This window comes from Streptomyces sp. NPDC005485, from assembly GCF_040606085.1.
In the GTDB taxonomy this organism is placed as follows: domain Bacteria; phylum Actinomycetota; class Actinomycetes; order Streptomycetales; family Streptomycetaceae; genus Streptomyces.
In genome coordinates this window covers 1-57,671 of record NZ_JBEXDZ010000010.1, presented here as the reverse complement: position 1 = coordinate 57,671, position 57,671 = coordinate 1, and the positions used below count along the sequence as shown (strand labels likewise).

General features: G+C 70.5%; 51 protein-coding genes and 1 riboswitch (1 of these 52 running past the window's edge). Of the genes, 38 read left to right on the top strand and 13 right to left on the bottom strand.

The features are described from left to right. The 7 genes from ABZS97_RS06065 to gcvT all read right to left on the bottom strand — a co-directional run. A protein-coding gene (locus ABZS97_RS06065) for a sugar ABC transporter substrate-binding protein (RefSeq protein ID WP_356134075.1) crosses the window boundary here: on the bottom strand, positions 1 to 406 show its start. It extends 833 nt beyond the left edge of the window; 406 of the gene's 1,239 nt are visible here — the first part of the coding sequence; it begins with the start codon at positions 404 to 406; the stop codon falls past the left edge of the window. A 91-nt stretch (positions 407 to 497) separates the two neighbouring features. Then, entirely contained in the window at positions 498 to 1,466 is a 969-nt protein-coding gene (locus tag ABZS97_RS06060) for a substrate-binding domain-containing protein (RefSeq protein WP_356134073.1), read from the bottom strand. 2 nt (positions 1,467 to 1,468) lie between these two features. Further along, positions 1,469 to 3,895, bottom strand: coding sequence for a SpoIIE family protein phosphatase (locus ABZS97_RS06055; RefSeq protein ID WP_356134069.1), 2,427 nt, complete (start codon positions 3,893 to 3,895; stop codon positions 1,469 to 1,471). Between the two features lie 112 nt (positions 3,896 to 4,007). Next, positions 4,008 to 5,375 (bottom strand): L-serine ammonia-lyase, encoded by a 1,368-nt coding sequence (locus ABZS97_RS06050; protein ID WP_356134067.1) that lies wholly within the window; start codon positions 5,373 to 5,375, stop codon positions 4,008 to 4,010. A 181-nt stretch (positions 5,376 to 5,556) separates the two neighbouring features. Continuing rightward, complete coding sequence (gene glyA / locus ABZS97_RS06045) at positions 5,557 to 6,819, bottom strand: serine hydroxymethyltransferase (protein ID WP_356134065.1); 1,263 nt, start codon at positions 6,817 to 6,819, stop codon at positions 5,557 to 5,559. A 14-nt stretch (positions 6,820 to 6,833) separates the two neighbouring features. After that, the gene (gene gcvH / locus ABZS97_RS06040; protein WP_356134063.1) at positions 6,834 to 7,211 is read right to left on the bottom strand and encodes a glycine cleavage system protein GcvH; all 378 of its coding nucleotides are present in this window, start codon (positions 7,209 to 7,211) and stop codon (positions 6,834 to 6,836) included. Between the two features lie 109 nt (positions 7,212 to 7,320). Beyond that, positions 7,321 to 8,439, bottom strand: a complete 1,119-nt coding sequence (gene gcvT, locus ABZS97_RS06035; protein WP_356134061.1) for a glycine cleavage system aminomethyltransferase GcvT — start codon at positions 8,437 to 8,439, stop codon at positions 7,321 to 7,323. Between the two features lie 159 nt (positions 8,440 to 8,598). Beyond that, a riboswitch (glycine riboswitch) is annotated at positions 8,599 to 8,699 on the bottom strand. A 152-nt stretch (positions 8,700 to 8,851) separates the two neighbouring features. Here gcvT and ABZS97_RS06030 point away from each other — a divergent pair. The 10 genes from ABZS97_RS06030 (at position 8,852) to ABZS97_RS05985 (ending at position 20,530) form a co-directional block, all read left to right on the top strand. Beyond that, positions 8,852 to 9,586, top strand: a complete 735-nt coding sequence (locus tag ABZS97_RS06030; protein WP_356134059.1) for an AAA family ATPase — start codon at positions 8,852 to 8,854, stop codon at positions 9,584 to 9,586. Between the two features lie 91 nt (positions 9,587 to 9,677). Next, positions 9,678 to 10,442: an enhanced serine sensitivity protein SseB gene (locus ABZS97_RS06025; protein ID WP_356134057.1), complete on the top strand. Its 765-nt coding sequence runs from the start codon at positions 9,678 to 9,680 to the stop codon at positions 10,440 to 10,442. 203 nt (positions 10,443 to 10,645) lie between these two features. Further along, a complete protein-coding gene (locus ABZS97_RS06020; protein ID WP_356134054.1) occupies positions 10,646 to 11,443 on the top strand; it encodes an enhanced serine sensitivity protein SseB C-terminal domain-containing protein in 798 nt (265 codons plus the stop codon). Positions 11,444 to 11,803: 360 nt separating this feature from the next. Next, positions 11,804 to 12,817, top strand: a complete 1,014-nt coding sequence (locus ABZS97_RS06015) for an ABC transporter permease (RefSeq protein ID WP_356134052.1) — start codon at positions 11,804 to 11,806, stop codon at positions 12,815 to 12,817. Between the two features lie 64 nt (positions 12,818 to 12,881). Then, positions 12,882 to 14,663 carry an ABC transporter substrate-binding protein gene (locus ABZS97_RS06010; RefSeq protein WP_356134050.1) on the top strand — a complete coding sequence of 594 codons (1,782 nt, stop codon included), beginning with the start codon at positions 12,882 to 12,884 and terminating at the stop codon, positions 14,661 to 14,663. Between the two features lie 117 nt (positions 14,664 to 14,780). Next, positions 14,781 to 15,779, top strand: a complete 999-nt coding sequence (locus tag ABZS97_RS06005) for an ABC transporter permease (protein ID WP_356134137.1) — start codon at positions 14,781 to 14,783, stop codon at positions 15,777 to 15,779. Beyond that, entirely contained in the window at positions 15,776 to 16,870 is a 1,095-nt protein-coding gene (locus tag ABZS97_RS06000; RefSeq protein WP_356134048.1) for an ABC transporter ATP-binding protein, read from the top strand. Before ABZS97_RS06005 ends, ABZS97_RS06000 begins: the two co-directional genes overlap by 4 nt. Before the next feature lie 23 nt (positions 16,871 to 16,893). Next, entirely contained in the window at positions 16,894 to 18,288 is a 1,395-nt protein-coding gene (locus tag ABZS97_RS05995) for a dipeptide ABC transporter ATP-binding protein (protein ID WP_356134046.1), read from the top strand. A gap of 95 nt (positions 18,289 to 18,383) precedes the next feature. Then, entirely contained in the window at positions 18,384 to 19,775 is a 1,392-nt protein-coding gene (locus ABZS97_RS05990) for a M1 family metallopeptidase (protein ID WP_356134044.1), read from the top strand. Between the two features lie 98 nt (positions 19,776 to 19,873). Then, positions 19,874 to 20,530, top strand: a complete 657-nt coding sequence (locus ABZS97_RS05985; protein WP_356134042.1) for a trimeric intracellular cation channel family protein — start codon at positions 19,874 to 19,876, stop codon at positions 20,528 to 20,530. Here ABZS97_RS05985 and ABZS97_RS05980 read toward each other — a convergent pair. Beyond that, the gene (locus tag ABZS97_RS05980; protein ID WP_356134041.1) at positions 20,439 to 21,650 is read right to left on the bottom strand and encodes an alpha/beta hydrolase-fold protein; all 1,212 of its coding nucleotides are present in this window, start codon (positions 21,648 to 21,650) and stop codon (positions 20,439 to 20,441) included. The two genes, ABZS97_RS05985 and ABZS97_RS05980, sit on opposite strands and share 92 nt — an antisense overlap. Before the next feature lie 145 nt (positions 21,651 to 21,795). Between ABZS97_RS05980 and ABZS97_RS05975 the strand changes: the two genes are divergently transcribed. The 3 genes from ABZS97_RS05975 to ABZS97_RS05965 all read left to right on the top strand — a co-directional run bounded on the left by ABZS97_RS05975 (position 21,796) and on the right by ABZS97_RS05965 (position 24,206). Beyond that, positions 21,796 to 22,656 carry a thioesterase family protein gene (locus tag ABZS97_RS05975; protein ID WP_356134039.1) on the top strand — a complete coding sequence of 287 codons (861 nt, stop codon included), beginning with the start codon at positions 21,796 to 21,798 and terminating at the stop codon, positions 22,654 to 22,656. Between the two features lie 74 nt (positions 22,657 to 22,730). After that, a complete protein-coding gene (locus ABZS97_RS05970) occupies positions 22,731 to 23,714 on the top strand; it encodes a YafY family protein (RefSeq protein ID WP_356134037.1) in 984 nt (327 codons plus the stop codon). Positions 23,715 to 23,819: 105 nt separating this feature from the next. Then, positions 23,820 to 24,206: a hypothetical protein gene (locus ABZS97_RS05965; protein WP_356134035.1), complete on the top strand. Its 387-nt coding sequence runs from the start codon at positions 23,820 to 23,822 to the stop codon at positions 24,204 to 24,206. Positions 24,207 to 24,278: 72 nt separating this feature from the next. On the opposite strand, the gene ABZS97_RS05960 is transcribed toward ABZS97_RS05965, so the two are convergent. Beyond that, positions 24,279 to 24,905: a TetR family transcriptional regulator gene (locus tag ABZS97_RS05960; protein WP_356134033.1), complete on the bottom strand. Its 627-nt coding sequence runs from the start codon at positions 24,903 to 24,905 to the stop codon at positions 24,279 to 24,281. Positions 24,906 to 25,060: 155 nt separating this feature from the next. Between ABZS97_RS05960 and ABZS97_RS05955 the strand changes: the two genes are divergently transcribed. From ABZS97_RS05955 to ABZS97_RS05945, 3 genes are all read left to right on the top strand, one after another. Beyond that, positions 25,061 to 25,228 carry a hypothetical protein gene (locus tag ABZS97_RS05955; protein WP_356134031.1) on the top strand — a complete coding sequence of 56 codons (168 nt, stop codon included), beginning with the start codon at positions 25,061 to 25,063 and terminating at the stop codon, positions 25,226 to 25,228. A gap of 20 nt (positions 25,229 to 25,248) precedes the next feature. Beyond that, complete coding sequence (locus ABZS97_RS05950) at positions 25,249 to 25,533, top strand: DUF4190 domain-containing protein (protein WP_356134029.1); 285 nt, start codon at positions 25,249 to 25,251, stop codon at positions 25,531 to 25,533. A 176-nt stretch (positions 25,534 to 25,709) separates the two neighbouring features. After that, positions 25,710 to 26,879 (top strand): cysteine desulfurase family protein, encoded by a 1,170-nt coding sequence (locus ABZS97_RS05945; protein WP_356134027.1) that lies wholly within the window; start codon positions 25,710 to 25,712, stop codon positions 26,877 to 26,879. 42 nt (positions 26,880 to 26,921) lie between these two features. Here ABZS97_RS05945 and ABZS97_RS05940 read toward each other — a convergent pair whose 3' ends face one another. Then, positions 26,922 to 27,605: an N-acetylmuramoyl-L-alanine amidase gene (locus ABZS97_RS05940; RefSeq protein WP_356134025.1), complete on the bottom strand. Its 684-nt coding sequence runs from the start codon at positions 27,603 to 27,605 to the stop codon at positions 26,922 to 26,924. 60 nt (positions 27,606 to 27,665) lie between these two features. On the opposite strand from ABZS97_RS05940, the gene mnmA reads away from it, so the two are divergent. Further along, complete coding sequence (mnmA, locus tag ABZS97_RS05935) at positions 27,666 to 28,805, top strand: tRNA 2-thiouridine(34) synthase MnmA (protein WP_356134023.1); 1,140 nt, start codon at positions 27,666 to 27,668, stop codon at positions 28,803 to 28,805. A 77-nt stretch (positions 28,806 to 28,882) separates the two neighbouring features. On the opposite strand, the gene ABZS97_RS05930 is transcribed toward mnmA, so the two are convergent. After that, entirely contained in the window at positions 28,883 to 29,206 is a 324-nt protein-coding gene (locus ABZS97_RS05930) for a DUF427 domain-containing protein (RefSeq protein WP_356134021.1), read from the bottom strand. Between the two features lie 50 nt (positions 29,207 to 29,256). Between ABZS97_RS05930 and ABZS97_RS05925 the strand changes: the two genes are divergently transcribed. The 16 genes from ABZS97_RS05925 (at position 29,257) to ABZS97_RS05850 (ending at position 47,990) form a co-directional block, all read left to right on the top strand. Continuing rightward, positions 29,257 to 29,796 (top strand): TIGR00730 family Rossman fold protein, encoded by a 540-nt coding sequence (locus ABZS97_RS05925; protein WP_356134019.1) that lies wholly within the window; start codon positions 29,257 to 29,259, stop codon positions 29,794 to 29,796. Between the two features lie 7 nt (positions 29,797 to 29,803). Continuing rightward, positions 29,804 to 30,502 carry an SDR family oxidoreductase gene (locus ABZS97_RS05920; protein WP_356134017.1) on the top strand — a complete coding sequence of 233 codons (699 nt, stop codon included), beginning with the start codon at positions 29,804 to 29,806 and terminating at the stop codon, positions 30,500 to 30,502. A gap of 11 nt (positions 30,503 to 30,513) precedes the next feature. Continuing rightward, positions 30,514 to 30,912, top strand: coding sequence for a hypothetical protein (locus ABZS97_RS05915; protein WP_356134015.1), 399 nt, complete (start codon positions 30,514 to 30,516; stop codon positions 30,910 to 30,912). A 19-nt stretch (positions 30,913 to 30,931) separates the two neighbouring features. Then, positions 30,932 to 31,939: a methionine synthase gene (locus tag ABZS97_RS05910; RefSeq protein WP_356134013.1), complete on the top strand. Its 1,008-nt coding sequence runs from the start codon at positions 30,932 to 30,934 to the stop codon at positions 31,937 to 31,939. A gap of 15 nt (positions 31,940 to 31,954) precedes the next feature. Beyond that, the gene (gene ligA, locus ABZS97_RS05905) at positions 31,955 to 34,150 is read left to right on the top strand and encodes an NAD-dependent DNA ligase LigA (protein WP_356134011.1); all 2,196 of its coding nucleotides are present in this window, start codon (positions 31,955 to 31,957) and stop codon (positions 34,148 to 34,150) included. A 260-nt stretch (positions 34,151 to 34,410) separates the two neighbouring features. After that, entirely contained in the window at positions 34,411 to 36,627 is a 2,217-nt protein-coding gene (locus ABZS97_RS05900; protein WP_356134009.1) for a bifunctional diguanylate cyclase/phosphodiesterase, read from the top strand. Between the two features lie 205 nt (positions 36,628 to 36,832). Continuing rightward, positions 36,833 to 37,129, top strand: a complete 297-nt coding sequence (gatC, locus tag ABZS97_RS05895; protein WP_015036350.1) for an Asp-tRNA(Asn)/Glu-tRNA(Gln) amidotransferase subunit GatC — start codon at positions 36,833 to 36,835, stop codon at positions 37,127 to 37,129. Between the two features lie 5 nt (positions 37,130 to 37,134). Further along, a complete protein-coding gene (gatA, locus tag ABZS97_RS05890; RefSeq protein ID WP_356134007.1) occupies positions 37,135 to 38,640 on the top strand; it encodes an Asp-tRNA(Asn)/Glu-tRNA(Gln) amidotransferase subunit GatA in 1,506 nt (501 codons plus the stop codon). Beyond that, positions 38,637 to 38,876: a hypothetical protein gene (locus ABZS97_RS05885; protein ID WP_356134005.1), complete on the top strand. Its 240-nt coding sequence runs from the start codon at positions 38,637 to 38,639 to the stop codon at positions 38,874 to 38,876. The genes gatA and ABZS97_RS05885 overlap by 4 nt, the downstream gene beginning before the upstream one ends. A gap of 15 nt (positions 38,877 to 38,891) precedes the next feature. Next, positions 38,892 to 40,409 carry an Asp-tRNA(Asn)/Glu-tRNA(Gln) amidotransferase subunit GatB gene (gene gatB / locus ABZS97_RS05880; protein ID WP_356134003.1) on the top strand — a complete coding sequence of 506 codons (1,518 nt, stop codon included), beginning with the start codon at positions 38,892 to 38,894 and terminating at the stop codon, positions 40,407 to 40,409. Between the two features lie 267 nt (positions 40,410 to 40,676). Continuing rightward, positions 40,677 to 42,917 carry an MMPL family transporter gene (locus tag ABZS97_RS05875; protein WP_356134001.1) on the top strand — a complete coding sequence of 747 codons (2,241 nt, stop codon included), beginning with the start codon at positions 40,677 to 40,679 and terminating at the stop codon, positions 42,915 to 42,917. After that, complete coding sequence (locus tag ABZS97_RS05870) at positions 42,895 to 43,470, top strand: GNAT family protein (RefSeq protein WP_356133999.1); 576 nt, start codon at positions 42,895 to 42,897, stop codon at positions 43,468 to 43,470. The genes ABZS97_RS05875 and ABZS97_RS05870 overlap by 23 nt, the downstream gene beginning before the upstream one ends. A gap of 35 nt (positions 43,471 to 43,505) precedes the next feature. Beyond that, complete coding sequence (locus ABZS97_RS05865; protein ID WP_356133997.1) at positions 43,506 to 44,132, top strand: hypothetical protein; 627 nt, start codon at positions 43,506 to 43,508, stop codon at positions 44,130 to 44,132. A gap of 182 nt (positions 44,133 to 44,314) precedes the next feature. Next, the gene (locus ABZS97_RS05860) at positions 44,315 to 44,527 is read left to right on the top strand and encodes a hypothetical protein (protein WP_356133995.1); all 213 of its coding nucleotides are present in this window, start codon (positions 44,315 to 44,317) and stop codon (positions 44,525 to 44,527) included. 113 nt (positions 44,528 to 44,640) lie between these two features. After that, a complete protein-coding gene (locus ABZS97_RS05855) occupies positions 44,641 to 47,709 on the top strand; it encodes an AAA family ATPase (RefSeq protein ID WP_356133993.1) in 3,069 nt (1,022 codons plus the stop codon). Between the two features lie 38 nt (positions 47,710 to 47,747). After that, the gene (locus ABZS97_RS05850; RefSeq protein ID WP_356133991.1) at positions 47,748 to 47,990 is read left to right on the top strand and encodes a DUF6191 domain-containing protein; all 243 of its coding nucleotides are present in this window, start codon (positions 47,748 to 47,750) and stop codon (positions 47,988 to 47,990) included. A gap of 30 nt (positions 47,991 to 48,020) precedes the next feature. Here the strand turns inward: ABZS97_RS05850 and ABZS97_RS05845 are convergent, their stop codons facing one another. Then, positions 48,021 to 49,169, bottom strand: coding sequence for a PQQ-dependent sugar dehydrogenase (locus ABZS97_RS05845; protein WP_356133989.1), 1,149 nt, complete (start codon positions 49,167 to 49,169; stop codon positions 48,021 to 48,023). 103 nt (positions 49,170 to 49,272) lie between these two features. Continuing rightward, positions 49,273 to 50,271, bottom strand: coding sequence for an aldo/keto reductase (locus tag ABZS97_RS05840; RefSeq protein ID WP_356133987.1), 999 nt, complete (start codon positions 50,269 to 50,271; stop codon positions 49,273 to 49,275). A 76-nt stretch (positions 50,272 to 50,347) separates the two neighbouring features. Between ABZS97_RS05840 and ABZS97_RS05835 the strand changes: the two genes are divergently transcribed. From ABZS97_RS05835 to ABZS97_RS05815, 5 genes are all read left to right on the top strand, one after another. Beyond that, on the top strand, positions 50,348 to 51,289 hold the full coding sequence (locus ABZS97_RS05835; protein ID WP_356133985.1) for a 2-hydroxyacid dehydrogenase: 942 nt from the start codon (positions 50,348 to 50,350) through the stop codon (positions 51,287 to 51,289). Positions 51,290 to 51,732: 443 nt separating this feature from the next. Further along, positions 51,733 to 54,786: an EAL domain-containing protein gene (locus ABZS97_RS05830; protein WP_356134135.1), complete on the top strand. Its 3,054-nt coding sequence runs from the start codon at positions 51,733 to 51,735 to the stop codon at positions 54,784 to 54,786. A 226-nt stretch (positions 54,787 to 55,012) separates the two neighbouring features. Next, complete coding sequence (locus tag ABZS97_RS05825) at positions 55,013 to 56,896, top strand: acetolactate synthase large subunit (RefSeq protein WP_356133983.1); 1,884 nt, start codon at positions 55,013 to 55,015, stop codon at positions 56,894 to 56,896. A 26-nt stretch (positions 56,897 to 56,922) separates the two neighbouring features. Beyond that, positions 56,923 to 57,450, top strand: a complete 528-nt coding sequence (gene ilvN, locus ABZS97_RS05820) for an acetolactate synthase small subunit (protein WP_356133981.1) — start codon at positions 56,923 to 56,925, stop codon at positions 57,448 to 57,450. A 125-nt stretch (positions 57,451 to 57,575) separates the two neighbouring features. Beyond that, a partial coding sequence (locus ABZS97_RS05815) for a hypothetical protein (RefSeq protein WP_351812805.1) occupies positions 57,576 to 57,671 on the top strand: 96 nt, incomplete at its 3' end.

Here is a 57,671-nt window from a genome sequence, read left to right as displayed (position 1 = left end):
CCCAGGGGCCTTCGTAGTAGTGGTCGGCCTGGCCCCACTTCTCGACCCTGTCGGTGAGGTCGGCCAGCAGGCCGCTGCCGCCCAGGGTGTTCATGGAGACGTTGTCGACGATGGCGATGTCCGGCAGATCACCGGAGATGGCACCCAGGGTGAGCTGCCGCTCCAGGTCCGCGAACGGGAAGGTCCGCCGCTGGATTTTCACATCCGGGACGTTGGCCTCGATGTCCTTGATGAGGGCCGTCATTCCGGGCTGGAAGTTGTCCAGGGTGAAGTAGTCCCACCAGACGAGGGTGGTCGCGCCCGGCTTGTCCGAGCCGCAGGAGGCCAGGGCCCCACCGAGGCCGAGGGCGGCTGTTCCCGCGCCTGCGGCACGCAGGAAGCCGCGGCGGTCGACGGTGTACGACATGCTCCACTTCCACTCTGTGATCGGGGCTCGCGCGGATCGTGCGGGCCTTCGGACCTGCGGACGTGCGGGCGTGCGGGCGTGCGGGCGTGCGTCAGAAATCGAAGTCGTCAAGATCCGGGAATTCCGATTCGGGCTCCGAACCGGGCACCGGACGGCAGGGCCCGGTACTGGCGCGAAGGGTGATCAGAGGCTTCAGCAGGACGTGCCGGGGAGCCGAGCCGGGTGAGGCGAGGCGCTTGACCATCAGGTCGACGGCGACCCGGCTCATCTCCCGGGCGGGTATCTCGGCCGCGGTGAGCTGCGGGCTCACCTGTTCCGCCCAAGGGCTGGCCGCCACCCCGACGACCGAGAAGTCACGCGGCACGCTGCGGCCGTGACGCGTCAGCCCGCGGTACACGCCCTCCAGAGCGGCCTCGTTCATGGTGACCAGAGAGGTGGTTGCCGGGTCGTCCAGCAGGATCCGCTCCACGACCGCCTCCCCCGAGGCGAGGTCGTCACCGCAGAGGTAGGAGTGCGGAGAGAGTCCCAGCTCCGTCATGGCCGCGCCGTAGCCCTCGTCCCCGAGGCGCGCCAGCCCGTAGCCGCTGTTGAACAGTTGCTCCGATCTGTTGACGAACGCGATTCTGCGGTGGCCGAGGTCGGCGAGGTGCCGAACGCAGCCGCCTGCCAGGCCGGCGAAGTCCAGGTCGACCCAGCCGGCCTCCTCCGCCCTGCGGTTCCTGCCGATGGCGACGAAGGGGAAGGCCACCTTGCTGAGGTGTTCGACGCGGTCGTCCTCCCGTCGGATCTCCATGACGATCACGCCGTCCACCCGTCGCTCGTCGACGATCCGCCTGAACGAGGGATCGCTCTGCGAGTCGCCGGGGGAGAGCAGCAGGTCGTAGCCGTGCGGGGTGGCGGCCTCCGCGAGCCCGCCGATGAAGGCGAGCTGCATCGTGGTGTATTCGCGCCCGCGGCCGGCCGGCGGGTAGAGCAGACCGAGCGTGTGCGTACCGCCGGCCTCGGCGGCGCTCGCGTGCGCGGCGGGCTCCGGGCTCGGGTCGCCCGTGTGCTCGGTCATGGTCAGCTGACCGGGAGGAGCTGCTCGGCCCAGATGGTCTTGCCCCGGGAGGTCTGCCGGGTGCCCCAGCCCTGGGTGAGCCGGGCGACCATGTGCAGCCCGCGGCCGCCCTCGTCGTAGGTGCGGGCGCGGCGCAGATGGGGGGCGGTGCTGCTGGCGTCGGAGACCTCGCAGATCAGCGTCCGGTCCCGGATCAGCCGCAGGCCGATGGGCACGCTTCCGTACCGGATGGCGTTGGTGACCAGCTCGCTCACCACCAGTTCGGTGACGAACGCCGCCTCCTCAAGTCCCCAGACGGCGAGCTGGCGGGCGGCCTGCGCCCGGGCGTCGGCGACGATCGCGGGGTCGGAGGGCAGGGCCCAGGCGGCGACCTGGTCGGTGTGCAGGGCACGGGTGCGCGCGAGGAGCAGGGCCACGTCGTCGTCGGGGCTCTCGGGCAGCAGCGACTCGAGTACGGCGTCGCAGGTGACCTCCAACGAGGGGACCGGGGAGGCCAGCACCGCGCACAGCCGGTCGAGGCCGAGGCCGATGTCATGGTCGCGCGCCTCGATCAGACCGTCGGTGCAGAAGGCGAGCAGACTGCCCTCGGGCAGCTCCAGCTCGGTGGCCTCGAAGGGCAGACCCCCGACGCCCAGCAGCGGCCCCGGGTTGAGTCGTACGACGCTGACCGTGCCGTCGGGGAGGACCAGCACGGGTGGCACATGGCCGGCGCTGGCGAGGGTGCAGACGCGGGCGACCGGGTCGTAGACGGCGTACAGGCAGGTGGCGCCGATCTCACCCGTGACGGCATACGGCTCGTTCGGGGCGGCGTCGTCCTTGTCCGAGGAGAGGTGCGTGACCAGGTCGTCGAGGTGGGTGAGGAGTTCGTCCGGGGGCAGGTCGACGTCGGCGAGGGTGCGCACCGCGGTACGGAGCCGCCCCATGGTGGCGCATGCCTGGATGCCATGGCCGACCACGTCCCCGACGACCAGGGCGACCCGGGTGCCGGACAGCGGAACCACGTCGAACCAGTCGCCGCCCACACCGGCCCCCGAGCCGGCCGGCAGATAGCGGTACGCGACCTCGACGGCCGTCTGCTCGGGCAGCTCACGCGGCAGCAGACTGCGCTGGAGGGTGAGCGCGTTGGTGCGCTCCCGGGTGTAGCGGCGCGCGTTGTCCACACCTACGGCCGCCCTGCCCGCCAGTTCCTCGGCGAGGATCAGATCGTCCTGCGCGAAGGGGGCCGAGGTGGTGCTCCGGGTGAAGACCGCCACCCCGAGCGTGATCCCGCGGGCCTGCAGCGGGACCGCCATGAGCGAGTGGAACCCGTGCGTCCGAACGCTGCTGCTGCGGGCCTCGTCCAGGGCGACCCACCGCCCGAAGTCGGGATCGTCCGTCCCGCTGAGCACCGGGCGGCCGGTGGCCAGGCAGCGGGCGGGCGGGGAGAACGCGGGATAGGCGTCGATCTTCCCGAGACCGACGCTCGCCTCGGGTACGCCCGCGGCGCGGGACTGGTGCGCCACCCGCCGAAGCATCACGGTGGCGTCGACCGGCCCCGGCACCGGCTCCTCCCCACGGGTCACGGAGTCGAGCAGGTCCACGCTGACGAAGTCGGCGAGCCGGGGGACGGCCAGATCGGCGAGTTCCTGCGCGGTGCGGGTCACGTTCAGAGTCGTGCCGATACGGGTGCCGGCCTCGTTCAGCAGGGCCAGCCGCTGCCGGGCCCGGTGCTGTTCGCTGCTGTCGAAGGTCGCGGTGCCGACTCCGCACACCTGGCCGGTGGAGGGATCCCTGACGGGCCACATCTCGATGATCCAGGCGTGCCCGCGGGCGTCGGGCGGAGCCGGAGTGAGGTGCTCGTAGCGCATCGGCCTGGCCTCCTCGGCCACCCGCCGGACGCGCCGCAGGAACCCCTCGTCGGTGTGGCCCCCGTCCAGGAGGTCGGGGTACGGCGACGTGCGCGGTGCGCCCTTCCGCGCCGGCTCGCTGCCCGAGGCGACCGCGTTCAGCTGCCAGGCACGCGAACCGGTGGCGTAGGTGGACAGGGCGATCGAGGCCTGGGCGAACGCCCACTCCATCATCTTCCTGTCGGGTCCCGACCCGGCGGTGTCCGACGTGGCGGTCACTACGAAACCCTGGGGCTTGCCGTCGCCGTCCAGCGAGGGATGGGCATGCAGAGTGACGTCGACGCGGTGGCCGTCCCGATGAAGGAGTGCGGCGGTGCCGCTCCATTCCTGCGAGTCGATCAGGGCGAGCCCGGCCGTCTCGGAGGACTCGCGCGTGGCGAGCAGCTCGGCCGCGGCATGCCCCACGACCTCCGCGGCGCGGTAGCCCAGCAGCCGCCGGGCACCCTCGCTCCAGCCCGTGACGATGCCTCCCGGGCCGACGGTGGCCGTGACGGCATCGGGCGACCACCCGTAGTGACCGGAACCCTGATCAGAAGCGGTCATACTTTCTCAATTCGCACCCGTGATGTCACTCACAGTCCCAGCGTGCGCGCCCTGCGGGGATAGGGCAAGTCAGCCTTGCGCGGTCCTGGCCCGGTGCGCCGGGCCCCTGCGGCTAGCACTCGATGATGTTCACCGCGAGCCCGCCCCGGGCCGTCTCCTTGTACTTGACGGACATGTCCGCGCCCGTCTCCTTCATGGTCTTGATGACCTTGTCGAGGGAGACCTTGTGGGAGCCGTCGCCGCGCATGGCCATGCGGGCGGCGGTGACGGCCTTGACCGCGGCCATGCCGTTGCGCTCGATGCAGGGGATCTGCACCAGGCCGCCGACCGGGTCGCAGGTGAGGCCGAGGTTGTGCTCCATGCCGATCTCGGCCGCGTTCTCGACCTGCTCGGGGGAGCCGCCGAGGACCTCGGCGAGCGCGCCCGCCGCCATCGAGCAGGCCGAACCGACCTCGCCCTGGCAGCCGACCTCGGCGCCGGAGATGGAGGCGTTCTCCTTGAAGAGCATGCCGATGGCTCCGGCGGCGAGCATGAACCGGACGACGCCGTCCTCGTCCGCGCCGGGCACGAAGTTCATGTAGTAGTGCAGGACCGCGGGGATGATGCCCGCGGCGCCGTTCGTGGGGGCTGTCACCACTCGCCCGCCCGCGGCGTTCTCCTCGTTCACGGCCATCGCGTAGAGCGTGATCCACTCCATGGCGTGCGCCAGCGGGTCGCCCTCGGCGCGCAGCTGGCGGGCCGAGACGGCGGCGCGGCGGCGCACCTTCAGGCCGCCCGGCAGGATGCCCTCGCGGGACATGCCGCGGGACACGCAGGCCTGCATGACACGCCAGATGTCGAGGAGCCCCTCGCGGATCTCCTCCTCGGTGCGCCACGCCCGCTCGTTCTCCAGCATCAGCGCCGAGATCGACAGGCCGGTCTCCCCGGCCAGCCGCAGCAGTTCGTCGCCCGTGCGGAAGGGGTACTTCAGGACCGTGTCGTCCAGCTTGATGCGGTCCTCGCCCACCGCGTCCTCGTCGACCACGAAGCCGCCGCCGACCGAGTAGTACGTCTTCTCCAGCACGAGGGCGCCGGCGGTGTCGTACGCGAAGAGCGTCATCCCGTTGGCGTGGTACGGCAGCGCCTTGCGGCGGTGCAGGACCAGGTCGTCGTCGTAGGAGAAGGCGATCTCGTGCGTGCCGAGGAGGTTCAGGCGTCCGCCGGTGCGGATCTCCTCCACGCGGATGTCCGCGCCCTCCACGTCCACGGTGCGCGGGGAGGCGCCCTCCAGGCCGAGCAGTACCGCCTTGGGGGTGCCGTGCCCGTGTCCGGTGGCGCCCAGCGAGCCGTACAGCTCGGCGCGTATCGAGGTGGCCCGGTCGAGAAGGTCCTCGTTGCGCAGGCGGCGCGCGAACATGCGGGCCGCGCGCATCGGGCCGACCGTGTGGGAGCTGGACGGGCCGATGCCGATCGAGAACAGGTCGAAGACCGAGATGGCCACGGGGGACTCCTAGGTGTGGTCGGCGGACGCCGTTGTCCGCCAGGGGTGACGCAGAGGGCAGTGCATACGGCGGGGCACCGCGCTCACCTTCCAGTGTGCGCGGTGCCCCGGACGTTCGTACGAAAGATACCGGTACGAGAGAAAAACGAGAAAAACCTCGTACGACGGAAAGCGAACGAAACTACTTCAGGCCGGGGTACAGCGGGTGCTTGTCGGCCAGAGCGGACACCCGGGCCTTCAGGGACCCGGCGTCGTGGGCGGGCTTCAGCGCCTCGGCGATGATGTCCGCGACCTCGGTGAAGTCCTCGGCGGTGAAGCCGCGGGTGGCGAGGGCGGGCGTGCCGATGCGCAGGCCCGAGGTGACCATCGGCGGACGCGGGTCGTTCGGGATCGCGTTCCGGTTGACCGTGATGCCGACCTCGTGGAGACGGTCCTCGGCCTGCTGCCCGTCGAGCTCGCTGTTGCGCAGGTCGACCAGGACCAGGTGCACGTCGGTGCCACCGGACAGGACGTCCACGCCCACGGCCTTCACGTCGTCCTGGACCAGACGCTCGGCCAGGATGCGCGCGCCGTCCAGGGTGCGCTGCTGGCGCTCCTTGAACTCGTCCGAGGCGGCGACCTTGAAGGAGACCGCCTTGGCCGCGATCACATGCTCCAGCGGACCGCCCTGCTGACCCGGGAAGACCGCTGAGTTGATCTTCTTCGCCAGCTCGGCGGTGGAGAGGATCACGCCACCGCGCGGGCCGCCCAGCGTCTTGTGGGTGGTCGTGGTGACGACGTGGGCGTGCGGGACGGGGTTGGGGTGCAGCCCCGCCGCGACCAGACCGGCGAAGTGCGCCATGTCGACCATGAGGTAGGCGCCGACCTCGTCCGCGATCCGGCGGAACGCGGCGAAGTCCAACTGGCGCGGATAGGCGGACCAGCCGGCCACGATCAGCTTGGGCCTGGACTCCTTGGCGAGCTTCTCGACCTCGGCCATGTCGACCTGGCCGGTGGCGTCGTCGACGTGGTAGGCGACCACGTTGTACAGCTTGCCGGAGAAGTTGATCTTCATGCCGTGCGTCAGGTGCCCGCCGTGCGCGAGGTTCAGGCCCATGATCGTGTCGCCGGGCTTGAGCAACGCGAACATCGCGGCGGCGTTGGCCTGGGCGCCCGAGTGGGGCTGCACATTGGCGTGCTCGGCGCCGAAGAGCGCCTTGACGCGGTCGATGGCGATCTGCTCGACCACGTCGACGTGCTCGCAGCCGCCGTAGTAGCGACGGCCCGGGTAGCCCTCGGCGTACTTGTTGGTGAGGACCGAGCCCTGGGCCTCCATGACGGCGACCGGAGCGAAGTTCTCGGAGGCGATCATTTCGAGGGTGGACTGCTGCCGGTCCAGTTCGGCGTCGACGGCGGCGGCGACGTCCGGGTCCAGCTCGTGCAGGGGTGTGTTCAGAAGCGACATGGGTTCTACGATCCTCAGCCGGCGGAGAAGGCGGTGTACTCGTCGGCGGAGAGCAGGTCGTCCGGCTCGTCCGTGACGCGTACCTTGAACAGCCAGCCGCCCTCGAAGGGCGCGGAGTTCACCAGCGACGGGTCGTTGACCACGTCTTCGTTGATCTCGGTGATCTCGCCGTTGACCGGGGAGTACAGGTCGCTCACCGACTTGGTCGACTCCAGCTCACCGCAGGACTCACCCGCGGTCACCGTGGAACCGACCTCCGGAAGCTGGGCGTAGACGACATCGCCGAGCGCGTTGGCCGCGAACTCGGTGATGCCGACTGTCGCGACGCCGCCCTCGGCGACCGACAGCCACTCGTGCTCCTTGCTGTAACGAAGCTGCTGGGGGTTGTTCATGGCCTGAATTCTCCTGTACGCAGGGGAGTGCTGGTGAATGGGGGACTGCAGGGGCTGCTGGTGAGCCGGGAAGCGGGGCGCGGGGTCGGTCCGGGCCCGCGGCCAGTGTCTACTTCCGGCGCTTGTAGAAGGGCAGCGCCACGACCTCGTACGGCTCGTGACTGCCCCGGATGTCGACCCCGACACCGGCGGTGCCCGGCGCGGCGTGCGCGGCGTCGACGTACGCCATCGCGATCGGCTTGCCCAGGGTGGGGGAGGGCGCGCCGGAGGTGACCTCGCCGATGACCTGGCCGTCGGCGACGACCTGGTACCCGGCGCGCGGGACCCGGCGGCCCTCGGCGATCAGACCGACCAGAACGCGCGGGGGCTCGGAGGCGGCGCGCTCGGCGGCGGCCTCCAGAGCCGTACGCCCCACGAAGTCGCCCTCCTTCTCGAACTTCACGACCCGCCCGAGCCCGGCGTCGAACGGCGTCAGCTCCGTCGTCAGCTCGTGCCCGTACAGCGGCATGCCGGCCTCAAGGCGCAGCGTGTCGCGGCAGGACAGGCCGCAGGGGACGAGGCCGACACCCTCGCCGGCCTTGGTCAGTGCCTGCCACAGCTCGACGGCGTGCTCGGGCTTCACGAACAACTCGAAGCCGTCCTCGCCGGTGTAGCCGGTGCGGGCGATGAGGGCGGGGACGCCGGCGACCGTGCCCGGCAGACCGGCGTAGTACTTGAGGCCGTCGAGGTCGGCGTCGGTGAGGGACTTCAGGACGCCGGGGGACTCGGGGCCCTGCACGGCGATCAGGGCGTACGCGTCACGGTCGTCGCGGACCTCGGCGTCGAAGCCGGCGGCACGTTCCACCAGGGCGTCCAGCACGACCTGCGCGTTGGAGGCGTTGGCGACCACCATGTACTCGTGCTCCTGGAGCCGGTACACGATCAGGTCGTCCAGGATGCCGCCGTCCGCCCGGCAGATCATCGTGTAGCGGGCGCGGCCGACGCCGACCGAGGCGATGTTGCCGACCAGCGCGTGGTTGAGAAGCGCTGCGGCCTCGGGGCCGGTGACGGTGATCTCGCCCATGTGGGAGAGGTCGAAGAGGCCCGCCTTCGTGCGGACGGCGAGGTGCTCGTCGCGCTCGGAGCCGTACCGCAGGGGCATGTCCCAGCCCGCGAAGTCGGTCATCGTCGCGCCGAGCGAGCGATGCAGGGCATCGAGCGCGGTCAGACGGGGTGCGTTACTGCTCATCGGTGGGGCTCCCAAGGCATGACGGCAAGGCAAGACGGCGAGGCGTTCCTCCCCATCTGTCATCGGAACCTGAGAGGTTCATCACGACCCCGCGAAACGGTGGACATGACTTGCACCTTGGGTGGGGCCGCCGGAGAGCGGCCCGCTTTTCAGATGTGCCTCGCCCGCGCGGTAACGGGGCCTGAGAGATTCAAGGGAGGGACTTGCTCCTTCGGCGTCCGGGCAGACGTACGTACCCGGAACTCTCCCGCGCGGATTCAAGCGGCCGGTATGCAGTTGGCGCGCACATCATTGCACGCGGTCGGCCGGCACGGCAGCGGTACCCCGCACAGCCGCCTGTAGCAGGGCTGTTGCAGGAAGAGGACGGAAAACAGAGGCACCGCGCATTACCTTCTCTTTACACTCGACGGGGATGGGGATCTCCAGACCCAAGGGGAGGACGATCACGGTGAACAGGACCTCGGCGTACCGGACCTCGGCGTATCGGACGACGTCGTACGCGACGACCTCGGGTGTCGCGTTGCCCGATCAGCCCGGCGCTCCGGCCCGGGAGGCGTGCGGTGCGCGGCCGGGAGCCGTCGTCCGTGATCTGCGCGAGCGCGCCGGACGCAGCCCGCACGGCCTGAGCTTCGGCGCGGCCGACCTCGTCGTCGTCACCGGGCTCCCCGGCAGCGGGAAGTCGACCCTGATGCGGCGTGCCGTCACGGGCGCCCGCGTCGACTCGCAGGACACCCGCGACCGCTGGGACGAGCGGATCGCCCGCCGGCTGCCGTACGCGGTCTACCGCCCCCTCGTCCGCCTCGCGCACTACGCGGGCCTGCGCCGTGTGCTGCGCTCCGGCACCGCAGCCGTGGTGCACGACTGCGGCACGCAGGCCTGGGTGCGCCGCTGGCTCGCCCGCGAGGCCCGACGCCGCGGCGGCACCCTGCACCTCCTGCTGCTCGACGTCACCCCGGACACCGCCCTGGAGGGCCAGCGCGAGCGCGGCCGAGGTGTCTCGCGGTACGCGTTCGCCCGTCATCGTGGCGCCGCCGCCCGGCTGTTGCGCTCGGTCGAGAACGGCGACCTCCCGGAGGGCTGCGGCTCGGCGGTGCTCATCGACCAGGACGCGGCGGACGTGCTGCGGCGGATCGACTTCGGCGGCTGAGCGGTCGGGCGGAGGTTTCGCAGCGGAGGGCTTCGTGTGAACCCATTAACCTTTCCAGCCGGAACAGTGGTTCGGAGCAGGCGGTAGGCAGATGGACATCCCGGCACAGGCGCACCCCCATCCGCACGGCGGTTGGCCCGGAAACGAGTTGGAGGAGGTGCTCGCCGCGGCCCTCGGGGTGCCCTCCGCAGGCGGCCGCATCGTCGAGGTCCTCGGCCGCAGCTTCCTCTGGATCCCGCTGCCCAACGGCGGCGGCCCGCACCAGGGCCCGCTCGACCTGCCGACGCTGGAGATCGAAGGGCAGGCGTACGTGCCCGTCTTCAGCTCCGAGGAACAGTTCCGCCAGGTCGTCGGCGGCCACATGTCGTACACGATCGCGCCCGCCGTCGAGTTCGCCCGCGGGCTGCCCCCGCAGGTCGGCATCGCCGTGAACCCGGACGGCCTGGTGGGCATCCCGCTGCCGCCCCTCGCGGTCGCCGAACTGTGCCGAGCCGGCCGGACCCCGCTGGACGGCACCGCGAGCGGCGCCCGGGTGCGGCTGTTCGAGCCGGACTGGCAGGAGGACCCGGTGGACTTCCTGGCCGCGGCCTCGGCGGAGTTCGCGGCGACCGGCCTGGTGCTGAGCGCCCGCCGCTGCCTGGCCGCCATCGAGACCTCCGACCCGGTGATGTTCATCGGCGTCGAACTGTCCGCCTGGGAGGCCGACCGCACGCTCCTGCTGGACGCGCTGGGCCGCGCGCTGGGCCGGGTGCCGGTGGGCCGCCCGGTGAACATGGTGTTCATGGACGTGGCGCAGGACCCGGTCGGCGACTGGATGCGCGAGCGGGTGCGGCCCTTCTACCAGCACGGGTACTGACCGCCCACCGGGAGGGGCACCGGCCGCGGGGAAAACGGCGCGGACACCTCCCGCGGTGTGCGTCAAGTCGCTGTCAGGATCGCCGCTTAAGCTGGTTTCATGGCTCGGTCGAAATGTTGACGAGTTCGTCGTGATGCCGGTGATGACGCCGGTTGCGATATCGGCTGTGATGTCGTGATGGTGGAGCGAAGGGGCGGTTGAAGGTGAGCGCGTCGGGCACGGCTGCGGCCGGGCAGGTCGAGCACATGCTGCGCCAGGTGACGCCCGGGCGTTACGACGCCTACGAGGCGCTCCTTCGCGCGCTCGCGACCCCGTCGTCCGGCCAGGTCTGGATGCTGCTCTGGCACGGCCAGGCCGGATCCCCGGACGCGCAGTACGGGAACATGGAGGTCGGCGGGTACGGGTACGCGCCGTGCGTCACCTCCGCCCAGGAACTCTCCGCCAGCGGCTGGAACAGGTCGTACGAGGTCGTGGACGGACTCGACGTCGCCCGCACCCTCTACCCCGACCAGTTCGGCCTCTGGCTCAATCCGCACGCTCCCGGCGGCGGCGTCGGCATCCCGTGGCTGGATCTGCGCCGGATCGCCGCGGGCCTGGAGCGCCAGCCCGCCGGTCCGCTCCAGCTCTCCGAGCCGGGCATCGAGATCCCGCAGTTCTACGCCCTGCTCACGCAGAACGCGCACCGCACCTCCGCGGTGCGCTCGCTGCGCCGCGCCTGGGTGCAGCCCGCGCACGGGGCGCCGTACCTGGCCATCGGCCTCGATGTGTACGACACCTCGCCGCCCGCCGTCGACTCGGTGCGGGCGATGATGCAGCAGTCCATCTCCGCGGTGCCGGACGGGCTGCCGGTCTCGACCGTCGCGATGTCCGACGAGTCCGACCCGGTGGCGATGTGGCTGAGAGCCAACGCCAGGCCCTTCTACGACCGCGAGGCACACGCCGCTCCGGCGCAGGCCCAGGCGCCGGCAGCCGGCGGATACGGGTACCCGCGGGCCTACTGAGCCCCGCAGGGTCACCCGGCGCACCCTTTCCTGCGAGTGCCGGCAGTGAGTTGACCTGCGGCCTCGAAGTCTTCGAGTGAGATGTCCGTAATGGCATAGGCGCGCCGATTAAGTACCTCGCTGCGCCTTAAGGGGCCAAATATCCGCCGTCCGACCCGCGTTACCCGCCGTCCGGATAACGGAACCCCGCAGACAGCATCACGTTTAGGCATCCATTCACCTTCACGTCTTCCAACAGATCGCCGAGGCGTTGAAGACTCCCGCTCCAGGGGCTTCGTCCCTGTGTACGACGGACTGATCACGCCGCTACAGCGGCAAGTGTGGGCCGGCCACCGCCGGTTGAGAGGGGTCCCTGCCACGATGACGGCACCATTGCACGAGCCGACCACGGACGCGGCCCCGAGCGCGGCCGAGGAAGCGGCGGCCGCGAGCGCTGCCGAGACCAAGGCGGCGGTACAAGGACGCTCCCTCGGGCGGATCGCCTGGGAGCGCCTCAAGCGGGACAAGCTCGCCCTCACGGGCGGTGTCGTCGTGCTCGTGCTCATCCTGATCGCGATCCTCGCGCCCGTGATCACGAACCTGGTCGGGCAGGACCCCGAGACGCACCACGAGGACCTCATCGACCCGCTCTTCTCGACCCCCACGGGGTCCCTGGGCGGCATCAGCGGGGACCACCTCCTCGGTGTCGAACCGGTCAGCGGCCGCGACATCTTCGCCCGCATCATCTACGGTTCCCGCATCTCGCTCCTGGTCGGCTTCCTGTCCGCCCTGGTCGCGATCGCCCTCGGAACCGTCCTGGGCATCCTCGCCGGCTTCTTCGGCGGCTGGATCGACTCGGTCATCAGCCGGGTCATGGACGGCCTGCTGGCCTTCCCTCAACTGCTGTTCATCATCGCGCTGGTCTCGGTCATGCCGAACGAGATGCTGGGCCTGACCGGCACGGGCGTGCGCCTGTTCGTGATGATCCTGGTGATCGGATTCTTCGGCTGGCCCTATGTCGGCCGTGTGGTGCGCGGCCAGACGCTGTCGATGCGGGAGCGCGAATACGTCGAGGCTGCCCGCAGCCTCGGGGCCGGGCGGATGTACATCCTGTTCAAGGAGCTCCTGCCCAACCTGATCGCGCCCATCATCGTGTACACGACGATGATGATCCCGACCAACATCCTCACCGAGGCGGCGCTCAGCTTCCTCGGCGTGGGAGTCAAGCCGCCCACGGCGTCCTGGGGACAGATGCTCTCCGCGGCGATCGACTACTACGACTCGGACCCCATGTACATGGTGATCCCCGGTGTAGCGATCTTCATCACCGTCCTCTCCTTCAACCTCTTCGGCGACGGCGTGCGTGACGCGCTCGACCCGAAGGGTTCTCGCTGAACTGCCGTACCCCCGGGCCCGTGACCTATCCACGGGCCGCTACACACACGGAGGATCCGAGATCGTGACTACCCAACGCACCACAGGGCGGCGCAAGCAGGCCGTGGCCGCAGCTGCCGTGGTCGCAGCACTGCTCAGCACGGCTGCGTGCGGCGGCGGCGACGACAACAGTGACGGCAAGAAGGGCGGCGCGGCCGGCTTCAACGCCGGTAACAACAAGGTCGCCAATGCCTCCACCAAGACGGGCGGCACGCTGAAGTTCGCCAGCGCCCAGGACGCCGACTCGTGGGACACCACGCGCGGCTACTACGGGTTCGCCTGGAACTTCATGCGCTACTACAGCCGTCAGCTCGTCACCGGCGCCACGGCCCCGGGCGCCGGCGGCACCAAGGTCACGCCGGACCTCGCCACCAGCACCGCCAAGGTCTCCGACGACGGCAAGACCTACACGTACACCCTGCGTGACGGTGTGACGTGGGAGGACGGCAAGCCGATCACCTCCAAGGACATCAAGTACGGCATCGAGCGTCAGTGGGCGCAGGACGTGCTGTCCGGCGGACCGGTCTACGCGAAGGACATCCTCGACCCCAAGGGCGAGTACAAGGGTCCCTACAAGGACAAGTCCAAGGACAAGCTGGGTCTGAAGGCGATCGAGACGCCCGACGACAAGACCATCGTCTTCAAGCTGCCCGCGGCCAACTCGGACTTCGAGGAAATCCTCGCGATGACCTCGTCGTCGCCGGTGCGCCAGGACAAGGACACCAAGTCCAAGTACGGCCTGCACCCGTTCTCCTCCGGCCCGTACAAGTTCGAGTCGTACACGCCGAACAAGTCGCTGACGCTCGTCCGCAACACCGAGTGGAAGCAGGCCTCGGACCCGGTGCGCAAGGCGCTCCCGGACAAGGTCACGGTCAACTTCTTCACCAACGCCAATGACCTGGACTCGCGCCTGATCAAGGGCGACTACGACCTGGACATGACGCAGACCGGCCTCTCCCCGCAGGGCCGCACCACCGCCCTGAAGCAGCACAAGGGCAACCTGGACAACCCGGTCTCCGGCTACGTCCGTTACGCGGTCTTCCCGCAGACGGTCGCCCCGTTCGACAACGAGCACTGCCGCAAGGCCGTCATCTACGGTGCCGACCACAAGTCGCTGCAGACCGCTCGCGGTGGCCCGGTCGCCGGTGGTGACATCGGCACCAACATGCTCCCGCCGTCCGTCCCGGGCGCCGAGGGCCAGAAGTACGACCCGTACGGTGCCACCCAGAACGACGGTGCCGCGAACGTCGCCAAGGCCAAGGAAGAGCTGAAGGCCTGCGGCAAGCCGTCCGGCTTCAAGACCACGATCGCGGTCCGCAACAACAAGCCGGTCGAGGTCGCCACGGCCGAGTCGCTCCAGGCGTCGCTGAAGAAGGTCGGCATCACCGTCGACATCGACCAGTACGACGGTGCGCAGACCGCCGGCATCATCGGCAGCCCTTCGAACGTGAAGAAGAAGGGCTACGGCATCATCATCATGGGCTGGGGTCCGGACTTCCCCACCATCCAGGGCTACGGTCTCCCGCTGTGGGACAGCAAGTACATCCTGGACAGCGGTAACAACAACTTCGCGATGATCAAGGACAAGACCATCGACGGTCTGTTCGACAGCTACGCGAAGGAACTGGACGCCGCCAAGAAGGTCCAGCTGTCCACGGAGATCAACCACAAGGTCATGGAGGGCGGTTACTACCTGCCCTTCGTCTTCGAGAAGTTCATCAACTGGCGCTCGAACCGGCTGACCAACGTCTACACGACCGACAACTACAGCGGTCAGTACGACTTCATCAGCCTGGGCGTGAAGTAATTCCGACCGGCGCACCCGCCATAAGGCACGAAAGGCAGGTGAAGGCCGGAGCGGTGTGAACCGTGGGCCACCGGAAGACCTCCGGTGGCCCACGGTCCCGCCGTCGGGCCGAGAGCAGTGCTCGCTTACCTCATCAGGCGACTCTTCGCCGCAGTAGTGTTGCTGGTGGTCATCATTCTGGTGGTCTTCGGCATCTTCTTCCTCGTCCCCAAGTGGGCGGGCGTCGACCCGGCGACGATGTTCGTCGGCAAGCAGGCCGACCCCGCGGCGATCGAGGGCGTACGGCAGAAGCTCCAGCTGGACGACCCGATCTTCGTCCAGGTCTGGGAGTTCTTCAAGGGACTCTTCGTCGGACGTACGTACTCGGGTGGCGGCGACGTCACGCAGTGCTCGGCGCCTTGCTTCGGCTACTCCTTCCGTACCGAGCAGGCCGTCTGGCCGCAGATCACGGACCGCTTCCCGGTGACCCTGGGGCTGGCGCTCGGTGCCGCCGTGCTGTGGCTGCTCTTCGGTGTCGCGGCCGGTGTGCTCTCCGCGCTCAAGCGGGGCACCCTGTGGGACCGCGGTGCGATGTTCGTCGCGCTCTCGGGCGTCTCGCTCCCCATCTACTTCACCGGTCTGCTGGCCTCGGCGGTCTTCATCTTCGGACTCAAGTGGTTCGACGGCCAGTACGTCCCGCTCAGTGACGGCATCGGCGGGTATCTCGGCGGCATGATCCTGCCCTGGGTCACCCTCGCCTTCCTCTACGCGGCGATGTACGCGCGGATCACCCGCGCCACCATGCTGGAGATCATGGGCGAGGACTACATCCGCACCGCCCGTGCCAAGGGCCTGCGCGAGCCCGTCGTCATCGGCAAGCACGCCATGCGCTCCACGATGACGCCGATCCTCACCATGCTCGGCATGGACCTCGGCGCCCTCATCGGCGGCGCGATCCTCACCGAGACCACCTTCAGCCTCCCCGGCCTCGGCCAGGCGGTGCTCCAGGCGATCCGCACCCAGGACCTGCCCGTCATCCTGGGCGTCACACTGATCACGTCGCTCGCGGTGATCGTTGCCAACCTTGTGGTGGACTTCCTGTACGCCGCGATCGACCCCCGAGTGAGGCTCGCATGACCGAACTCAGCAAGAGCGGAGCGGTGGCCGAGCCCGTCAAGGACTCGCCCGCCCCCTCCGCCTTCCTCGAAGTACGCGACCTCAAGGTGCACTTCCCGACCGACGACGGCCTGGTCAAGTCCGTCGACGGGCTGAGCTTCCAGCTGGAGAAGGGCAAGACCCTCGGCATCGTGGGCGAGTCCGGCTCCGGCAAGTCGGTCACCTCGCTCGGCATCATGGGCCTGCACACGGCCGGCCAGTACGGCAAGCGCAAGGCGCAGCTCTCCGGCGAGATCTGGCTGAACGGCACGGAACTGCTCTCCGCCGACCCCGACCACGTACGCAAGCTGCGTGGCCGCGAGATGGCGATGATCTTCCAGGACCCGCTGTCGGCGCTGCACCCGTACTACACGATCGGCCAGCAGATCGTGGAGGCGTACCGCATCCACAACGACGTCGACAAGAAGACCGCGAAGCGCCGCGCCGTGGAGATGCTCGACCGCGTCGGCATCCCGCAGCCGGACAAGCGCGTCGACAGCTACCCGCACGAGTTCTCCGGCGGTATGCGCCAGCGCGCGATGATCGCGATGTCGCTGGTGAACAACCCCGAACTGCTCATCGCGGACGAGCCGACGACCGCCCTCGACGTCACCGTCCAGGCGCAGATCCTCGACCTCATCCGGGACCTGCAGAAGGAGTTCGGCTCCGCGGTCATCGTCATCACCCACGACCTGGGCGTCGTCGCCGAGCTCTCCGACGACATCCTGGTGATGTACGGCGGCCGCTGCATCGAGCGCGGCCCGGCCGAGAAGGTGTTCTACGAGCCCCGCCACCCCTACACCTGGGGTCTGCTCGGTTCGATGCCGCGCCTCGACCGCGACCAGCAGGAACGCCTGATCCCGGTCAAGGGCTCCCCGCCCTCCCTGATCAACATCCCGTCGGGCTGCGCCTTCAACCCGCGCTGCCCGTACGCGGACATCCCCAAGGACAACGTCACCCGCACGGTCCGCCCCGAGCTGACCGAGGTCGGCAGCAAGCACTGGGCCGCCTGCCACATGACGCAGGAGCAGCGGGAGCGTATCTGGATCGAAGAGATTGCGCCCAAGCTGTGAGTGACAACGCAGAGGACAAGGCAGTGAGCATCCCTGCACAGAGCGACGGCGCGGCCCAGGACGCGGCCCCGGTGGCGACCCTCACCAAGGACGCCGCTCCCGGCGAGGTCCTGCTCAAGGTGACCGGGCTGCAGAAGTACTTCCCCATCCGCAAGGGGCTCATGCAGCGTCAGGTCGGCGCCGTGCGAGCCGTCGACGGCCTCGACTTCGAGGTGCGGGCCGGCGAGACCCTGGGCGTCGTGGGCGAGTCGGGCTGCGGCAAGTCGACGATGGGCCGGCTGATCACGCGGCTGCTCGAACCGACCGCCGGCAAGGTCGAGTTCCAGGGCAAGGACATCACGCACCTCGGTGTGAACGGCATGCGCCCGATGCGCCGTGACGTCCAGATGATCTTCCAGGACCCGTACTCGTCGCTGAACCCGCGCCACACCATCGGCACGATCGTCAGCGCTCCCTTCAAGCTCCAGGGCGTCACGCCCGAGGGCGGCGTCAAGAAGGAAGTGCAGCGGCTGCTGTCGGTCGTGGGCCTCAACCCCGAGCACTACAACCGCTATCCGCACGAGTTCTCCGGCGGCCAGCGCCAGCGCATCGGCATCGCCCGCGCGCTCGCGCTCAGGCCGAAGCTGGTCGTGGCGGACGAGCCGGTCTCCGCGCTCGACGTGTCGATCCAGGCGCAGGTCGTGAACCTGATGGACGACCTCCAGGAGGAGCTCGGCCTCACGTACGTGATCATCGCGCACGACCTCTCGGTCGTCCGGCACGTCTCGGACCGGATCGCGGTGATGTACCTCGGCAAGATCGTCGAGCTGGCGGACCGCGAGTCGCTGTACAAGGCGCCGATGCACCCGTACACCAAGGCGCTCATGTCGGCCGTGCCGATCCCGGACCCGGCCCGGCGCAACGCCAAGAGCGAGCGCATCCTGCTCAAGGGTGACGTGCCCTCGCCGATCGCGCCGCCGAGCGGCTGCCGCTTCCACACCCGGTGCTGGAAGGCCACGCAGATCTGCAAGACGACCGAGCCGCCGCTCCTGGAGCTGAAGCCCGGCCAGCAGGTCGCCTGCCACCACCCGGAGAACTTCGCCGACCAGGCACCGCAGGACACGGTGCTGCTGTCCGTGGCGAAGGAGGCGGTGGAGCTGGTGCCGGACGCCGCGCTGGCGGAGTCCGCGGCCACCTCGGCGGCCCTGGCGGAGATCGTCGAGGCTGACGAGACCGCTGAGGTCACCAAGACCGCTGAGGTCACCGAGGCCCCCGAGGTCACCGAGTCTGCGGAGACCACTGAGGCAACCGAGGCCTCCGAGACTCCTGAGGCAGCCGTCGCGGAGGAGACTCCGGAGGCCCCTGCGGCCGCCGAGCCCGCCGAAGCGGAGGCCGAGGCGGAAGCGGAAGCGGACCGTCAGGAGTCAACTGACAAGTAGGCCATGACGATTGGGCAAAGTCATGTCCATGTTCGAACGGGAGAGTGCAGAGTCTCGCGTGTCCGTCTGATCGGAACACGCTCGAAGGGACGCTCATGGCACTCTCCCGTTCGGCACGTTTAGGAGCCCTCGCGACCGCGGCGGCCTCCTTCCTCGTCATCGCGGCATCGTCCGCCCCGTCACCCGGCGCCGACGGCATCGGTGACACCTACTTCCCGCAGCTCGGCAACGGCGGCTTCGACGCCCGTCACTACGACCTCGACGTGGCGTACAACCCCGACACCGACCGCCTCGACGGCCGTACGACGATCACGGCCCACGCCACCCAGAGCCTCACCTCGTTCGATCTCGACCTCCAGAAGCTGGACGTCACGCGCATCGAAGTGAACGGCAGACGCGCCGACTTCACGCGCGAGGGCGACGAGATCCACATCACGCCCCGCGGTGTCCTGCACAAGGGCCGCACCTTCACGGTGACCGTGACGTACGGCGGCGTTCCCGAACCGCTCGGCGGGCCCATCGTGTTCGGCTCCAACTACGGGTGGATGAAGACCGCCGACGGCGTCTTCGTGGCGTGCGAGCCCAACGCCGCCTCCACCTGGTTCCCGTCCAGCGACCACCCCTCCGACAAGGCCACCTACGACATCCGCATCAAGACCCCCAAGGGCCTGACCGGCGTCTCCAACGGCCGGCTGATCTCGACGTACGACAAGGGCTCCGAGACGGTCAGCCACTGGCGCGAGAGCCGGCCCATGGCGACGTATCTCGCGACCGCGACCATCGGCAAGTTCGACGTGAAGACCGGGAAGACACCCGGCGGCACACCCATCTACGTCGCCATCGACCCGGTGCTCGCGAACAGCAACACCGTCGACGTGTACGCCGTCACCGCCGAGGCCACCGACTACTGGTCGCAGGTCTTCGGCCCGTACCCGTTCGAGGAGACCGGCGCGATCGTCGACGACATGCCGGAGGCCGGGTTCTCCCTGGAGGTCCAGTCGAAGCCCGCCTACTCGGCGGTGCGTTCCGAGCAGACCATCGTGCACGAGCTGGCCCACCAGTGGTTCGGCGACTCCGTCTCGGTGGACCGCTGGAAGGACATCTGGCTCAACGAGGGCTTCGCGACCTACGCCCAGTGGCTGTGGTCCGAGCACAAGGGCGTCCGCTCGGCGCACGACTCGTTCCTCGCCGGGTACAACTCGCGCCCCGCCGACGCCGCCTTCTGGCAGATCGTCGTCGGCGACCCGCAGCGCGACACGATGTTCGCCTCGGCGGTCTACCAGCGCGGCGCGATGACGCTCCAGATGCTGCGCGAACGCATCGGCGACACCGCCTTCTTCAAGCTGCTCCCCGCCTGGACGAAGATCCACAAGTACGGCAACGCCAACACCGCCGACTTCATCGAGCTCGCCGAGAAGATCAGCGGACAGAAGCTCGACGACCTCTTCCAGACCTGGCTCTTCACCACCGGGAAGCCCGCCGTCTAAGCCCGGCCGTCCCGCTCCTGTCCGGCCACTCCAGGTAAACCCGCCCTCCGAGCCTGGCTTTGTAAGGTTCACGCCCGGTGGCGGGTGAGAATGTTCGGGTGCTTCAGCAACTGTTCAGTCCCTCCGTCCAGCACACGCTCGACCTGGTCGGGATCTTCGTCTTCGCGATCTCCGGCGCGCTGCTGGCCGTCCGCAAGAACTTCGACGTCTTCGGCATCGCCGTACTCGCCGAGGTGACCGCGCTGGGCGGAGGGCTGTTCCGTGACCTGATCATCGGCGCCGTACCGCCGACCGCGTTCACGGATCAGGGGTACTTCCTCACCCCGCTGCTCGCCGCCCTGCTCGTCTTCTTCCTGCACCCCCAGGTGGAGCGCATCCAGGTCGGCGTCAACGTCTTCGACGCGGCCGGCCTCGGCCTCTTCTGCGTCTCGGGCACGATGAAGGCGTACGAGTACGGGCTGAGCCTCACCTCCTCGGCCACCCTCGGCCTCGCCACCGCCGTCGGCGGCGGTGTGCTGCGCGACGTGATCGCGGGCGAGGTGCCGTCGCTGCTGCGCTGGGACCGCGACCTGTACGCGGTGCCCGCGATTGTGGGCGCCACGATGGTGGTGCTGTGCATCCGCTACGACGTGCTGACCCCGTTCACCAGCGGCCTCGCCGCCCTCACGGCCTTCGTGCTGCGCCTGCTCGCGATGCGGTTCCACTGGCGAGCGCCGCGTGCCTGGAACCGTCGTTCGACGGTCCGCGAGGAGTAGTCGCACCCCGGGCCCGGCCCTGGCCCGTCTCCTCGGTCAGCCAGCGGAACGCCGGTACCACCTGCGGTTCCCACAGCGCCATCGTGTGCCCTCCCGCGCTGCGCGGCACGTACACCACGTGCACGGTCGTCGGCGCCTTCGCGATCTGCTCCAGGGCCACACCCGCCTCGTAGCCGTCGCGCGGCTGGCCGGAGATGTAGAGCGCGATCCGGGGAGGCGTGCCGGCTCCCCGGAGCAGCAGGTAGGGGTTGTTCGCGGCGCGCAGGGCGGGGGTCTGCGCAGCGAGCGAGGCCCGCTCGCCGATCGGGTCGTTGTAGCCGGACAGGCCTATCGCGGCCCGGTAGCGGTCCGGGTGCGCCACCGCGAGCTTCACCGCACAGTGCGCGCCCGCCGAGTACCCGGCGACCGACCAGCCCTTGGGAGCCGGCTCGGCCCGGAAGTTGTCCATGACCATCCTCGGCACGTCGACGCTGAGCCAGCTGTCGGCGTTCACCGTGCCCGGGATGTTCGCGCAGCCCGTGTCCACCCCGGCCAGCAGGTTGGTGCGCGGCGCGACCAGGATGAACGGCGCGACCTGCCCGTCCCGCATCAGCGGCAGCAGTTGCTCGTGCGCCCTCAGCGACCCGAACCACGCCTTCGCCGAGCCCGGGTAGCCCGGCAGCAGCTCGACGACGGGGAACTTGTGGTGGCGGTAGGCGGGTTCGTCGTACTGGGGCGGCAGTGAGACGTAGACCTCGGCGTTCACGCCCGACACCCGGCCCTTGAGCTGGGTGACGCGTACGCCGTCGAGGTGGGTCGCGTCGAACTGCTGACGGACCCTGGGCAACCGCTTCAGCGCGATGCCGCCGGTGCCGTCGGCGCCCAGATCCGCGGCCTGCTGCACGTGATTGCCGGTGCCCAGCAGGTCGGCCCAGTTGTCGTACAGGTTGTTCTCGTTGTTGACCAGCACGAAGACGAGGGCGACGGCCGAGCCCTGGGCGAACAGCACCATCAGCACCCGGGCGAGGGCGCGCAGTGGTTTCGGCCCCCCGATCCGCGACCACAGCGCGAGGGGGAGCACGACGGCGACGACGGACAGCACGATCAGCGTGTACAGGAACGCGGTCCCGGTGAGGCTCATGCCCCTACAGAGGGCGATTCGATGACATCGGTTGACGGACGAGTACGGACACTTACCAAGAAATTGCCCGGGTCTCACCTTGCCGGGCCGACCCGGATCCATGAAAAAGCTACCGCTTAGTAATTACCTGTTGTACCGTTCACTCATGCCAGAAGCAGCTTCCGTACAGGTCGCACGGGCCACGATCGGCGACAGCGAGTTCGACCGCGACACCGCGCTCACCCGCCGCGAGCCGGGCGTCTACGACATCGACCTCTCCGCCGGGTGGACGATCATCAGCGCCGTGAACGGCGGCTATCTGCTCGCCGTCCTGGGCCGCGCCCTCTCGGACGCGCTGCCGCACGCCGACCCGTTCACCATCTCCGCGCACTACCTGACCGCGTCCCAGCCGGGCCCGGCCGTCGTGCGCACCGACGTCGTACGGACCGGCCGCACCCTTTCGACAGGCCAGGCCTCCCTGTTCCAGTACGACGACCAGGGCCGCGAGGTCGAACGGATCCGCGTGCTCGCCTCCTACGGCGACCTCGACACGCTGCCCGACGACGTCCGTACGACGGCGAAGCCTCCCGCGTTCCCGCCCATGGACCAGTGCTTCGGGCCCGCGGACGGCCCGGCTCCGGTCGACGGCAGCTCTGCCATCGCCGACCGGCTGATGCTCAAGCTCGACCCGTCGACCCTGGGCTGGGCCCTCGGTGCGCCGTCCGGCAAGGGCGAGATGCGCGCCTGGTTCGGCCTCGCCGACGGCCGCGACCCGGACCCGCTCTCGCTGCTCCTCGCGGTGGACGCGCTGCCGCCGACCGCCTTCGAGATCGGTATCTCCGGCTGGGTGCCGACCGTCGAGCTGACGGTGCACGTGCGCTCCCGCCCGGCGCCGGGCCCGCTGCGCGTGTCCATCACCACCCGCAATCTCGCCGGCGGCTTCCTGGAGGAGGACGCCGAGGTCTGGGACAGCGCGGACCGACTGGTCGCACAGTCCCGCCAGCTCGCCCGGGTGCGGCTCGGCTGACCCCTGGTGGTCTCCTCGGAGGCCGGCACGCACCGTATTTGCCCGGCCTCCCCGCGCGGCGGAATCCTGGTGCCGTGAAGTCCGACCGCCTGCTCTCGATCCTCCTGCTGCTGCAGACCCGTGGCCGCGTCCCGGCCCGTGAACTCGCCGGCCGCCTGGAGGTGTCGGTGCGCACCATCTACCGCGACATCGAGGCCCTGTCGGCCGCAGGGGTCCCGGTGTACGCCGAGCGCGGGCGGCACGGCGGCATCGAGCTGCTCGCCGGATTCCGTACGGACGTCACGGGGCTGACCGCCGACGAGTCCCGCGCCCTGTTCATCCTGGCCGCACAGGGCGCGCACGCCGCCCTCGGTCTGGACGCGGCGCTCGGCTCGGCGCTGCGCAAGGTGATGGCCGCGCTGCCGGCCCCGCACCGGCCGGCCGCGGAGGCCACCAGCCGTCGCGTCCTCGTCGACGCGACCCGCTGGAAGGGCGGACCGCAGCCCGCCGTCGACCTGGAGGCGCTCCAGGACGCGGTGTTCGCCGACCGGCGCGTGCGGCTGCGCTACCGGCACAGCGGCCGGAAGGCGCCGAGCACCTACACCGTCGACCCGTACGGGCTCGTCTCCAAGGCGGGCGTCTGGTACCTCGTCGCCGACCGGCGCGCCACCCCGCAGCTCTTCCGCGCCGACCGGGTCCGCTCGGCGACGCTCCTCCCCGACCCCGTGGAGCGGCGCCCGGGGGTCGAACTCGCCGACGCCTGGGAGGTGCTGAGGCGCCAGGTGGAGCAGCGGCCGGGCGGAATCGATGTCACGGTTCGGGTACAGCGCTCCCGTCTCGACCTGTTCCTGCGGCTCACCGCCTCCGCCCTCGGGGAACCGCCCGAGGACGACGGCGAGAGCGAGTGGGTGACCGCCCGGCTGTCCTACGGCGACGTCCGCGAGGCCCGCTCCCTGCTGGTCTTCGTCGACGGGCTGGAGGTGATCTCGCCTCCCGAGGTGCGCGCGGAACTGGCCGGGGGAGCCGCCGCCATCGCCGCCCGCTATGCGGACGAATCGCCCTCGGGCGCGGCCCGTTGATCCACAGCAAGCCACAGGAACGGCACAGCGGGCCCCTACGTGGATCTGGTCCTCTGGCCCCCCACTGAACCACCGGTTCCCGTGACTTGACTGGGAGTTACCCACATGAAGTGTCGCGCACGACTCGTCCCCGTCGTCGCCCTGCTCGCCCTGACGCCCCTGCTGGCGGCGTGCGGCTCGGGCGACTCGTCGTCCTCGAACAGCGGCAACTCCGGCGCGCAGAACTGCCAGGCGCCCTCCGGCATGCCGAGCGGCGGTGCGTCCGGTCGGCCCAGCGGCGCTCCCTCGGGGATGCCGTCCGGGGCACCCTCGGGCGCGGCCGGCGGCAAGGCCCCGTCGGGAGCGCCCTCGGGTATGCCGTCGGGCAGGCCCAGCGGCGGCCCCGGCGGAGGTGGCCAGGGTGGCGGCTGCGGCGGCGGCCCGGGCGGGCAGCAAAGTCAGGGACAGCAGGGCCAGGGGCAGCAGGGCCAGGGGCAGCAGGTGCAGGGCTGACTCGGGTCCTGAACCCGGCGGTACGTGGGCGGCGCGCTCGGTGAACGGGCGCGCCGCTCCGCTGTGTTCGGGCTATCCCAGCCAGTGCCGGCGGCCGGTGCTGATCAGCAGCATCTGGCGGCTCGCCACGCGGGCCACCCGGTCCCGCTCCTCCTCCGGGCCCTCCAGCGCCTCCAGGAACAGCGAGGCCGTCATCAGCATCTGGTCGACGTACAGGCCGGAGAGCATCAGCAGATCGCTGTCGCTCCACCCCTCGGACTCGGGGTGTTCGGCCAGCTCGACCTTGACCTCCTCGGCGAACCGCGCCAGTTGGTCGCTGATCGCCGTCCGCACCGGCTGGACGCCGCCGTGCCGCTCCCGCGCGATGAACCGGACATGCGCGGGATACGTCCGGACGTGGCGGTCGATCAGGTCGACCGCGCGCGCTATGCGTTCACTGCTGTCGTCGGCCGCGGACACCGTCTCGCCGATCATCAGGTGCAGACTGCCGAGGGCCTCCTCGACGAGCGCCACGCCCAGATCCGCCGTCGAGCGGAAGTGCCGGTAGAAGGCGGTCGGCGCGACCCCGACCGCCCGGGTGACCTCGCGCAGGCCCAGGCTGCTGAGGCTCTGCTCCTCCAGCAGCTCCAACGCGGCGTCCAGGAGCGCCTGTCGGGTCTTCTGCTTCTGGGCCTGTCGGATGCCGAGGGTGTGACTCATGCCATGCAGTTAACAACTGTTCTCTGTAATTGGAAAGCCGAAGGACGCGCTAGACTCATAAGTCAGTGAACAAGTGTTACTACAACCGTTCACTGAAACGTCAGGTTCCCGAAACATTCGGGGGCCGGACCCGAGACTTCAACGAGAGGCATCCGATGCTGGTCCTCGTAGCCGCCCTCCTGCTGATGGGCGTAGTCATGGGCACCGTGGCCCATGCGCCGCTCTCCATCACCCTGGTCGCCGCCGCCGTCATCGGCGTCTGGCTGGCCGTCTTCGCACTGCGCGAGCGGCTCGCCCGCCGTCGCCACACCTCGACCAACTGACTGTCGGGAGCCGACACATCATGGAACTCACCGCCACCCCCACCGCCACCGCCGCCGCAGAGCGCCGGACCGGCACGAAGGACGCCGACGGCATGGCCGTCGCCTCCTTCATCCTCGGCCTGCTCGGCCTCCTGGTCCTCAACCTCTTCCTCGGCCCCATCGCCATCGCCCTGGCCGGCGTCGCCCTCTGGCGCGGCACCGCCCGCCGCGGCCGTGCCCTCCTCGGCCTCACCCTGGGCTTCGCCGACCTCATCGTCCTGGTCAGCGTCATGCACTTCGACAACACGGTGTCCTGGAGCTTCTAGCGGCACCTGCTGTGGGCAGTCCTTCCGGCAGAGCGGAACGGGTTGCCGGTGCGTCGCGCAACGGGCCGACCCCGGCGCGGGCCGGGCGCACGACGAACCCCGGTTGCGGACGAGGCCGACGCACACCCGTGGGGGGCCGAGGCAGTGGACAGCGGGCCCGTAGAATCGGGCCCATCATGGCTTACCTCGACCACGCCGCGACCACGCCCATGCTCCCCGAGGCGGCAGAGGCACTGACCGCCCAACTGGGAGTCACGGGCAACGCCTCCTCGCTGCACGCGTCCGGCCGCCGCGCTCGCCGCACGGTCGAGGAGTCCCGGGAAACCCTGGCGGACGCCCTCGCCGCGCGCCCCAGCGAGGTGGTCTTCACCGCCGGCGGCACCGAGGCCGACAACCTCGCGGTGAAGGGCCTGTACTGGGCCCGCCGCGACGCCGACCCGGCCCGCACCCGCGTCCTCGCGAGCCCCGTCGAGCACCACGCCGTCCTCGACTCCGTGCACTGGCTCGGCGAGCACGAGGGCGCCACGATCGAGTACCTCCCGGTCGACGCGTACGGCAGGGTCCACCCGGACGCCCTGCGCGAGGCCATCGCCCGCAACCCCGACGACGTGGCCCTCGCCACCGTCATGTGGGCGAACAACGAGATCGGCACGATCATGCCGGTCCGCGAACTGGCCGAGGCGGCCGCCGAGTTCGGCGTCCCGCTGCACGCCGACGCCGTCCAGGCCTTCGGCCAGGTCCCCGTCGACTTCGGCGCCTCCGGCCTCGCCGCGATGACGGTGTCCGGCCACAAGATCGGCGGCCCGTACGGCATCGGCGCGCTGCTCCTCGGCCGCGAGTACAGCCCCGTACCCGTACTGCACGGCGGCGGCCAGGAGCGGCACGTGCGCTCCGGCACCCTCGACGCGCCCGCGATCGCGTCGTTCGCCGTCGCCGGGCGGCTCGCCGCCGAGCAGCGCGAGTGGTTCGCCCGGGAGATCGGCGCGCTGCGCGACGACCTGATCACGGCGGTCCGCAAGGCCGTGCCCGACGCGATCCTCGGCGGCGACCCCGCTCCCGGCGGCCGCCTCCCGGCCAACGCGCACTTCACGTTCCCCGGCTGCGAGGGCGACTCGCTCCTGCTGCTGCTGGACGCGCAGGGCATCGAGTGCTCCACGGGCTCCGCCTGCACCGCGGGCGTGGCCCAGCCCAGCCACGTCCTGCTCGCCACCGGCACCGACCCCGACCTGGCCCGCGGCACCCTCCGCTTCTCCTTCGGCCACACCTCCACGGAGGCGGACGTCGAGGCGGTGGCCAGGGCGATCGGCCCGGCGGTGGAACGCGCCCGCACGGCGGGGCTCACCTAGGGGGTGTCCCCGGCGGGCACGGCAGCCGTACGAACCGGCGGGTCACGCCTTCGCCGTACGCGCCTGCCGTACGAGCCGTATGTACCGGTCCCAGTCCCAGTGCGGGCCGGGGTCCGTGTGGTCCGTACCCGGCACCTCCACGTGCCCGATGATGTGCTTACGGTCCACGGGGATGCCGTACCGCCCGCAGATCCCGGCCGTCAGCCGCGCCGAGGCCGTGTACATGGCGTCGGTGAAGTCCTTGGGCCGGTCCACGAAACCCTCGTGCTCTATGCCGACGCTCCGCTCGTTGTACTCACGGTTGCCCGCGTGGAACGCCACGTCCAGCTCGCGGATCATCTGTGTGATGTGGCCGTCCTTGCCCACGATGTAGTGCGCCGCCGCCCCGTGCGCCGGGTCCTTGAACACCTTCACCGCGCTCTTCAGGCTGCCCTGGGTGACATGGATGACCACGCGGTCTATGTCGTAGTCGTCGGGCCGGTCGGCCCGCCGCCAGTTCGCCGACGACGCCGCCACCCACCGGGCACCCCGGAAGTCGACCGCGCCCGCCACCCGCGGCTTCTGCACGCCGGGCAGCCGCCACCACAGATGCGCCAACTCGTCGCGCGCAAGCGCCGCGGTGCCCAGCGCGGCCGCGGCCCCGCCGATGAGCAGTGACCGGCGCCCGATGCGCCGGTCGGAGTCCCCTCCCCGGCTGCTCTTCTGCTTTACCGTCTTCGCCCCCATACGATCTTCAACGGATACTCGCGGGTTCCGGTTCCCGCCGCCCCGTACCCTGAAGGGGTTATGACTGACACCTCGCAGCGCCCCCGCCCCCGCTCCCGTTCCCTCCGGGTACTGGCCGCCATGTCCGGCGGCGTGGACTCAGCCGTCGCCGCCGCCCGCGCGGCGGAAGCCGGCCACGACGTGACGGGCGTGCACCTCGCCCTGTCCGCGAACCCGCAATCGTTCCGCACGGGCGCGCGAGGCTGTTGCACCATCGAGGACTCGCGCGACGCCCGCCGCGCCGCGGACGTCATCGGCATCCCGTTCTACGTGTGGGACCTCGCCGAGCGCTTCCGCGAGGACGTCGTCGAGGACTTCATCGCCGAGTACGAGGCCGGCCGCACCCCCAACCCGTGCCTGCGCTGCAACGAGAAGATCAAGTTCGCGGCCCTGCTCGACAAGGCCCTCGCGCTCGGCTTCGACGCGGTCTGCACCGGCCACTACGCGCAGGTGACCGTGAACGAGGACGGCACGCGCGAACTGCACCGCGCCTCCGACATGGCCAAGGACCAGTCGTACGTCCTCGGCGTCCTCGACGACCGCCAGCTCGCCCACGCGATGTTCCCCCTCGGCGACACCCTCACCACGAAGGACGAGATCCGCGCGGAGGCGGAGCGCCGCGGCCTCGCCGTCGCCAAGAAGCCGGACTCGCACGACATCTGCTTCATCGCCGACGGCGACACCCAGGGCTTCCTCGCCGACCGGCTGGGCAAGGCGGAGGGCGACATCGTCGACGAGTCCGGCTCGAAGATCGGCACCCACGAGGGCGCGTTCGGCTTCACCATCGGCCAGCGCAAGGGGCTGCGCATCGGCACCCCGGCCGCCGACGGCAAGCCGCGCTACGTCCTCGACATCTCCCCGGTGAACAACACGGTGACGGTCGGCCCAGTGGACGCCCTCGACGTCACCGCCCTGACGGCGATCAAGCCCCGCTGGTGCGGCGCCGCCCCGACGGGCCCCGGCACCTACACGGCCCAGCTGCGCGCCCACGGCGGCGAGACCGAGGTGACCGCCGAACCGGTCGACGGCACCCTCCGGGTCACCTTCACCGAGCCGGTCCGCGGCGTGGCCCCCGGCCAGGCCGTCGTCCTCTACGACGGCACACGCGTGGTCGGCTCGGCGACGATCGCGACGACCACGCGCGCGACGGCGGCTGTCTGACGTCAGGGGTCCGGCGTCAGGGGTCCGGCGTCAGGGATCCGGCGTCAGCGTTCCGAGGTCGGTTCACTTCTGCCTCGTCAGTCGACTTCTACTTCGTAGAAGCAGAGGTGGTCCTTTATCTCGGCCACGTCCGGCTTCGGGTCGGGGTAGAACCACACCAGGTCCGCCGCGCCCGGCACGGACCAGTACGACGCCGTGCCCTTGAACGGGCAGTACGTGTGGGTCTCGGACGGGGTCAGCAGGTCGAGGCGTACGTCCTGCGGCGGGATGTAGTAGCGCACGGGACTGCCCGTCTCGCGCAGCACCAGGGGCCGGTCGCTCTCGGCCAGGACCTGGTCGCCGTGCAGCACGCGCACGTGGTCGTCGGTCCGCTCGATCGTGATCGTGTGTCCATCAGCCATACCGGGACAGCACGCGCGGGGCCCGGGTTCTTCCCGCGTACGGTGATCGCATGAACATCTGCGTCTTCCTCTCGGCCGCCGACCTCGACATCCGCTACACGACTCCCGCGCGGGAGTTCGCCGAACTCCTCGGCAAGGGCGGCCACACCCTGGTGTGGGGCGGCTCCGACGTCGGTCTGATGAAGGTCGTCGCCGACGGTGTGCAGGAGGCGGGCGGCCGGCTGGTGGGCGTGTCGGTCGACTTCCTGGCCGCCAAGGCCCGGCCGGGCGCCGACGAGATGGTGTTCGCCCGCGACCTCGCCGAACGCAAGGCGCTGCTCCTGGAGAAGGCCGACGCCGTCGTGATCATGGTGGGTGGCACCGGGACGCTCGACGAGGCGACCGAGATCCTGGAGCTGAAGAAGCACGGCCACACCGACATGCCGGTGGTGCTGCTGAACACCGAGGGCTTCTACGACGGGCTCAAGGAGCAGTTCCGGCGCATGGAGGACGAGGGCTTCCTGCCGCGGCCGCTCACCGATCTGGTGTTCTTCGCCGAGGAGCCGGTGGGTGCGCTGGCCTACCTTGAGGAGAGCCAGGGCACCCGCTGATGCGAGCATGGCGGGCATGGCTACACATCTGATCACCGGGGCAGGCTCGGGCATCGGCGCGGCCGTCGCCCGCCGTCTGCACGCGCGCGGGGACGAACTCGTGCTGCACGCGCGCGACGCGGGCCGCGCGAAGGAACTGGCCGCCGAGTTCCCGGGGTCGAGGACCCTGGTGGGCGATCTGGCGGACCCGGACAAGCTCTCCTGGGCGTTCTCCCACCAGTCCCTGCCCGACCGCGTCGACTCCCTGATGCACATCGCGGGCGTGGTCGACCTCGGCCCGGTCGGCGAGCTGACCCCCAAGGCCTGGCGCCACCAGCTCAACGTCAACCTGATCGCCCCCGCCGAGCTGACCCGCCACTTCCTGCCCCAACTCCGGCTCGCCCAGGGCCACATCCTGTTCGTGAACTCGGGCGCCGGTCTGAACGCCCACGCCGACTGGTCCGCGTACGCCGCCTCCAAGCACGGCCTGAAGGCCCTCGCCGACTCCCTGCGCCACGAGGAGCACCCGAACGGCGTCCGTGTCACCTCGGTCTACCCCGGCCGCACAGCGAGCCCCATGCAGGCCAAGGTCCACCAGCAGGAGGGCAAGGAGTACGACGCCTCGAAGTGGATCGACCCCGAGTCCGTCGCGACGACGATCCTGATGGCCCTCGACCTGCCGCGCGACGCCGAGGTCAACGACCTGACGGTGCGACCGGGACGGTGACCCTGGAGTGGATGGACGCCGCGACGAGCGGTGAGGAGATCCGCCGCTGGCTTGACGAGGTCTGGAGCCGCACCGAGGCAGCGGTGATCCTCCAGGGCGGGGAGGACGGCGGCCCGCTCGCGGGACGCACCCTCCTGGGCGACGTCTTCGACCCGGACGACCTCGCGGAACTCCGCGCCCTCACCACCGGCGGCGACTTCATGAACGACATCTGCCGCTGCCACGGCAGCCTGACGGTCGCCCTGCTCGACGCCGACGGCGAGTTCATCGCGAGCGGCAGCTACCACGGCCGCAGCGACATCGCCTGGGAGCGCGGCCGCTTCGGCAACAACCTGGAGGTCGCCGACCCCGAGCGGCTGCTCGACGTCCTGGAACGCCATGTGGGGCGGTCGTTGAGACCACCCTCGTAGAGTTCCGTAGGCTTCCGGGGTGAGCGAAGACAGCAGGTTCAGGTTCGGGGCCGCCACCGGGGTCGGCTCCCTGCCCGGTGGCGACGCGCGGGAGGCCGCGAAGACCGCCACCGGGTCCTTCGAGGACTTCCCGTTTCTTCCCGAGCTGCCCGCCCGCGGACCCGGGGCCGACATGATCGGGCGGACCGCGGGGATGCTCGTCGAGCTGTACGCGCGCGTGGAGCCCAGCGGATGGCGGGTGGGGGACCGGCCGGGGCGGGACACCAAGAGGGCCCGCTCCTGGCTCGGCGAGGACCTCGACGCCCTGGAGGAGTTCACCCAGGGCTACGAAGGGCCGCTCAAGGTGCAGGTGGTCGGGCCGTGGACGCTGGCCGCCGCTCTGGAACTGCGCAGCGGCGAGGTGATGCTGTCGGACGCCGGCGCCTGCCGCGACCTCGCCGGATCGCTCGCCGAGGGGCTGCGCCTCCACCTCGAAGAGGTACGGCGACGCGTCCCCGGCGCCCAACTCGTCCTGCAACTCGACGAGCCCTCGCTGATCGCCGTCCTGCGCGGCCAGGTGAAGAGCGCGAGCGGATACCGCACGCACCGGGCCGTCGACCGGCAGGTCGTGGAGGCCACGCTCCGGGACGTCGTCGGGGTTCACGTCGACGGGCCCGTCGTGGTCCACTCGTGCGCACCGGACGTCCCGTTCGCCCTGCTGCGCCGGGCGGGCGCGGACGCGATCTCCTTCGACTTCTCGCTCCTCACCGAGCGTGACGACGACGCGATCGGAGAGGCTGTGGAGGGAGGCACCCGGCTGTTCGCCGGTGTCGTGCCGGGCACCGACGGCCCGTTGTCGGACCCTGCCGGTAGCGTCATGGGTGTCAGGACGCTGTGGCGCAGGCTGGGGCTGCATCCGGGGCTTCTCACGGAGGCGGTCACGATCACGCCGTCGTGCGGACTCGCGGGGGCCTCCCCGCAGTACGCGCGCTCGGCGCTCGCCCACTGCGTCCGGGCGGCGAGATCCCTCGCGGACAACCCAGAGTAACGGGAGGACAACACGGTGGCCGGCGACAAGCAAGCGGAGACGACGGTGCCCGCCGAGGCACGGGAGAAGCACGCGCAGCTCGCTGAGCAGATCGAGGAGCACCGCTTCCGGTACTACGTGAAGGACGCTCCCGTCGTCAGCGACGCGGAGTTCGACACGCTCCTGCGCTCCCTGGAGGCATGCGAGGAGCAGTACCCCGAGCTGCGCACCCCCGACTCGCCGACCCAGAAGGTCGCGGGGGCGTACGAGACGGAGTTCACCTCCGTCCAGCACCGTCAGCGCATGCTCTCGCTCGACAACGCCTTCGAGGACCTGGGGCTCGCGGCCTGGGCCGACCGGGTCGCCAAGGACGTCGGCACCTCCGCGTACCACTTCCTGTGCGAGCTGAAGGTCGACGGCCTCGCCGTCAACCTCACCTACGAGCACGGCCGTCTCACCCGCGCGGCGACCCGCGGCGACGGCCGCACGGGCGAGGACATCACGCCCAACGTCCGCACGATCGCGGAGATCCCGGACCGTCTGACGTCCGGCGAGCACATCCCCGACCTCGTGGAGATCCGCGGCGAGGTCTACTTCCCGATGGAGAAGTTCGAGGAGCTCAACGCCCGCCTGGTCGAGGCCGGGGACAAGCCCTTCGCCAACCCGCGCAACGCGGCGGCGGGTTCGCTGCGGCAGAAGGACCCGCGCGTCACGGCCGGCCGGCCGCTGCACATGGTCGTCCACGGCATCGGAGCCCTGGAGGGCTTCGACGGCATGACCCGCCTCTCCGAGGCGTACGACCTCCTGAAGGCCTGGGGTCTGCCGACGGCCAAACACAACAAGGTGGTCGACGACCTCGACGGCGTACGGGAGTTCATCGCCCACTTCGGCGAGAACCGCCACTCCGTGGAGCACGAGATCGACGGCGTGGTCGTGAAGCTCGACGAGATCCCCCTGCAGGGGCGCCTCGGTTCGACCTCGCGGGCCCCGCGCTGGGCGATCGCCTGGAAGTACGCGCCGGAGGAGGTCAACACCAAGCTCGTCAACATCCGTGTCGGGGTGGGCCGCACCGGCCGCGTCACGCCGTACGCCCAGGTCGAACCGGTCACGGTCGCCGGCTCCGAGGTCGAGTTCGCGACCCTGCACAACCAGGACGTGGTCAAGGCCAAGGGCGTCCTGATCGGGGACACCGTGGTGCTGCGCAAGGCCGGCGAGGTCATTCCGGAGATCCTCGGCCCGGTCGCCGACCTGCGGGACGGCAGCGAGCGGGAGTTCGTGATGCCCGCCGAGTGCCCCGAGTGCGGCACACCGCTGGCGCCGTCGAAGGAGGGCGACGTCGACCTGCGCTGCCCCAACGGCCGGAGCTGCCCGGCCCAGTTGCGCGAGCGGCTCTTCTACCTGGCCGGGCGCAAGTGCCTGGACATCGAGAACTTCGGATACGTCGCCGCCGCGGCCCTCACCAAGCCGCTGGAGCCCGCCCAGCCGCCGCTGGGGGACGAGGGCGATCTCTTCGACCTCACCATCGAGCAACTGCTGCCCATCAAGGCCTATGTCCTCGACCAGGACAGCGGGCTGCCCAAGCGTGACCCGGAGACCGGCGAGGAGAAGATCGCCACCGTCTTCGCCAACCAGGAGGGCGGCCCGAAGAAGAACGCGCTTGCCATGCTGGAGAACATCGCGGCCGCCAAGGAGCGCCCGCTCGCCCGCGTCCTCACTGGGCTGTCGATCCGCCATGTCGGCCCGGTCGCCGCCGAGGCACTGGCCCGCGAGTTCCGCTCGATCGACCGCATCCAGGAGGCCACGGAGGCGGAACTCACCGCAGTGGACGGGGTCGGCGGGATCGTCGCGGCCTCGCTCAAGGAGTGGTTCGCGGTCGACTGGCACCAGGAGATCCTCCGCAAGTGGCGGGCCGCCGGAGTCCGGCTGGAGGAGGAGCACTCCGGCGAGGACGAGGGGCCGCGTCCGCTCGAAGGGCTCACCCTCGTGGTCACCGGCACCCTGGAGCACTTCACACGGGACGGTGCGAAGGACGCCCTGCAGAGCCAGGGAGCAAAAGTGACCGGTTCTGTTTCCAAGAAGACGTCTTTCGTCGTTGTGGGTGACAATCCGGGTTCGAAGTACGACAAGGCAATGCAACTCAAGGTTCCGGTTCTGAACGAGGACGGCTTCGTCGTCCTGCTCGAACAAGGGCCTGAGGCGGCGGCGGACGTTGCACTTCCGGTCGCGGAGTAGCGGTTGAAGGCCACCCGTTCGGCGCATATCAGATGCATACGGGTGGCCGGGTCGCATTCGGGCAACCGTGGGCGACCGCTGCCCGTGGAAGCCTTCTGCGGCCTACTGTTGAGATGTGCGCCTGCCGTGCCCGGCTGCGGTTGGCGCACTCCCTGCTCTTCACGAGCCAGGGGAAGGGTTTTCCGGCACGGTGCCTGCGGCGGTTGTCGCAGGCATCGGGCTGCAGGGCGCGGGCACCGCCGGCTGTGAGAGGGACGGGAATGGAACCGACCGAGAGCGCCGCTCCGGATTCACGGCTGCGCCTGAGCCGGGTGACCGGCGCATGGCTGGACAGCCGCCGGACAGCGCGGTCTTCGGAGCGCCCCGGCACCGGCGCGCACGACTCCGCCCCCCTCACCGACGAGCGCGGCTCGGGCCTGCCCGACCACGACCCGGACCGGCACACCTCCTGGCCCGCGCTCCCCGGGGCGGTCGTCGCGGCCGCCGGGTTCGTCCTCGGTGCCGGGTTCTACCGGGCGTTCGCCGGAGACCACGCGCTCTTCCCGGCGGGAGCGGCGGGCTGGTCGCTGGCCCTGCTGACCGGCATCATCGTGGGCCATCTGGTGGCGCTCGGCCGCGCCCGCTGGTGGGGCGGCACGGGCTCCGGCGCCGCCCTCACCCTCGCGGTCCTGCTGCTCTACGGCTGGGTGCCGGCCGGAATGGTCAGCCTCACCGTCGTCGTGCTGGTCGCCACGGCCCGGCGCAACCGCCGGCGCCAAGGGGTGCTGCACGGCGCGGTCGACATCCTCGGCATCGGCGCCGGAGCACTGGTGCTGGCCGCCTTCGGACGGGTGCCGTCCGTCGAGGCGCCCTGGAACCCGCAGAGCTGGGACGTCTACGCGGCACCCCAGGTCATGCTGGTCGCCATCGCCTACCTCGCGGTCACCCGCACCCTGCTCTGGTACCTGCACGCGCCGCGCTCCGGCGGGCTGCCGACCGTCGCCCGCACCGCCCTGGTCAGACAGGGGCTCGTCGCGGTCGCCCTGCTCGGCATCGCACCGCTGATCTGCGTGGTCGCCGTCGCCCTGCCGGTGCTGCTGCCGCTCTTCTCGATTCCGCTGATCGCCCTCGACTCCACCCTGTGGATCGCTCGCGCCCGGGCCGAGGAGCAGTTGCGCGACCGGCTCACCGGACTGCCCAACCGGCAGTGGCTGCTGGAGCGGACCTGGACGGCTCTGGACGATGCCGAACGAATCGGTGCGCGTTCCGCCCTGGTGCTGATCGACCTCGACCGATTCCGTTCCGTCAATGACACGTTGGGGCACCTTGCCGGGGACCGGCTGCTGTTGCAGATAGCGGACCGGCTGCGGCTGGCGCTGCCGCGCGGGGCGGAGGCCGCGCGGCTCGGCGGTGACGAGTTCGCGGTGTTACTGCCGGTCGCCGATTCCACGACATCGGCGACCCGGGTCGCCCGCAACCTGGTGGCCGCCCTTGGCTCGCCGCTCGACCTCGACGGACTCACCCTCGTCCTGGAGGCCAGCGCCGGGCTCGCCGTCTTCCCCGACCACGCGCTCGACGCGGAGGGGCTGCTGCGGCGCGCGGACGTCGCGATGTACCAGGCCAAGCGGGACCGTACGGGCGTAGAGGTGTACGAGTCCAAGCGGGACTCCAACACCCCGGACCGCCTCGGGCTGCTGGGGGATCTGCGCCGGGCCCTGGACGCCGGCGACGTCGAACTGCACTACCAGCCGAAGGTCCGCTTCGACGGACAGGTGGCCGGGCTCGAAGCGCTGGTGCGGTGGGTGCACCCCGAGCGCGGCAGGGTGGCGCCGGACGAGTTCATAGCCATCGCCGAGTCCTCCGGGCTGATGCCGCACCTCACGGAGTACGTGCTGGAGACGGCGCTCGCGCAGGTCGCGCGCTGGCGGGCGCAGGGACTGCACGTGCCGGTCGCCGTGAACGTGTCCCCCCGCGACGTGCACACCCCCGGCTTCGCCGGAGCCGTCGCCGCCCGGCTGGCCCGGCACGGCGTCCCCGCCGGGTCGCTGCAGCTGGAGATAACCGAGCACGTCCTGCTGGAGGACCCGCAGCGGGCCGCGGACACCCTGGCCGGGCTGACCGGGCACGGCGTGAAGATGTCGCTCGACGACTTCGGTACCGGGTACTCCTCGCTGGTGCATCTGCGGCGGCTGCCCGTCAGCGAGCTGAAGATCGACCGGTCCTTCGTGGCCCGGCTCGCCGTGGACAACGAGGACGCGGAGATCGTGCGCTGCACCGTCGACCTCGCGCACTCGCTCGGACTGCTGGTGGTCGCCGAGGGCGTCGAGGACGACGAGACGTGGGAGCGGCTGCGGGATCTGGGGTGCGACGCGGTGCAGGGGTGGCTCGTCGCCGCGGCGATGCCGCCCGACGAGGCCACGGCGTGGCTGCTGGCGCGGGGGTCTCGGGGGTGGCAGCGGCCGGCAGCCGCACTTCCTGCGGCTGCCGCGGACGAATAATCCGGCCTTCGGCCGGGATCGTTCCCCGTCCACGCACCGCCCGTGACTGTCGCCTCGAGACGTACAGCTCCCCTGTGGGGGCTCGCCACCGTCGGCGGCCGACCCTCCGTGCAGCGCGCTCCGAACCAAACCCGTGCGCGGGCACCCGTGCCCGCCCCATAGGATTGGGCCCAAACCACACACACTCACCCCAGAGGATCGCTGCATGCCTGGCATCACGCGCGAGGAGGTCGCCCACCTCGCACGGCTGGCGCGTCTGGAGCTGAAGGGCGAAGAGCTCGACCACTTCGCCGGCCAGCTCGACGACATCATCGGCGCGGTCGCCCGCGTCAGCGAGGTCGCCGACCAAGACGTACCGCCGACCTCTCATCCGCTGCCGCTGACGAACGTCATGCGCGCGGACGAGGTCCGTCCGTCGCTCACCCCCGAGCAGGCGCTCTCCGGCGCCCCGGCCCAGGAGCAGCAGCGTTTCAAGGTGCCGCAGATCCTGGGGGAGGACTAATCACCATGACGGACACCAACGTCAACATCATCAGGCTCACGGCAGCCGAGATCGCCGCGAAGGTCGCCTCCGGCGAACTCACCGCCGTCGAGGTCACCGAGGCCCACCTCGCCCGCATCGACGCCGTGGACGAGAAGGTGCACGCCTTCCTGCACGTCGACCGGGAAGGTGCCCTCGCGCAGGCCCGCTCCGTCGACGCGAAGCGCGAGCGCGGCGAGCTGCTCGGCCCGCTCGCCGGCGTGCCGCTGGCGCTCAAGGACATCTTCACCACCGAGGGGATCCCGACCACCGTCGGATCCAAGATCCTCGAGGGCTGGATCCCGCCGTACGACGCGACCGTCACCAAGAGGCTGAAGGCCGCCGACGTCGTCATCCTCGGCAAGACCAACATGGACGAGTTCGCCATGGGGTCCTCCACCGAGAACAGCGCGTACGGGCCGACCGGCAACCCGTGGGACCTCACCCGCATCCCCGGTGGCTCCGGCGGTGGATCGAGCGCCGCGCTCGCCTCCTTCGAGGCGCCGCTCGCCATCGGCACCGACACCGGCGGTTCCATCCGCCAGCCCGCCGCCGTCACCGGCACGGTCGGCGTCAAGCCGACGTACGGCGGTGTGTCGCGCTACGGCATGGTGGCGTTCTCGTCCTCCCTCGACCAGGGCGGCCCCTGCGCCCGTACGGTCCTGGACGCGGCCCTCCTGCACGAGGTCATCGCCGGACACGACCCGCTGGACTCCACGTCCATCGACGCGCCGGTCCCGCCGGTCGTCGAGGCCGCCCGCAACGGCAGCGTGGCCGGTATGCGCGTCGGTGTGGTCAAGCAGTTCCGCGGCGAGGGCTACCAGGCCGGTGTCGTGCAGCGGTTCGACGAGGCCGTCGCGCTCCTCAAGGAGCTGGGCGCCGAGATCGTCGAGCTGGACTGCCCGTCCTTCGACCTGGCGCTGGCCGCGTACTACCTGATCGCGCCGAGCGAGTGTTCCAGCAACCTCGCCCGCTTCGACGCGATGCGCTACGGCCTCCGCGTCGGCGACGACGGCACGAAGTCCGCCGAGGACGTCACCTCCCTCACCCGTGAGGCGGGCTTCGGCCCCGAGGTCAAGCGCCGCATCATGCTCGGCACGTACGCCCTGTCGAGCGGCTACTACGACGCGTACTACGGCAGTGCCCAGAAGGTCCGTACGCTCATCACGCGCGACTTCGAGAAGTCGTTCGAGCAGGTGGATGTGATCGTCTCCCCGACCACGCCCACCACCGCCTTCCCGATCGGCGAGCGCGCCGACGACCCGATGGCGATGTACCTCGCGGACCTGTGCACCATCCCGACCAACCTCGCGGGCAACGCGGCCATGTCGCTGCCCTGCGGTCTCGCGCCGGAGGACAACCTTCCGGTCGGGCTGCAGATCATCGCCCCCGCGATGAAGGACGACCGCCTCTACAAGGTAGGCGCTGCTGTCGAGGCCGCCTTCGTGGAAAGGTGGGGCCACCCGCTGATCGAGGAGGCTCCGTCGCTGTGAGCGCACTGACCAAGGCCAAGGGCTTCAAGAAGTCCAAGTCCGGCACGTACCTGTCCATCGCGACCACCGCGTTCGGTGCCGTCAGCGTCGCCAAGCAGGCCAAGAAGGCCCGCTCGGAGAGCGACACGCTGCGGCTGATCGACGCGGCCGTGTCCGCCGCCGCCATCGTCACCGGCCTCGCCATCCTCTACCGGGAGCTCAAGCGCCTGGGCGACGACGACGTCCTGCTGGGCTGAGAGGGAAGCTTCACCGTGACCACCACGACCGACGAGCTGCTGTCGTACGAGGACGCGCTGGCGTCGTACGACCCCGTCATGGGCCTCGAAGTCCATGTCGAGCTCGGCACCAGGACCAAGATGTTCTGCGGCTGTTCGACCGAGCTGGGCGCCGAGCCCAACTCGCAGACCTGCCCCACCTGCCTCGGCATGCCCGGCGCGCTGCCCGTCGTCAACGCGATCGGCATCGAGTCCGCCATCAAGATCGGCCTCGCGCTGCACTGCGAGATCGCCGAGTGGTGCCGCTTCGCCCGGAAGAACTACTTCTATCCGGACATGCCGAAGAACTTCCAGACCTCCCAGTACGACGAGCCGATCGCCTTCAACGGCTATCTGGACGTCCAGATGGAGGACGGCGAGGTCTTCCGCGTGGAGATCGAGCGCGCCCACATGGAGGAGGACACCGGCAAGTCGATGCACGTCGGTGGCGCGACGGGCCGTATCCACGGCGCCTCGCACTCCCTGCTCGACTACAACCGCGCGGGCATCCCCCTCATCGAGATCGTCACCAAGCCGATCGAGGGTGCGGGCGAGCGCGCTCCCGAGGTCGCCAAGGCGTACGTCGCCGAGCTGCGCGAGCTCATCAAGGCGCTCGGCGTCTCGGAGGCCCGCATGGAGATGGGCCAGATGCGCTGCGACGTGAACCTGTCGCTGCGCCCGCACGGCCGCGAGAAGTTCGGCACGCGCAGCGAGACCAAGAACGTCAACTCGCTTCGCTCCGTGGAGCGTGCGGCCCGCTTCGAGATCCAGCGGCACGCCGCGGTCCTCAGCTCCGGCGGCACGATCATCCAGGAGACCCGCCACTTCCACGAGGACACCGGGTCCACCACCTCGGGCCGAGTGAAGGAGGAGGCCGAGGACTACCGGTACTTCCCGGAGCCCGACCTCGTTCCGGTGGCGCCGTCGCGCGACTGGGTCGAAGAGCTGCGTGCCGGGCTGCCCGAGCAGCCGCTGGCCCGCCGCAACCGGCTGCGCGAGGAGTGGGGCGTGGGCGCCCACGACATGCAGTCGATCCTCAACGCCGGTGCCATCGACCCGATCGTCGCCACGATCGAGGCCGGCGCGGACGCCGCGTCCGCCCGCAAGTGGTGGATGGGTGAACTGGCCCGCAGCGCCAACGAGTCGGGCAAGCCCCTGGAGGACCTGCCGATCACCCCGGCGCAGGTCGCCCGGGTGTCGCAGCTCGTCGCCGCCGGTGACCTCAACGACAAGCTCGCCCGCCAGGTCATCGAGGGCGTCCTCGCCGGCGAGGGCACCCCGGACGAGGTCGTCGACAAGCGCGGACTGAAGGTCGTCTCGGACGAGGGCGCGCTGACCGCCGCCGTCGACGAGGCCATCGCCGGCAACCCGGGCGTCGCGGACAAGATCCGCGGCGGCAAGGTCGCCGCCGCGGGAGCCCTGGTCGGCGCGGTCATGAAGGCCACCCGCGGCCAGGCCGACGCGGCCCGCGTCAAGGAGCTCATCCTGGAGAAGCTGGGCGTCAGCGAGGGCTGACTCCGGCGTTCCTGAGGGCCCTGAGGGGTGCATCGGTTGCGATGCACCCCTCAGGCGTGTCCGGGGTGCGTGAGCGGTGCGACAGAGTCCTTTGATTTGTCCTGTGACTTGGCTCGCAGTCCTGTGAGGAAGTCCACGAAAGCGACAAAGGATCACTTCCGGCTGCAAGAGTGGTTTGGCATTGCTCATGCGTTCTTTGCGGGCTGTTCAGTTCATTGCAGACTGTTCCCGGTCAAAGATCCCCAAATCCACCTGGGAGCACGTTTCGTGGCAGCCCTTGCACGCTGGTGTGTCCGGCACCGCCTCGTCGCCGTTCTGCTGTGGCTCCTCGCCTTCGGCGGCGTGAGCGCCGCCGCGGCGGTCATGGGCTCCGCGTACTCGAACGACTACGAGGCGCCGGGCACCGAGTCGGGCCGCGCCACCCAGCTCCTCCAGGACGGCTTCCCCGACCTCGGCGGCGACAGCGACACCGTCGTCTGGCACACCACCCCGGGCACCGTGCGCTCCGCCGACATCGAACAGACGATGACCCGGACCCTGGACAGGATCGCCGACCTCCCCGGGGTGGCCTCCGTCGTCAGCCCGTACCAGGGCTCCGGCGCGAGCCAGATCAGCGGCGACGGACGTACGGCGTATGCGGTCGTGACGTTCGACGACAAGGCCGAGGGCATCGACAAGGGCGAGGCCCAGGCCGTCGTCGACGCCGCCGAGTCCGCCAGGGCGGACGGGCTCCAGGTCGAGCTGGGCGGCAGCGCCATCGCGCTCACGGAGCCCTCCGGCGGGCATCTCGCCGAGGTCGTCGGCGTGGTCGTCGCCGCCGTGGTCCTCTTCCTCGCCTTCGGCTCGTTCGCCGCCTCGATGCTGCCCATCGCCACCGCGCTCATCGGCGTCGGGACGGCGTACGCGGGAATCGGGCTGCTCGGGCACGCCATGACCGTCGCCGACTTCGCGCCCATGCTCGGCATGCTGATCGGGCTCGGCGTCGGCATCGACTACGCGCTGTTCATCGTGACCCGGCACCGCAGAGGCCTCAAACGCGGCCTGTCGGTGGCCGAGGCCGCGCAGAACGCCGTCGCCACCACCGGGCGTGCCGTCGTCTTCGCGGGTGCCACCGTCTGCATCGCCCTGCTCGGCATGCTCATCCTGCGGCTCGGCTTCCTCAACGGTGTCGCGATCGCCGCCTCGCTGACCGTGGTCCTCACCGTCGCCGCGTCGGTGACCCTGCTGCCCGCCCTGCTGTCCTTCATCGGCCCGCGCGCCCTCAGCAGACGCGAGCGGCGCCGGCTGGCCGAGCACGGGCCCATGCCGGAGATCCCGACCGGGTTCGCCGCCCGCTGGTCCGCCTTTGTGGAGCGCCACCCCAAGCTGCTCGGCGCGCTCGCCGTCGTGGTCATGGCCCTGCTGGCGCTGCCCACGTTCTCGCTCCACCTCGGCACCTCCGACCAGGGCAACGACCCGAAGGCGACGACCACCCGCCAGGCCTACGACCTGCTGGCCGACGGCTTCGGCCCCGGCGTGAACGGCCCGCTCACCCTGGTCACCCACGTCGACAGCGGCGCGGACAAGCTCGCGCTCGACAACCTCGACACCACCCTGCGGGCCACCGCCGGAGTCCAGTCCGTGACTCCGGTGACGTACGACACCAGTGGGAGCACGGCGTACCTCACCGTCGTCCCGGAGTCGGCGCCGCAGTCGCAGAGGACCAGCGACCTCGTGGACCGGCTGCGCACCGAGGTGCTGCCGCGCGCCGAGGCGGACACCTCGCTCGACCTGCACGTCGGCGGTGTGACGGCGAGCTACGACGACTTCGCGGACGTCATCGTCGGCAAGCTGCCCCTCTTCGTCGGCGTCGTCATCGGCCTGGGCTGCGTCCTGCTGCTGCTCGCCTTCCGCTCCCTCGGCATCCCGCTGAAGGCCGCCGTGATGAACATCGCCGCGGTCGCCGCCGCCTTCGGTGTCGTCGTCGCGATCTTCCAGTGGGGCTGGGGGAGCGAGCTGCTCGGCCTCGGCCGCGCCGGACCGATCGAGCCGTTCCTCCCGGTGATCATGGTGTCCGTCCTCTTCGGGCTGTCCATGGACTACCAGGTCTTCCTGGTCAGCCGGATGTACGAGGAGTGGCTGGAGACCGGCGACAACCGGCGGGCGGTCCGGGTCGGCCTCGCCGAGACCAGCCGCGTGATCAACTCCGCCGCCGTGATCATGATCTCCGTCTTCCTCGCCTTCGTCCTCAGCGGCGACCGTGTGATCGCGATGTTCGGCATCGCCCTCGCCGCGGCCGTCGCCCTGGACGCCTTCGTCCTGCGGACACTCCTCGTCCCCGCCCTCATGCACCTGCTCGGCGGCGCCAACTGGTGGCTGCCCCGCTGGCTCGACCGACGTCTGCCGCGCATCAGCATCGAGCCGCCCGAGCGCCGTGCCGCACATGAGAGGCTCGCGGACGTAGCGCTGGACGTGGCGGACGTACTGGAGAAGGAGCAGCGGCAGGATGTACGCGATATCCCTGGGTGACGGCGAAGCGGAACTGCGGCCCCTGGAGCCCTGGCACGCCGAGGAGTTCCTGGCGCACCTGAACCGGGGGAGGGAGTTCATCGGGCAGTTCATCCCCTTCGGCTCCAAGGCCACGGACCTGGCCTCGGCGCGGGACACACTCCAGCGGTACGCCGACATGCGGGCCGCGGACACCGCCTCGTACCACGGCATCTGGCTGGACGGAACGCTCGTGGGCGGGGTGCTCACGCTGAACTTCGACGCGGAGCGGGGCAACTGCGAGGTCGGGTGCTGGCTGGAGCCCGCCGCGACCGGGCGCGGGCTGATCACCCGGGCGATGCGGGTGCTCATCGACTGGGCGATCGAGGAGCGCGGCATCCACCGCGTCGAGTGGATCGCCGCCTCCGGCAACCGCCCGAGCCTGAACGTGGCCCGGCGGCTCGGCATGACCAGGGACGGCGTGCAGCGCGAGAGCCACCTCCACCAGGGCGTACGGCTCGACCTGGAGGTGTGGTCCCTGCTGGCCCCCGAGTGGCGTGCGCTGCGCGCGAGTGGCGCACACAGCGATCATTAAGGAACCTCTCAGACAGCGTCCGTACGGTGCGTCGCATGGGAACCAAGACTGTGGACGAGGCCGTGGACGCGAACGGCACCGAGGCGAAGAGCGACGAGGAAACGGCGGACGTCACCAAGGCCGACGCCACCAAGGCGGATGTCACCAAGGCCGACGCCGACGAAACGGCGGAGACCGCCGCCGCGGAGGCCTCGGCCGACATCGAGGACGAGGACGACAGCGCCGACGCGGGCGACCTGACGGCGGCGGCCGAGGACGGGCCCGCCGCGGCCGTCGGCCAGGGCGCCGCGGCCGTCGTGGCGGCGGCCCTCGGCCTGGTCTCGCTGACCGGCAGCTGGCTCGGCACCGTCGCCCAGGCGCGCGACTCGCTGTACGGCCAGCTGCAGACCGCGTCGAGCGCGAGCGTCTCCACGCAGATCAAGCAGGTCTACGCCGACTCGTGGAACGCCAACGCGCTGGTCGCCGGCGCCTTCGCACTGGTGGCCCTGCTCGCCGGTGTCGCCGTGCTGGCCCGCCCGGCGTTCGGCAACCCCGAGCGGGTGCCGGCCCAGGCCCCGTGGATCAAGTCCGTCGCCTGGGCGGGCGTCGCGCTCGGCCTCGTAGGGCTGCTGCTGGCCGTCCTGAAGTACACCGACGTCCTGATGGCCATGCCGACCACCTGACCGGCGCATTCACCGACTTCTGAGGGGCCTTAGGCCCGCCGTGAGCGACTTACGGCGGGACTAAGGCCCCTGGTGCGTCCAAGGATGCGGAACTCTCCCGATGTGACGCACCCCCCTTGGAGACGAAAGTTGAGGCATCGCAACAAGCGAGGCAGAAACCGACTCTTCACGAGGGGTACGAGATGTTCGAGTACGAGCTTCACCAGACCCGGTCCGCCGACCTGCTGGCCGCGGCGCAGCACGACCGGCTGGTGCGCGAGGCGCTCCGCGCCCGGGCCGCCCGCCGCGCCGAGACCCGCGCGTCCGGGCGGGGCGAGACCTCCGCTCAGGACGACGCCGAGGCGCGGTCCCATAGCCGCCGTCCCCGGCGGCACCGGTTCGCTCGCGCGGCGTGAGCACCGGGCCAAGGGAGGGCGGCCGTACGGGGGTCGGCCGCCCTCCACGGATTCCAGCGGCACCGGTCGTGGCTCTCCCCACGGCCGGTGCCGCTGTGTCGGACCCCTGTGCGATGCTCGGGCACGTGGAGACCAGGTCCGTCAGCCCGGTGTTCGTCGGCCGCGCCGGCGAGTTGGGCGTACTGAACGAAGCGCTCGCCCGCGCCGCCGACGGCCCCGGGGGAGAGCCGCAGGCGTTGCTGCTCGGCGGCGAGGCGGGTGTCGGCAAGACCCGGCTGCTGGAGGAGTTCTCCGCCGCGGCCGCCCGCGAGGGTGCCGTCGTCGCCTGCGGCGGCTGCGTCGAGATCGGCGCCGACGGACTGCCGTTCGCGCCCTTCTCCGCCGCCCTGCGCGCCCTGCGCCGACAGCTCCCGGACGAACTCGCCCAGGCTGCCGCCGGTCAGGAGGAGGAGCTGGCCCGGCTGCTGCCCGAACTGGCCGAAGCGTCCCGCCGACCTGACAGCCGGCACGGCGAGGAGGGCATGGCCCGCCTCTTCGAACTCACCGTCCGCCTCCTGGAGCGCGTCGCCGCCGACCGCACGGTCGTCGTCGTCCTCGAAGACCTGCACTGGGCCGACGCCTCCACCCGCCACCTCCTCGCCTACCTCTTCCGTACGCTGCGCACCGGCCGACTCGTCGTCGTCGCCAGCTACCGCGCGGACGACATCCACCGCCGCCACCCGCTGCGCCCGCTGCTGGCCGAGCTGGACCGGCTGCGCACCGTCCGCCGTATCGAACTGAGCCGCCTCAGCCGCGCCGAGGTCGGCCGCCAGGTCGCCGGGATCCTCGCCCAGGAACCGGACCCGGCCCAGGTGGACGAGATCTTCGAACGCTCCGACGGCAACGCCTTCTTCGTCGAGGAGCTGGCCGTCGCCGCGCACGAGGGCTGCCGCACCGGCCTGACCGACTCGCTGCGCGACCTCCTCCTGGTCCGTGTCGAGAGCGTGTCCGAGGGGGCCCAGCGGGTCGCCCGGATCGTCGCCGAGGGCGGCTCGACCGTCGAGTACGCGCTGCTCGCCGCCGTCGCCCGGCTCGCCGAGGACGACCTCATCGAGGCGCTGCGGGCCGCCGTCGGCGCCAACATCCTGCTCGCCTCGCCCGGCGGCGACGGCTACCGCTTCCGCCACTCCCTGGTCCGCGAGGCCGTCAGCGACGACCTGCTGCCCGGCGAGCGCTCCCGCCTCAACCGCCGCTACGCCGAGGCGCTGGAGGCCGACCCCGGGCTCGTACCGGCCGACGAGCGCACCACCCGCCTGGCCAGCTACTGGTACCACGCGCACGACGCCGCCAAGGCGCTGCCCGCCGTCCTCGACGCCTCCGTCGAGGCCCGCCGCCGGCACGCCCATTCCGAGCAACTCCGGCTCCTGGAGCGGGCGATGGAGCTGTGGGACGTCGCCCCCGACGCCGTACGCAGCGCCCTGCGCCCCGTCGACTACGTGGAGGTCTACCCTCCCTGCGGCTGCGATCCGGCGAGCACGTCCCTGCGCTATCTCGACCTGATGGCCGAGGCCGCCGTCGCGGGCCGGCTGTGCGGGGAGCGCGAACGCGCCCTGAAGATCACCAAACGCGCGCTGCACCTCCTTCAGGAGGAGGACGATCCCCTGCGCGCCGCCTGGTTCTGGGTCCAGCGCTCCCGTCTGGTGCAGGCGCAGGCCCGCGGTGACGGCCGGCAGGAACTCGCCAGGGCCCAGGAGCTGGTACGTGGCCTGCCGCCGTCCGAGGTGCACGCCGAGGTCCTCGCCCTGGTCGCCGGCTGGTCCTGGCTCCACGAGCCGGGCCCCGACGTCCTCTCCGACGCCCAGCGGGCCGTCGACTACGCGCGCATGGTGAACGCCGACGAGATCGAACTGACCGCGCGGCTCACCCTCGGCGGACTCATGGTCGACGCGGGTGACATCGCATCCGGTCTCGCCGAGATGTACGAGGTCAAGGACCAGGTGGCCGAGCGGCGCCTGACCGCCGTCGTGGGCCGCAGCCATGTGAACCTGCCGTCCGTGCTCGAAGGCATCGGCCGCTCCACGGAAGCGATCGACATCCTGGGCGAGGGCCTGCGCCTGACCCAGGAGACGGGTCTGCTCGACTCCGAGGCCTGGGTATGGCTCAACCTCGCCAAGTCGCTGTTCTCGCTGGGGCGTTGGGACGAGTCCCGGGAGGCCGCGGTGAAGGCCCGGACGATCGGCGAGGGCGCCAAGCCGCGGGGTGGCGGTTCCACCCAGTTCGCCCGACTCGCGCTCGCCCGCGGCGACATCGCCGAGGCGGTCCGCCAACTGGACGCGGCCCGCGTCCACTTCGGCACCCACGACCCCATGCACCAGCACAACCTGCCCATGACCCAGGTCGCCATCGGTATCGCCGCCGCCGAAGGCCGTCTCCTCGACGCCCGCGCCGAACTCGACCATGCCCTCGGCGCCGGCTTCCCGCCCGGCACCCAGCGCTACGCCTGGGCGGTGCTGCTCGCCGCGGCCTCCGCGGAGGCCGACGCCCGCGGCCTGCCGGTCGCCGAACAGGGCCGCGCCTCGGTCGTCGAACGCATCCGCAAGGCCGCCCGGTCACTCGCGACCGGGGCGCCGCTCTGGCAGGCGTACGAGCAGTGGGTCCGCGTCGAACTCCGGCGCGCCGAGGGCCGGCGCATCCCGGACGAGTGGTGGGAGGTGGCGGCCGCCTTCGAGTCCCTGGAGCGCCCCTACGACCTCGCACGCGTCCGGTACCGCCTCGCCGAGGCCCTGCTCGCGGCGGACGCCGGCGACGAGGAGCGCGCCCGCGCCACGGAACTGCTCCGGCTGTCCCTGGCCGTCGCCGAGCACCTCGGTGCCCGCCCGCTCGCCGAGGCCGTGGCGCTGCTCGCCCGGCGCGCCCGCCTCACCCTGGAGCACGCGCCCGGAGAGCCCGCCCCGGCCGTCGCCGACCCGGCCAGGGCACTGGGTCTCACCACCCGCGAGCGTGACGTCCTGCGTCTGGTCGCGGCCGGCCGCAGCAACCGCGGGATCGCCGAGGAACTCTTCATCTCCCCGAAGACCGCGAGCGTCCATGTGTCGAACATTCTCGCCAAGCTCGGCGTCTCAGGTAGGGGCGAGGCGGCGGCGCTGGCACACCGGCTGCGGCTGTTCCCGCCCGAGACCTCCGCCGCGCAGGCGGTGGGGTGAGGCTTACGCTGTGAAGGATCCAGGCCGAGGGAGGCCCTGTGTTCAACATGTTCGAGGAGCTCTTCGCACCAGGTCGCAAGCACACCAACGACGAACGCAAGCGGCTGGAACTGTCCCGCGTGGACCTGAACGACGGCGACCCCGGCCGCGGCCCCATAGACCTGTCCTCGGGCAAGGTGGTCGTACGCCTGCCCGCACAGGAGCAGGAGCAGGAGCGGACGGCCACGGATCAGGACGAGGGCGGGGACGCGGACGAGAACAGGGCCGGGAACGGGGCCTGAGGTGTCCGGCCGGGCCTGAGGTCGGGCCCGCTACTTCACCTCCAGCTCAAGGATCCGGTCGTCCCCATTTCCCGGCGACCCCCGCCCGTCCGTCTCGCTCGTGACCAGCCACAGCTTGTCGCCGCCCGCCGGGACCACCGTGCGCAGCCGGCCGTACCTGCCCTTGAGGAAGGCCTGCGGGTCGGCGGAGGCCTCGGTGCCACGCAGCGGGATGCGCCACAGGCGTTCGCCGCGAAGACCCGCCATCCAGATCGAGCCCTCGGCATAGGCGATTCCGCTGGGCGAGGCGTCGTTCGTGTGCCACTGGGCGATCGGGTCGTGGTACTTGGCGTCGTTGCCCTTGCCCTCGACCTCCGGCCAGCCGTAGTTGTCGCCCGGCTTGATCTGGTTCAGCTCGTCCCAGGTGTCCTGGCCGAACTCGGAGGCCCACAGGCGCTGTTTGTCGTCCCAGGCGAGGCCCTGCACATTGCGGTGGCCGTAGGAGTACACGGGGGAGTCGTCGAAGGGGTTGCCGGGCGCCGGCTCGCCCTCCGGGGTCAGGCGCAGGATCTTGCCGCCCAGAGCCTTCTTGTCCTGGGCCAGGCCCGTGTCGCCGGTTTCGCCCGCGCCCGCGTAGAGCATCTTGTCCGGACCGAACGCGATCCTGCCGCCGTTGTGGATCATCCCCTTGGGGATGCCCTTGAAGATCGTGTCGGGCGCGCCGAGCTGCTCGCCCGGCGGCTTCTTCTCGTCGTACAGCATGCGGGCGATGCGGTTGTCGGACTCCGTGGTGAAGTACGCGTAGACCATGTGGTCCGTGGCGTACGTGGGGGAGAGCGCGAGGCCCAGCAGGCCGCCCTCTCCCGCGGGGGCCACCCCGGGGACCTCGCCCAGCACGGTCTTCTTCCCGGTCCGCTCGTCGACCCGGGTGATCGTCCCCTCGTCCCGTGAGGAGACGAGGAGGTCGCCCTCGGGCAGCGGTGCGAGGCCCCAGGGGGACTTCAGGCCCTCGGTGACCGTGCGGACCACCTTCACCGAGCCTTTCGCGGGCGGGGCGTCCTCCTGGGCCTTCCCGGAGGGCGTGGCCCCCTGCTTCGTACCGCTCGGTGACGCGCTCTTGCCGCCGGTCGGCTCTCCTCCCCCGTCGGAGGAGCAGCCGGCCGCCAGCAACAGTGCGCCCGTGGCCAACACGGCCGTCACAGCTCGACGTTGCACGATCAAGGTCCCTTCGACGCGACGGTTCTACTGTGTCTTACACCGTGAGCGTCCTGCAGGTTCCCGATCAACGAATCCTGGCGGGGGCTCAGTCCCAGGACCCGCGCGCCCCCGGCAGCTCCGCGATCTCCGCGAGATCCCCCGCCGTCAGCTCCAGTGCGGCCGCGTCCGCGTTCTCCACGGCCCACCGCTCCCGCTTCGCCCCCGGCACCGGCACCACGTGCCGCCCCTGCGCCAGCACCCAGGCCAGCGCCACCTGGGCGGGGGTGACGTCGGCGCCGTGCCGACGGGCCACCCGCCGCAGGCCGACGACGATCGGCTGGTTCGCCGCCATCATCTCGGCGGTGAAACGGGGGTGGCGGGCGCGTACGTCGTCGGGTTCGAAGCCTTCTCCGGGGGTGAGCGTCCCGGTCAGGAAGCCGTTGCCGAGCGGCATCGCGGCGAGGAAGCCCACACCGCGCGCCGCGCACCACGGCAGCAGCGCGTCCAGGGCCTCCGCCGACCACACCGACAGCTCGGCCTCCACCGCGCTCACCGGGAAGACCTGCTGCACCCGCTCCAGCTGCCGGATCGTTCCGTCGTGCAGCCGACCGCCCGAGCGCCGTCCGGCGCGGGCCCCTACCGCGCACAGCCCCAACGACCGTACCTTTCCGGCCGAAACGAGCTCGGCCATCGCGCCCCACGTCTCCTCGACCGGTACCTCGGGATCCGCTCGGTGCAGCTGGTAGAGATCGATCACGTCCGTCTGCAGTCGGCGCAGCGACGCGTCGCAGGCCCGTTTCACATAGCCGGGGCGCCCGTTGGCCACGATGTGCTGCTCGCCCACCAGCAGGCCGACCTTCGTCGACACGAAGGCCTCGGACCGCCGCTCCTTCAGCACCCGGCCCAGCAGCAGCTCATTGGTGAACGGCCCGTACATGTCGGCCGTGTCGAGCAGCGTCGACCCCCGGTCCAGCGCCGCGTGCACCGCGCGCAGCGACTCCTCGCCGCGCTGCCGCGAACCGGTGTAAGCCCAGCTCATCGGCATGCACCCGAGCCCGACCGCCCCCACATCGAGCGTCGCCGCACCGATCGTCCTGCGCTCCACCTGGACGTACCCTCCCTCTCCTGGCACCCCCAAACTAACCTCTGCACCGCCGGCCGCTTCGCATAGCCTCCTGACCATGACTTCCGACGTATGGCTTCCGTTCCACGCCGAAGAGATCGACGGCCTCCCCGAGGGCCTCAATTACCGCTTCTGGGACGGTGACCAGGAGTTTCCCGCGGATCCCGGCGACTGCGCGTTCTATGTCGTCCCTTACATGAAGCCGGCCCCCGTCTCACGGCGTCCGATGGCCGAAATGGCATCGGTGCGTGCCGTGCAGACGCTCTCCGCCGGGGTCGACCATGTGCTGCCCGCCCTCAAGTCCCTTCGCCCGGGCGTGCAGTTGTGCAACGCGCGCGGGGTGCACGAGGCGAGCACCGGTGAACTCACCCTTGCGCTGATCCTCGCGTCCCTGCGGGGCATCCCAGGCTTCGTCCGGGGCCAGGACAAGGAGGAGTGGCGGTCGGGGTTCTACCCGGCGCTGGCCGACAAGACGGTGCTCATCGTGGGCTACGGGTCGATCGGGGCCGCCATCGAGGACCGGCTCGCGCCCTTCGAACTGGAGCGGGTGGTGCGCGTCGCACGCTCCGCGCGCACTACGGCGCACGGACCGGTGCACGCGCTCACCGATCTTCCCGCCCTGCTGCCCGAAGCCGACGTCGTCGTCATGTCCACCCCCCTCACCGAGGCCACCCGAGGCCTGGTGAACGCCGACTTCCTGTCCCGTATGAAGGACGGCGCCCTGCTGGTCAACGTCGCGCGCGGACCCGTGGTGGACACGAAGGCCCTTCTCGCCGAACTCGAGAACGGCCGTATCACCGCCGCACTCGACGTCACCGACCCCGAACCGCTGCCCCAGGGACACCCGCTGTGGCACGCCCCCGGGGTACTCATCAGCCCGCACGTCGGCGGCCCCACCTCGGCGTTCCTGCCCCGCGCCAGGCGGCTCCTGGTGGCACAGCTGAACCGTTTCGCGCGCGGGGAGCCGCTGCGGAACGTAGTACTGACAACCGGCGCGTAACACGCTTCTGTTCACAGAGTGTTCGATTCCCGTCCGGTTCGAGCACTCTTCGCAGTCCCCCGAATGCGCGGTGTGTCCATACCGCCGCTGATCGTCACGGAGCGTAGAGGAACTATGTCCCTGAGTGACGAGACTGGTGTATCGTCCCGACAGGGGCTGCGCCGCGCACCGTTCGGCGCCGGGGATGGAACATCAAGACTGCGAGGGGGGCGACGGGCGATGCACAGCCTATGGAGCAACGATCCGACGCGGCGGGGACGCCGACGACCCTGGTGTTCGGCCGCGCGCAGACACAAACCGGGCTGCCAGAGCGGACATCACCACCGCAGGCACGGCAGCCGCCGGAGGCATCCTCACCCAGCGCCGAGGGATCCGCGGGACCCCGCGGCGCGGACCGGGTGGACCCGGTGAGCTCCCCGGGAGCGCTGCTGACCCGCCGGCCGATGACCGGCGGCGGGACGGGCCTGTGCTCACAGCTCGTCCTGGCCCTGTTCTGCGCGGGATACGCCGTCGGTTCCGCGATCGGCTGGGGCTCCGCGAGTCTCGCACTGGTCATGGGCGATTTCGGGCTGAGCGCCGCGGCGGGCACCGCGGCGGTCTCCTGCTTCCTCTACGCCCGCACTCGTCGCAGCCGCTTTCGACCCGCGTGGCTGCTCTTCTCGCTCTCCTCCGCCATGGCGTCGCTGGGCAACCTGGTCTGGGGGTGGTACGAGGTGGTCCTGGACCGCCCGGTACCCAGCCCCAGCTTCGCCGACCTGTTCTTCCTGTGCTTCGCTCCGCCCGCCATCGTAGGACTGCTCGTGCTTGCCAAGAGGCCCGTGACCAAGGCGGGTTGGGTGTGCCTGGCGCTGGACGCCTGGCTGATCGGCGGCTCGCTGCTCACGCTCTCCTGGAGTCTCGCCCTCGCACAGGCGGCGAAGTTCGACGGGTCGAGCGTCGCCCACACCGCGCTCTCCCTCGCGTACCCGCTGCTGGACATCGCGCTGGTCAGCATGGTGCTCGCGCTGCACTTCCGGCGCTCCCCGGTGAACCGCTCCGCGGTGAACACGGCGATCGGCGCACTCGCCCTGACCGTGATGTGCGACGCCCTGTTCACCTCACCCCTCCTGCACAACGACTACCGCTCAGGGCAACTCCTCGACGCGGGCTGGTTCGCCGGCTCGCTGCTCCTGGCGTACGCCCCCTGGGCGAGCCGCTTCGGACGGGCGGACAGCGACGGGCACGCGCGCGTGGTGCACGAACACATCCCGGGACCGCGACAGGAAGGGCTCCGGCGGTACGAGGGCCGCGACGGACGCGACGGGTACGACGGGTACGACGAATACGCGGGGCATGAGGAACACCAGGAGCTCCAGGAGTATCAGGAGCACCAAGGCGACCTGGAGCGTCGGGGAGGCCATCCGTACGTGTTCCCGCAGGACGGCGGACACGGTCGGTATTCGGCCACCCGCCCGATCACCGGATCACTGGCCGCGCTCACGCCCTATCTGGCCGCCGCCGTCTGCACGTTGGGGATCCTTTACAACGTCCTCAACGGCCGCAGCGTCGACCGCGTCGTGCTCATCACCGCCGGCATGGTCGTCCTCGCCCTTGTCGTGCGCCAGGGCATCATGCTGCTCGACAACATCACCCTCACCCAGGAACTGGCGCAGAAGGAGAACCACTTCCGCTCCCTGGTCCAGGGCTCCAGCGACGTCATCATGATCGCCGCGCCCAACGGCATCCTGCGCTACGTCAGCCCCGCCGCCGCCGGGGTCTACGGCAGGGCCGCCGAGGACCTCGTCGGCTCCGAGCTCGCCACGCTCATCCACCCGGAGGACCTGGGCTGCGTGGTGCACGAGGTGCGCCGCTTCCTCGCAGCCAACCCCGTCGAGGAGCCCACCACCCGCATCGAGTGCCGCTTCAAGTCCGGTGACGGGGGCACCTCCCGCTCGAGCGGAGCCGAGAGTGGGGGAGGCTGGCTCAACGTGGAGTCCACCGTCAACCGCCACCACGGCGGCCTCATCTTCAACAGCCGCGACGTGACCGAGAGAGTGCGCCTCCAGGCCCAGTTGCAGCACAACGCCGAGCACGACCCGCTCACCGACCTGCCCAATCGCGCCCTGTTCACCCGGCGCGTCCAGCAGGCGCTCTCCGGCCGCCGCTCCTCCGACCGCGGCACGGCCGTCCTCTTCATCGACCTCGACGGCTTCAAGGCCGTCAACGACACGATCGGGCACCAGGCCGGGGACGAGCTCCTCGTCCAGGCCGCCCGCAGACTCCAGGACGCGGTCCGGTACGGGGACACCGCCTCCCGGCTGGGCGGCGACGAGTTCGCGGCCCTCATCGTCGGCGACGGCACCCGCGACCGCACCGCGCGCGAACGCCATATCTTCGAGCTCGCCGACCGGCTGCGCGTCACGCTCTCGCAGCCGTACGACATCGACGGCAACGATGTCCGGGTCGCCGCGTCCATCGGTGTCGCGTTCTCCGAACCGGGTCTCGGCGCGGGCGAGCTGCTGCGCAACGCAGACCTCGCCATGTACCGCGCCAAGGCGGCCGGCAAGGGCCGCGTCGAGCTGTACGCACCCCAGATGCAGCAGGACGTCGTACGCAAGGCGGAGCTGGCCACCCGGCTGCGGGCCGCCCTGCACGACGGCGAGTTCGCCCTGCTGCACCAGCCGGTGGTCTCGCTGGAGAACGGCCGGATCACCTCGGTCACCGCCCAGGCGCGCTGGCGTTCCTCCCAGGGCGTGTTCTTCACGCCCGCCGAGTTCCTGCGCGTCGCCGAGGACAGCGACAAGACCGCGGAGCTGGGCCGCTGGATGCTCGAGGAGGCCGTCGAGCAGGCCTCCGAGCGCGCCGCCACCGGCCTCGCGGTGCCCGTCGGGGTCCGGATGAGCGCACGGCGCCTGCTCGACCGCTCGCTGCCCCTCGGTTCCATCGAGTCCCTTCTCACCCGGCACGGCCTCGCCTCCGGGGCGCTGGTCGTCGAGTTGTCGGACACGGATCCGAGGGTCTCCCTGGACGAGCTGGAGCGCCGCCTGAACGCGCTGCGCAGGCTCGGCGTCCGGATCGCCCTGGACGGCTTCGGCAGCGGCTATGCGGCCATCACCGCGCTGCGCCGCCTCCCCGTCGACGTACTGAAGCTGGACAGAAGCCTCGTCGAGGGCGTCGTCGAGTCCGCTCGGCTGCACAAGATCACCAGCGGGCTGCTGCGCATCGCCACCGACCTGGGGCTGCAGTCCGTGGCCGACGGTGTGGACCTGCCCGAGCAGGTCGTCGCCCTGCGCGCGATGGGCTGCACCCATGGACAGGGCATGGCCTTCTGCGGGCCGCTGGACGAGTACCGGCTGCGTCGGGCGCTGTCCGCCGGCCACTATCCGGTCCCGCACGGCCCGGCCGAGCCCGCGTTCGCGGGCGGCGGCGCCGGGGTGTACACCGGTGGTGTGTCCGCTGTCTACGGGGGCGGTACTGCCCTCCGCTCACATAATGAGACTCCCGTCCCACCCACTTGACAGTCAGTGCGTGCCGGGGGGAGGGTCAATGCCATGCGCACCCGAATTCTCGTACTTGGAAAGCGCGTCGGCTGAAGCTGGTGACTACCGGACGGACCCGGAACACCCAGCGACCGCACCCGGCGCGCTCCCCTCGCTTGCCTCACGGCACGAGGGGTTTTTTGTTGCACAGGCACCAGTCCAACACCGTACAAACCTCGCAAAAACCCTCAGCATCGAGAAGAGAATGCCGATGACCGAGCAGGCCACCGGGGCCCACCATCCGCAGCCGCGGCCCCGTTCCGGAGGACAGCCGTCCGCCCCCGAGCACGTCACGGGCGCGAAGTCCCTCATCCGTTCTCTTGAGGAGGTCGGGGCCGACACGGTATTCGGCATTCCCGGCGGTGCGATCCTCCCGGCCTACGACCCGCTGATGGACTCGAAGCGCGTGCGCCACGTGCTCGTGCGCCACGAGCAGGGCGCAGGTCACGCGGCCACGGGTTACGCCCAGGCCACCGGCAGGGTCGGTGTCTGCATGGCGACTTCGGGTCCCGGTGCCACCAACCTGGTGACGCCGATCGCGGACGCCCACATGGACTCGGTGCCGCTCGTGGCGATCACCGGGCAGGTGGCGTCGAAGGCGATCGGCACGGACGCCTTCCAGGAGGCGGACATCGTCGGCATCACGATGCCGATCACCAAGCACAACTTCCTGGTGACCAAGGCGGAGGACATCCCGCGGACGATCGCGGAGGCCTTCCACATCGCCTCCACCGGCCGTCCCGGCCCGGTCCTCGTCGACATCGCCAAGGACGCCCTCCAGGCGCAGACCACCTTCCAGTGGCCGCCCACCCAGGACCTGCCCGGCTACCGCCCGGTGACCAAGCCGCACGCCAAGCAGATCCGCGAGGCCGCCAAGCTCATCACCCAGGCCAAGCGGCCCGTCCTCTACGTCGGCGGCGGCGTCCTCAAGGCAAGCGCCACCGCCGAGCTGAAGGTCCTCGCAGAACTCACCGGAGCGCCCGTCACCACCACCCTGATGGCGCTCGGCGCATTCCCCGACAGCCACAAGCTGCACGTGGGAATGCCGGGCATGCACGGTGCGGTCACCGCCGTCACCGCGCTGCAGAAGGCCGACCTGATCGTCGCCCTCGGAGCCCGCTTCGACGACCGCGTCACCGGCAAGCTGGACAGCTTCGCCCCGTACGCCAAGGTCGTGCACGCCGACATCGACCCCGCGGAGATCGGCAAGAACCGTGTCGCCGACGTGCCGATCGTCGGTGACGCCCGCGAGGTCATCGCCGACCTGGTCCAGGCCGTGCAGAAGGAACACAGCGAGGGCCACCGGGGCGACTACAGCGCCTGGTGGAAGGACCTGAACCGGTGGCGCGAGACATACCCGCTGGGCTATGAGCAGCCGGAGAACGGCTCGCTCTCGCCCCAGCAGGTCATCGAGCGCATCGGGCAGCTCGCCCCCGAGGGCACGATCTTCGCCGCGGGCGTCGGCCAGCACCAGATGTGGGCCGCGCACTACATCCAGTACGAGAAGCCCTCGACCTGGCTGAACTCCGGCGGCGCCGGAACCATGGGCTATGCGGTCCCGGCCGCGATGGGCGCCAAGGCCGGAGCCCCGGACCAGACGGTCTGGGCGATCGACGGCGACGGCTGCTTCCAGATGACCAACCAGGAACTGACCACCTGCGCCCTGAACAACATCCCGATCAAGGTCGCCATCATCAACAACGGCGCCCTCGGGATGGTCCGCCAGTGGCAGACCCTCTTCTACAACCAGCGCTACTCCAGCACGGTCCTGCACGCCGACGACACCGGCCACCACACGACCGGCTCCCAGGTCGGCGCGTCCACGGCGCCCCGCCAGGGCACCCGCGTCCCCGACTTCGTGAAGCTGTCGGAGGCCATGGGCTGCTACGCGATCCGCTGCGAGTCCCCGGACGACCTCGACAAGTGCATCGAGGAGGCGAACTCGATCAACGACCGCCCCGTCGTGATCGACTTCATCGTCCACGAGGACGCCATGGTGTGGCCGATGGTCGCCGCCGGCACCTCGAACGACGAGATCATGGCCGCCCGGGACGTCCGCCCCGACTTCGGCGACAACGAAGACGACTGAGAGCCGTAGGAAAAGGAACGAGACCCATGTCCAAGCACACGCTCTCCGTCCTCGTCGAGAACAAGCCCGGTGTCCTCGCCCGGATCACGGCCCTGTTCTCCCGGCGCGGCTTCAACATCGACTCGCTCGCCGTCGGAGTCACCGAGCACGCCGACATCTCCCGCATCACCATCGTGGTGAACGTGATCGAGGAACTCCCCCTCGAACAGGTCACCAAGCAGCTCAACAAGCTCGTCAACGTCCTGAAGATCGTCGAGCTGGAACCCGGCTCGGCCGTTCAGCGCGAACTCGTTCTGGTGAAGGTGCGCGCCGACAACGAGACGCGCTCCCAGATCGTCGAGATCGTCCAGCTGTTCCGCGCCAAGACCGTGGACGTCTCCCCGGAGGCCGTCACGATCGAGGCCACCGGCGGCAGTGACAAGCTGGAGGCCATGCTCAAGATGCTGGAGCCCTTCGGCATCAAGGAGCTCGTGCAGTCCGGCACGATCGCCATCGGCCGCGGCGCCCGTTCGATCACCGACCGCTCGCTGCGCGCTCTGGACCGATCCGCGTAACTCTGGAACCGGCTTGATCCGGGCGGTCGGCGATCGTCGACCGCCCGGATGCCGAGACCCGAAAACTTCCCTTCCCCCGCCCGCCGTACGGTGGGACGCAACACCGCACACCAAGGAGATCCCCAGTGGCCGAGCTGTTCTACGACGCCGACGCCGACCTGTCCATCATCCAGGGCCGCAAGGTCGCGGTCATCGGCTACGGCAGCCAGGGCCACGCCCAC

Bases quoted from the DNA above. Each gene is read 5' to 3' on its own strand.
- gatC (WP_015036350.1), top strand. From the start codon at position 36,833: ATGCCTGGCATCACGCGCGAGGAGGTCGCCCACCTCGCACGGCTGGCG.
- ABZS97_RS06060 (WP_356134073.1), bottom strand. From the start codon at position 1,466: ATGACCGAGCACACGGGCGACCCGAGCCCGGAGCCCGCCGCGCACGCG.
- ABZS97_RS05975 (WP_356134039.1), top strand. From the start codon at position 21,796: ATGCCAGAAGCAGCTTCCGTACAGGTCGCACGGGCCACGATCGGCGAC.
- mnmA (WP_356134023.1), top strand. From the start codon at position 27,666: ATGACTGACACCTCGCAGCGCCCCCGCCCCCGCTCCCGTTCCCTCCGG.
- ABZS97_RS05860 (WP_356133995.1), top strand. From the start codon at position 44,315: ATGTTCGAGTACGAGCTTCACCAGACCCGGTCCGCCGACCTGCTGGCC.
- ABZS97_RS05955 (WP_356134031.1), top strand. From the start codon at position 25,061: ATGCTGGTCCTCGTAGCCGCCCTCCTGCTGATGGGCGTAGTCATGGGC.
- ilvN (WP_356133981.1), top strand. From the start codon at position 56,923: ATGTCCAAGCACACGCTCTCCGTCCTCGTCGAGAACAAGCCCGGTGTC.
- ABZS97_RS05900 (WP_356134009.1), top strand. From the start codon at position 34,411: ATGGAACCGACCGAGAGCGCCGCTCCGGATTCACGGCTGCGCCTGAGC.
- ABZS97_RS06015 (WP_356134052.1), top strand. From the start codon at position 11,804: ATGACGGCACCATTGCACGAGCCGACCACGGACGCGGCCCCGAGCGCG.
- ABZS97_RS06055 (WP_356134069.1), bottom strand. From the start codon at position 3,895: ATGACCGCTTCTGATCAGGGTTCCGGTCACTACGGGTGGTCGCCCGAT.
- gatA (WP_356134007.1), top strand. From the start codon at position 37,135: ATGACGGACACCAACGTCAACATCATCAGGCTCACGGCAGCCGAGATC.
- glyA (WP_356134065.1), bottom strand. From the start codon at position 6,819: ATGTCGCTTCTGAACACACCCCTGCACGAGCTGGACCCGGACGTCGCC.
- ABZS97_RS05940 (WP_356134025.1), bottom strand. From the start codon at position 27,605: ATGGGGGCGAAGACGGTAAAGCAGAAGAGCAGCCGGGGAGGGGACTCC.
- ABZS97_RS05855 (WP_356133993.1), top strand. From the start codon at position 44,641: ATGCTCGGGCACGTGGAGACCAGGTCCGTCAGCCCGGTGTTCGTCGGC.
- ABZS97_RS05825 (WP_356133983.1), top strand. From the start codon at position 55,013: ATGCCGATGACCGAGCAGGCCACCGGGGCCCACCATCCGCAGCCGCGG.
- ABZS97_RS05830 (WP_356134135.1), top strand. From the start codon at position 51,733: ATGACCGGCGGCGGGACGGGCCTGTGCTCACAGCTCGTCCTGGCCCTG.
- ABZS97_RS06030 (WP_356134059.1), top strand. From the start codon at position 8,852: ATGGGGATCTCCAGACCCAAGGGGAGGACGATCACGGTGAACAGGACC.
- ABZS97_RS05870 (WP_356133999.1), top strand. From the start codon at position 42,895: ATGTACGCGATATCCCTGGGTGACGGCGAAGCGGAACTGCGGCCCCTG.
- ABZS97_RS05865 (WP_356133997.1), top strand. From the start codon at position 43,506: ATGGGAACCAAGACTGTGGACGAGGCCGTGGACGCGAACGGCACCGAG.
- ABZS97_RS05835 (WP_356133985.1), top strand. From the start codon at position 50,348: ATGACTTCCGACGTATGGCTTCCGTTCCACGCCGAAGAGATCGACGGC.
- ABZS97_RS05980 (WP_356134041.1), bottom strand. From the start codon at position 21,650: ATGAGCCTCACCGGGACCGCGTTCCTGTACACGCTGATCGTGCTGTCC.
- ABZS97_RS05950 (WP_356134029.1), top strand. From the start codon at position 25,249: ATGGAACTCACCGCCACCCCCACCGCCACCGCCGCCGCAGAGCGCCGG.
- ABZS97_RS05915 (WP_356134015.1), top strand. From the start codon at position 30,514: ATGGACGCCGCGACGAGCGGTGAGGAGATCCGCCGCTGGCTTGACGAG.
- ABZS97_RS05990 (WP_356134044.1), top strand. From the start codon at position 18,384: ATGGCACTCTCCCGTTCGGCACGTTTAGGAGCCCTCGCGACCGCGGCG.
- ABZS97_RS05920 (WP_356134017.1), top strand. From the start codon at position 29,804: ATGGCGGGCATGGCTACACATCTGATCACCGGGGCAGGCTCGGGCATC.
- ABZS97_RS05945 (WP_356134027.1), top strand. From the start codon at position 25,710: ATGGCTTACCTCGACCACGCCGCGACCACGCCCATGCTCCCCGAGGCG.
- ABZS97_RS06000 (WP_356134048.1), top strand. From the start codon at position 15,776: ATGACCGAACTCAGCAAGAGCGGAGCGGTGGCCGAGCCCGTCAAGGAC.
- ABZS97_RS05965 (WP_356134035.1), top strand. From the start codon at position 23,820: ATGAAGTGTCGCGCACGACTCGTCCCCGTCGTCGCCCTGCTCGCCCTG.
- gcvT (WP_356134061.1), bottom strand. From the start codon at position 8,439: ATGAGCAGTAACGCACCCCGTCTGACCGCGCTCGATGCCCTGCATCGC.
- ABZS97_RS05930 (WP_356134021.1), bottom strand. From the start codon at position 29,206: ATGGCTGATGGACACACGATCACGATCGAGCGGACCGACGACCACGTG.
- gcvH (WP_356134063.1), bottom strand. From the start codon at position 7,211: ATGAACAACCCCCAGCAGCTTCGTTACAGCAAGGAGCACGAGTGGCTG.
- ABZS97_RS05960 (WP_356134033.1), bottom strand. From the start codon at position 24,905: ATGAGTCACACCCTCGGCATCCGACAGGCCCAGAAGCAGAAGACCCGA.
- ABZS97_RS05925 (WP_356134019.1), top strand. From the start codon at position 29,257: ATGAACATCTGCGTCTTCCTCTCGGCCGCCGACCTCGACATCCGCTAC.
- ABZS97_RS06025 (WP_356134057.1), top strand. From the start codon at position 9,678: ATGGACATCCCGGCACAGGCGCACCCCCATCCGCACGGCGGTTGGCCC.